Annotated in this window: 61 protein-coding genes, 2 pseudogenes and 1 riboswitch (1 of these 64 running past the window's edge); of the genes and pseudogenes, 13 read left to right on the top strand and 50 right to left on the bottom strand. The window is 39.9% G+C overall.

Annotation, left to right across the window (positions count from 1 at the left end):
- From ABES52_RS14565 to ABES52_RS14555, 3 genes are all read right to left on the bottom strand, one after another.
- On the bottom strand, nt 1–422 hold the beginning of the coding sequence (locus tag ABES52_RS14565) for an amino acid permease (RefSeq protein WP_429651931.1). 985 nt of this gene lie to the left of the window's left edge; only the first 422 of its 1,407 coding nucleotides appear in the window; it begins with the start codon at nt 420–422; the stop codon falls past the left edge of the window.
- Nucleotides 423–648: 226 nt separating this feature from the next.
- Nucleotides 649–1,017, bottom strand: a complete 369-nt coding sequence (locus ABES52_RS14560) for a tyrosine-type recombinase/integrase (protein ID WP_429651908.1) — start codon at nt 1,015–1,017, stop codon at nt 649–651.
- A 447-nt stretch (nt 1,018–1,464) separates the two neighbouring features.
- Complete coding sequence (locus ABES52_RS14555) at nt 1,465–1,869, bottom strand: YhfM domain-containing protein (RefSeq protein WP_429651907.1); 405 nt, start codon at nt 1,867–1,869, stop codon at nt 1,465–1,467.
- Nucleotides 1,870–2,184: 315 nt separating this feature from the next.
- On the opposite strand from ABES52_RS14555, the gene ABES52_RS14550 reads away from it, so the two are divergent.
- A complete protein-coding gene (locus ABES52_RS14550; protein ID WP_429651906.1) occupies nt 2,185–2,361 on the top strand; it encodes a hypothetical protein in 177 nt (58 codons plus the stop codon).
- 140 nt (nt 2,362–2,501) lie between these two features.
- Here ABES52_RS14550 and ABES52_RS14545 read toward each other — a convergent pair whose 3' ends face one another.
- The 5 genes from ABES52_RS14545 to ABES52_RS14525 all read right to left on the bottom strand — a co-directional run bounded on the left by ABES52_RS14545 (nt 2,502) and on the right by ABES52_RS14525 (nt 9,633).
- Nucleotides 2,502–3,335 carry a MetQ/NlpA family ABC transporter substrate-binding protein gene (locus ABES52_RS14545; protein ID WP_429651905.1) on the bottom strand — a complete coding sequence of 278 codons (834 nt, stop codon included), beginning with the start codon at nt 3,333–3,335 and terminating at the stop codon, nt 2,502–2,504.
- 67 nt (nt 3,336–3,402) lie between these two features.
- On the bottom strand, nt 3,403–4,617 hold the full coding sequence (locus tag ABES52_RS14540) for an acyl-CoA dehydrogenase family protein (RefSeq protein ID WP_429651904.1): 1,215 nt from the start codon (nt 4,615–4,617) through the stop codon (nt 3,403–3,405).
- Entirely contained in the window at nt 4,601–6,589 is a 1,989-nt protein-coding gene (locus tag ABES52_RS14535; protein ID WP_429651903.1) for an AMP-binding protein, read from the bottom strand. Before ABES52_RS14535 ends, ABES52_RS14540 begins: the two co-directional genes overlap by 17 nt.
- 2 nt (nt 6,590–6,591) lie before the next feature.
- Entirely contained in the window at nt 6,592–7,758 is a 1,167-nt protein-coding gene (locus ABES52_RS14530; protein ID WP_429651902.1) for an acetyl-CoA C-acyltransferase, read from the bottom strand.
- A gap of 151 nt (nt 7,759–7,909) precedes the next feature.
- Nucleotides 7,910–8,018: riboswitch (SAM riboswitch) on the bottom strand.
- Between the two features lie 478 nt (nt 8,019–8,496).
- Nucleotides 8,497–9,633: a hypothetical protein gene (locus ABES52_RS14525; protein WP_429651901.1), complete on the bottom strand. Its 1,137-nt coding sequence runs from the start codon at nt 9,631–9,633 to the stop codon at nt 8,497–8,499.
- 298 nt (nt 9,634–9,931) lie between these two features.
- Here ABES52_RS14525 and ABES52_RS14520 point away from each other — a divergent pair, with 298 nt between their 5' ends.
- The gene (locus ABES52_RS14520) at nt 9,932–10,492 is read left to right on the top strand and encodes a GNAT family N-acetyltransferase (RefSeq protein ID WP_429651900.1); all 561 of its coding nucleotides are present in this window, start codon (nt 9,932–9,934) and stop codon (nt 10,490–10,492) included.
- Between the two features lie 254 nt (nt 10,493–10,746).
- Here the strand turns inward: ABES52_RS14520 and liaG are convergent, their stop codons facing one another.
- The 20 genes and pseudogenes from liaG to ABES52_RS14420 form a co-directional block, all read right to left on the bottom strand.
- Complete coding sequence (gene liaG, locus ABES52_RS14515; protein ID WP_429651899.1) at nt 10,747–11,610, bottom strand: LiaG family protein; 864 nt, start codon at nt 11,608–11,610, stop codon at nt 10,747–10,749.
- 419 nt (nt 11,611–12,029) lie between these two features.
- Nucleotides 12,030–12,404: pseudogene (locus ABES52_RS14510) on the bottom strand (DUF819 family protein); the annotation flags it as partial.
- Nucleotides 12,405–12,611: 207 nt separating this feature from the next.
- A complete protein-coding gene (locus ABES52_RS14505; RefSeq protein WP_429651898.1) occupies nt 12,612–13,022 on the bottom strand; it encodes a hypothetical protein in 411 nt (136 codons plus the stop codon).
- 337 nt (nt 13,023–13,359) lie between these two features.
- Complete coding sequence (gene hypF, locus ABES52_RS14500; RefSeq protein WP_429651897.1) at nt 13,360–15,630, bottom strand: carbamoyltransferase HypF; 2,271 nt, start codon at nt 15,628–15,630, stop codon at nt 13,360–13,362.
- 10 nt (nt 15,631–15,640) lie between these two features.
- Complete coding sequence (locus ABES52_RS14495; protein ID WP_429651896.1) at nt 15,641–15,886, bottom strand: glutaredoxin domain-containing protein; 246 nt, start codon at nt 15,884–15,886, stop codon at nt 15,641–15,643.
- Nucleotides 15,887–15,940: 54 nt separating this feature from the next.
- Complete coding sequence (gene hypE, locus ABES52_RS14490; RefSeq protein ID WP_429651895.1) at nt 15,941–16,975, bottom strand: hydrogenase expression/formation protein HypE; 1,035 nt, start codon at nt 16,973–16,975, stop codon at nt 15,941–15,943.
- A gap of 34 nt (nt 16,976–17,009) precedes the next feature.
- Complete coding sequence (locus ABES52_RS14485) at nt 17,010–17,696, bottom strand: HoxN/HupN/NixA family nickel/cobalt transporter (RefSeq protein WP_429651894.1); 687 nt, start codon at nt 17,694–17,696, stop codon at nt 17,010–17,012.
- 19 nt (nt 17,697–17,715) lie between these two features.
- Complete coding sequence (hypD, locus tag ABES52_RS14480; protein ID WP_429651893.1) at nt 17,716–18,837, bottom strand: hydrogenase formation protein HypD; 1,122 nt, start codon at nt 18,835–18,837, stop codon at nt 17,716–17,718.
- Nucleotides 18,838–18,978: 141 nt separating this feature from the next.
- On the bottom strand, nt 18,979–19,260 hold the full coding sequence (locus tag ABES52_RS14475) for a HypC/HybG/HupF family hydrogenase formation chaperone (protein WP_429651892.1): 282 nt from the start codon (nt 19,258–19,260) through the stop codon (nt 18,979–18,981).
- A 107-nt stretch (nt 19,261–19,367) separates the two neighbouring features.
- Nucleotides 19,368–20,468, bottom strand: coding sequence for an NHL repeat-containing protein (locus tag ABES52_RS14470; protein WP_429651891.1), 1,101 nt, complete (start codon nt 20,466–20,468; stop codon nt 19,368–19,370).
- The gene (locus ABES52_RS14465; RefSeq protein WP_429651890.1) at nt 20,450–21,301 is read right to left on the bottom strand and encodes a NifU family protein; all 852 of its coding nucleotides are present in this window, start codon (nt 21,299–21,301) and stop codon (nt 20,450–20,452) included. The genes ABES52_RS14470 and ABES52_RS14465 overlap by 19 nt, the downstream gene beginning before the upstream one ends.
- Before the next feature lie 2 nt (nt 21,302–21,303).
- Nucleotides 21,304–21,681: a hypothetical protein gene (locus ABES52_RS14460; RefSeq protein WP_429651889.1), complete on the bottom strand. Its 378-nt coding sequence runs from the start codon at nt 21,679–21,681 to the stop codon at nt 21,304–21,306.
- 19 nt (nt 21,682–21,700) lie between these two features.
- Complete coding sequence (locus ABES52_RS14455; RefSeq protein ID WP_429651888.1) at nt 21,701–22,936, bottom strand: tetratricopeptide repeat protein; 1,236 nt, start codon at nt 22,934–22,936, stop codon at nt 21,701–21,703.
- A gap of 189 nt (nt 22,937–23,125) precedes the next feature.
- Nucleotides 23,126–23,428 carry a hydrogenase maturation protease gene (locus ABES52_RS14450; protein WP_429651887.1) on the bottom strand — a complete coding sequence of 101 codons (303 nt, stop codon included), beginning with the start codon at nt 23,426–23,428 and terminating at the stop codon, nt 23,126–23,128.
- Nucleotides 23,418–23,885, bottom strand: coding sequence for a hydrogenase maturation protease (locus ABES52_RS14445; protein WP_429651886.1), 468 nt, complete (start codon nt 23,883–23,885; stop codon nt 23,418–23,420). Before ABES52_RS14445 ends, ABES52_RS14450 begins: the two co-directional genes overlap by 11 nt.
- Before the next feature lie 163 nt (nt 23,886–24,048).
- Nucleotides 24,049–25,683 (bottom strand): nickel-dependent hydrogenase large subunit, encoded by a 1,635-nt coding sequence (locus tag ABES52_RS14440; RefSeq protein ID WP_429651885.1) that lies wholly within the window; start codon nt 25,681–25,683, stop codon nt 24,049–24,051.
- Between the two features lie 132 nt (nt 25,684–25,815).
- On the bottom strand, nt 25,816–26,787 hold the full coding sequence (locus ABES52_RS14435; protein ID WP_429651884.1) for a hydrogenase small subunit: 972 nt from the start codon (nt 26,785–26,787) through the stop codon (nt 25,816–25,818).
- A 73-nt stretch (nt 26,788–26,860) separates the two neighbouring features.
- Nucleotides 26,861–27,556, bottom strand: coding sequence for a hydrogenase nickel incorporation protein HypB (gene hypB, locus ABES52_RS14430; RefSeq protein WP_429651883.1), 696 nt, complete (start codon nt 27,554–27,556; stop codon nt 26,861–26,863).
- The gene (hypA, locus tag ABES52_RS14425; protein WP_429651882.1) at nt 27,522–27,905 is read right to left on the bottom strand and encodes a hydrogenase maturation nickel metallochaperone HypA; all 384 of its coding nucleotides are present in this window, start codon (nt 27,903–27,905) and stop codon (nt 27,522–27,524) included. Before hypA ends, hypB begins: the two co-directional genes overlap by 35 nt.
- On the bottom strand, nt 27,898–28,425 hold the full coding sequence (locus ABES52_RS14420) for a helical membrane plugin domain-containing protein (protein WP_429651881.1): 528 nt from the start codon (nt 28,423–28,425) through the stop codon (nt 27,898–27,900). The genes hypA and ABES52_RS14420 overlap by 8 nt, the downstream gene beginning before the upstream one ends.
- Before the next feature lie 481 nt (nt 28,426–28,906).
- On the opposite strand from ABES52_RS14420, the gene trhA reads away from it, so the two are divergent.
- The 3 genes from trhA to ABES52_RS14405 all read left to right on the top strand — a co-directional run bounded on the left by trhA (nt 28,907) and on the right by ABES52_RS14405 (nt 30,547).
- Complete coding sequence (gene trhA, locus ABES52_RS14415; protein WP_429651930.1) at nt 28,907–29,554, top strand: PAQR family membrane homeostasis protein TrhA; 648 nt, start codon at nt 28,907–28,909, stop codon at nt 29,552–29,554.
- A gap of 178 nt (nt 29,555–29,732) precedes the next feature.
- Complete coding sequence (locus ABES52_RS14410; RefSeq protein ID WP_429651880.1) at nt 29,733–29,912, top strand: small acid-soluble spore protein H; 180 nt, start codon at nt 29,733–29,735, stop codon at nt 29,910–29,912.
- Between the two features lie 215 nt (nt 29,913–30,127).
- Entirely contained in the window at nt 30,128–30,547 is a 420-nt protein-coding gene (locus ABES52_RS14405) for a hypothetical protein (RefSeq protein WP_429651879.1), read from the top strand.
- Nucleotides 30,548–30,620: 73 nt separating this feature from the next.
- On the opposite strand, the gene ABES52_RS14400 is transcribed toward ABES52_RS14405, so the two are convergent.
- The gene (locus tag ABES52_RS14400; protein WP_429651878.1) at nt 30,621–31,364 is read right to left on the bottom strand and encodes a DUF3784 domain-containing protein; all 744 of its coding nucleotides are present in this window, start codon (nt 31,362–31,364) and stop codon (nt 30,621–30,623) included.
- Nucleotides 31,365–31,752: 388 nt separating this feature from the next.
- Between ABES52_RS14400 and ABES52_RS14395 the strand changes: the two genes are divergently transcribed.
- Entirely contained in the window at nt 31,753–32,448 is a 696-nt protein-coding gene (locus ABES52_RS14395; protein WP_429651877.1) for a DUF8580 domain-containing lipoprotein, read from the top strand.
- 718 nt (nt 32,449–33,166) lie between these two features.
- Nucleotides 33,167–33,784, top strand: coding sequence for a YitT family protein (locus ABES52_RS14390; RefSeq protein WP_429651876.1), 618 nt, complete (start codon nt 33,167–33,169; stop codon nt 33,782–33,784).
- Nucleotides 33,785–33,795: 11 nt separating this feature from the next.
- Here the strand turns inward: ABES52_RS14390 and cysC are convergent, their stop codons facing one another.
- From cysC to ABES52_RS14365, 5 genes are read right to left on the bottom strand one after another with little or no spacing between them, the layout of a single operon-like run.
- The gene (gene cysC / locus ABES52_RS14385; RefSeq protein ID WP_429651875.1) at nt 33,796–34,392 is read right to left on the bottom strand and encodes an adenylyl-sulfate kinase; all 597 of its coding nucleotides are present in this window, start codon (nt 34,390–34,392) and stop codon (nt 33,796–33,798) included.
- A gap of 15 nt (nt 34,393–34,407) precedes the next feature.
- Nucleotides 34,408–35,547, bottom strand: a complete 1,140-nt coding sequence (gene sat, locus ABES52_RS14380; protein ID WP_429651874.1) for a sulfate adenylyltransferase — start codon at nt 35,545–35,547, stop codon at nt 34,408–34,410.
- Between the two features lie 25 nt (nt 35,548–35,572).
- Nucleotides 35,573–36,280: a phosphoadenylyl-sulfate reductase gene (locus ABES52_RS14375; protein ID WP_429651873.1), complete on the bottom strand. Its 708-nt coding sequence runs from the start codon at nt 36,278–36,280 to the stop codon at nt 35,573–35,575.
- A complete protein-coding gene (locus tag ABES52_RS14370) occupies nt 36,265–36,837 on the bottom strand; it encodes a phosphoglycerate mutase family protein (protein WP_429651872.1) in 573 nt (190 codons plus the stop codon). The genes ABES52_RS14375 and ABES52_RS14370 overlap by 16 nt, the downstream gene beginning before the upstream one ends.
- On the bottom strand, nt 36,822–37,589 hold the full coding sequence (locus ABES52_RS14365; protein ID WP_429651871.1) for a phosphosulfolactate synthase: 768 nt from the start codon (nt 37,587–37,589) through the stop codon (nt 36,822–36,824). The genes ABES52_RS14370 and ABES52_RS14365 overlap by 16 nt, the downstream gene beginning before the upstream one ends.
- A 202-nt stretch (nt 37,590–37,791) precedes the next feature.
- Here ABES52_RS14365 and ABES52_RS14360 point away from each other — a divergent pair, with 202 nt between their 5' ends.
- Nucleotides 37,792–39,015: an MFS transporter gene (locus ABES52_RS14360; protein WP_429651929.1), complete on the top strand. Its 1,224-nt coding sequence runs from the start codon at nt 37,792–37,794 to the stop codon at nt 39,013–39,015.
- A gap of 15 nt (nt 39,016–39,030) precedes the next feature.
- Complete coding sequence (locus ABES52_RS14355) at nt 39,031–39,333, top strand: hypothetical protein (protein ID WP_429651870.1); 303 nt, start codon at nt 39,031–39,033, stop codon at nt 39,331–39,333.
- Nucleotides 39,334–39,472: 139 nt separating this feature from the next.
- Here the strand turns inward: ABES52_RS14355 and ABES52_RS14350 are convergent, their stop codons facing one another.
- Nucleotides 39,473–39,610 carry a hypothetical protein gene (locus ABES52_RS14350; protein WP_429651869.1) on the bottom strand — a complete coding sequence of 46 codons (138 nt, stop codon included), beginning with the start codon at nt 39,608–39,610 and terminating at the stop codon, nt 39,473–39,475.
- Nucleotides 39,611–39,726: 116 nt separating this feature from the next.
- Here ABES52_RS14350 and ABES52_RS14345 point away from each other — a divergent pair, with 116 nt between their 5' ends.
- Nucleotides 39,727–40,596: a sulfite exporter TauE/SafE family protein gene (locus ABES52_RS14345; protein ID WP_429651928.1), complete on the top strand. Its 870-nt coding sequence runs from the start codon at nt 39,727–39,729 to the stop codon at nt 40,594–40,596.
- 573 nt (nt 40,597–41,169) lie between these two features.
- Here ABES52_RS14345 and ABES52_RS14340 read toward each other — a convergent pair.
- The 7 genes from ABES52_RS14340 to ABES52_RS14310 all read right to left on the bottom strand — a co-directional run bounded on the left by ABES52_RS14340 (nt 41,170) and on the right by ABES52_RS14310 (nt 48,673).
- A complete protein-coding gene (locus ABES52_RS14340; protein WP_429651868.1) occupies nt 41,170–41,388 on the bottom strand; it encodes a hypothetical protein in 219 nt (72 codons plus the stop codon).
- 263 nt (nt 41,389–41,651) lie between these two features.
- Nucleotides 41,652–42,431 carry an alpha/beta fold hydrolase gene (locus ABES52_RS14335; protein ID WP_429651867.1) on the bottom strand — a complete coding sequence of 260 codons (780 nt, stop codon included), beginning with the start codon at nt 42,429–42,431 and terminating at the stop codon, nt 41,652–41,654.
- An 857-nt stretch (nt 42,432–43,288) separates the two neighbouring features.
- Nucleotides 43,289–44,869 (bottom strand): acyl-CoA synthetase, encoded by a 1,581-nt coding sequence (locus tag ABES52_RS14330; RefSeq protein ID WP_429651866.1) that lies wholly within the window; start codon nt 44,867–44,869, stop codon nt 43,289–43,291.
- Nucleotides 44,870–45,388: 519 nt separating this feature from the next.
- The gene (locus ABES52_RS14325; RefSeq protein WP_429651865.1) at nt 45,389–45,547 is read right to left on the bottom strand and encodes a hypothetical protein; all 159 of its coding nucleotides are present in this window, start codon (nt 45,545–45,547) and stop codon (nt 45,389–45,391) included.
- A gap of 97 nt (nt 45,548–45,644) precedes the next feature.
- Nucleotides 45,645–45,920, bottom strand: coding sequence for a 2'-5' RNA ligase family protein (locus tag ABES52_RS14320; RefSeq protein ID WP_429651864.1), 276 nt, complete (start codon nt 45,918–45,920; stop codon nt 45,645–45,647).
- Nucleotides 45,921–46,299: 379 nt separating this feature from the next.
- The gene (locus ABES52_RS14315; RefSeq protein WP_429651863.1) at nt 46,300–47,505 is read right to left on the bottom strand and encodes a trans-sulfuration enzyme family protein; all 1,206 of its coding nucleotides are present in this window, start codon (nt 47,503–47,505) and stop codon (nt 46,300–46,302) included.
- A 343-nt stretch (nt 47,506–47,848) separates the two neighbouring features.
- Nucleotides 47,849–48,673: a hypothetical protein gene (locus tag ABES52_RS14310; RefSeq protein WP_429651862.1), complete on the bottom strand. Its 825-nt coding sequence runs from the start codon at nt 48,671–48,673 to the stop codon at nt 47,849–47,851.
- Between the two features lie 238 nt (nt 48,674–48,911).
- Between ABES52_RS14310 and ltaE the strand changes: the two genes are divergently transcribed.
- Nucleotides 48,912–49,937, top strand: coding sequence for a low-specificity L-threonine aldolase (gene ltaE / locus ABES52_RS14305; RefSeq protein ID WP_429651927.1), 1,026 nt, complete (start codon nt 48,912–48,914; stop codon nt 49,935–49,937).
- Nucleotides 49,938–50,551: 614 nt separating this feature from the next.
- Nucleotides 50,552–51,142, top strand: coding sequence for a cell wall hydrolase (locus ABES52_RS14300; protein WP_429651861.1), 591 nt, complete (start codon nt 50,552–50,554; stop codon nt 51,140–51,142).
- A gap of 172 nt (nt 51,143–51,314) precedes the next feature.
- Here ABES52_RS14300 and ABES52_RS14295 read toward each other — a convergent pair whose 3' ends face one another.
- From ABES52_RS14295 to ABES52_RS14285, 3 genes are all read right to left on the bottom strand, one after another.
- Complete coding sequence (locus tag ABES52_RS14295; RefSeq protein WP_429651860.1) at nt 51,315–52,286, bottom strand: endonuclease/exonuclease/phosphatase family protein; 972 nt, start codon at nt 52,284–52,286, stop codon at nt 51,315–51,317.
- 278 nt (nt 52,287–52,564) lie between these two features.
- Nucleotides 52,565–52,885 carry an AzlD domain-containing protein gene (locus tag ABES52_RS14290; protein WP_429651859.1) on the bottom strand — a complete coding sequence of 107 codons (321 nt, stop codon included), beginning with the start codon at nt 52,883–52,885 and terminating at the stop codon, nt 52,565–52,567.
- Nucleotides 52,878–53,567, bottom strand: a complete 690-nt coding sequence (locus tag ABES52_RS14285; protein ID WP_429651858.1) for an AzlC family ABC transporter permease — start codon at nt 53,565–53,567, stop codon at nt 52,878–52,880. The genes ABES52_RS14290 and ABES52_RS14285 overlap by 8 nt, the downstream gene beginning before the upstream one ends.
- A 197-nt stretch (nt 53,568–53,764) precedes the next feature.
- Between ABES52_RS14285 and ABES52_RS14280 the strand changes: the two genes are divergently transcribed.
- Nucleotides 53,765–54,340, top strand: a complete 576-nt coding sequence (locus ABES52_RS14280) for a helix-turn-helix domain-containing protein (RefSeq protein ID WP_429651857.1) — start codon at nt 53,765–53,767, stop codon at nt 54,338–54,340.
- A 130-nt stretch (nt 54,341–54,470) separates the two neighbouring features.
- On the opposite strand, the gene ABES52_RS14275 is transcribed toward ABES52_RS14280, so the two are convergent.
- The 5 genes and pseudogenes from ABES52_RS14275 to ABES52_RS14255 form a co-directional block, all read right to left on the bottom strand.
- On the bottom strand, nt 54,471–54,995 hold the full coding sequence (locus ABES52_RS14275) for a DoxX family protein (RefSeq protein ID WP_429651856.1): 525 nt from the start codon (nt 54,993–54,995) through the stop codon (nt 54,471–54,473).
- Nucleotides 54,996–55,408: 413 nt separating this feature from the next.
- Nucleotides 55,409–55,813 (bottom strand): hypothetical protein, encoded by a 405-nt coding sequence (locus ABES52_RS14270; RefSeq protein WP_429651855.1) that lies wholly within the window; start codon nt 55,811–55,813, stop codon nt 55,409–55,411.
- Between the two features lie 157 nt (nt 55,814–55,970).
- Nucleotides 55,971–56,486: a hypothetical protein gene (locus ABES52_RS14265; protein WP_429651854.1), complete on the bottom strand. Its 516-nt coding sequence runs from the start codon at nt 56,484–56,486 to the stop codon at nt 55,971–55,973.
- Between the two features lie 202 nt (nt 56,487–56,688).
- A complete protein-coding gene (locus tag ABES52_RS14260) occupies nt 56,689–56,847 on the bottom strand; it encodes a hypothetical protein (protein WP_429651853.1) in 159 nt (52 codons plus the stop codon).
- 12 nt (nt 56,848–56,859) lie between these two features.
- Nucleotides 56,860–57,671: pseudogene (locus tag ABES52_RS14255) on the bottom strand (Rpn family recombination-promoting nuclease/putative transposase); the annotation flags it as partial.

Genomic DNA, 57,671 nt, shown 5'->3' with positions numbered 1-57,671 from the left:
TTCGGGATATGCAAATGGAATCCTTCTAACAATGATTGTAAATACGCAGACCATCCATTTGCCACTGCTGCAGCGGACAAAACATATATTAATAGTTGGGTCCAACCTATTAAAAACGCAACTACTTCCCCTATTGTCACATACGCGTACGTATAGACACCTCCGGAAACAGGAAGAGTCGAAGCGATTTCTGCATAACAAAATGCAACAAATCCACAAACCAAGGCTGCCAGCATAAACGAAAAGATAATCGAAGGACCTGCATCATTTGCTGCTGCGACACCTGTCAACACAAGAATACCGATCCCAACAATAGCTCCGATACCAAGCAATATTAAATCATAGGCACCTAGTGTTTTCTGCAATGTTTTCTTTTGACTTAACAAGTGAGTAATTGACTTTTTTTGAAGTAAATTCATGATGTCTCCTCTCTCTTTTGTAATTAGTCCAAAATTCCAAACAATTTGGTATTATATCATGTTTTCTACTTTTTTCGACATATTTTTTATTTTCCTTTTCTAGAAATTGTACAAAATATATGTTTTGATTAATTTACTGTGCTTGACATTGAAAAAAGCAGAATCTTCCTCTATTGTTTAGAGTAACCACCCCCAAAACAAATAGAAGGAAAGATTCTGCTTATTCCCATCACGCTGCCTCGTTAATGATCCGCCAACCCGTTTCCCGGCTTATCGGACGAATACCTTTGCGTAACGGGAACAAATAATCGGAATCGGCCATTCCTCGCGTGTATTTTTCAATTTCCTGCTTTAACGCTGCTGTCATTTTGATTTTCCGGACGTTACTGGTCTTTTTTTCTTTGACGCGCAAATGCTCCGTATATTTCACGTCCATGACGCGTAACGGCAATATATCGCTGATTCGAAGACCAGAGTTAATTCCGAACGTAAACAGGAAATAATCTCGATAAGATCGATGCAACAAATATTCCTTCATTTCTCGAATTTTTTCTGGATCTCGAATTGGTTCTACGCTGTTTTGTCCTTGCTGTGTCATTCCTTTTTCTCCTCCAGTTGTTTCGAGATGTTCAATATCTCCCTAAAGATACCGACTAATATGGCCAGAATACCTCCTAATAAAGTGGAGATGACGATTACAGCCTCATTAGGAATGGTTCCAAAGAGAAAACCGAAGATCGCTCACCCCTACAAGGTAGAAAAGAATATCATTTTGTTTCACACTGATCACTCCATTATATTTCATTCAACTTAACAATTTCATTCTATATGTTGCATTCAAATTCCTTCCGAAGTCGAGGAAAATAAAAAACCCCTTGAAACTCAAGGGGTTTTACTAGTTTTATAGGGCATCGGTGAATGCAACATAATAGACATTATGTTGCGTTTATCACTGAATGATTATTAGCATTTGATAAACATTTTTCCTTGTAGAAAACAATTCATTTTTAAATAACCTTCTAAATTAAAGTAATACTCTTATAAACTAGTCTAATAAGTTCCTCAGTTCTGTCTCGTACTCCGGAGGGACCAAACCGTACTTCCCTGTTTTTTTATCAAAAATGACTGTTCTATTATCATCAAACCAAATGTTGTAATTAAACAATCTATCCTTGCCATCCTTATGTTCAAACCAGAAACTATAGTCGGCTTCATTATTGATTTTAGAAATTTTGTTTGACCATTCTACAGATTTTATAATTTGGATAGTCCTTTCAATTTTTTTTCTATCTTTAATCTCCTTAATACTTGAGAATTTATCTGTTCTATTAGTTATTTTAATGACGTCTGACTCCTCGAATGTATATCCTGTTCTGCCCCATGTTTGACAGCCAATTATACCACATATGCATAAAACCATAATAGATAACAAAACATAAAATTTCCTCATGTTTATCTACCTCTCATAACAAAATTTACTCACTCTCTATTCCTACAACTGCAACGATAGCAAATCCCCTTAACTCTCGTTATATGGAATAAGGTGTGTATACTAATTCAGTTAGTTTTCCTAATAAATTTCTATGCTCTAATTTAAAGTAAATCCATTCTATTTTCAAACATTTTTTTATATTTATTTAAAAAATGTAAAAATGAACATTATATTTTAAAAAAATCTACAAATTCCAACAAATGTTTTACAAATATATACCAATATTGAATATTAATATCGTAGGTTGCAATAAAAAGGATAGGAGGGTTAATTATGAAAAAGGTGTTCTATTCTATGATTTTAACAGCATTTGCTCTACTTATTACTATTTTTTCACCTGTATCAAGTGCTGGAGCCGAACAATTAACAAAGGAGAAAGTAAAACTCAAAAATGTATTTGTTGAGCTGGGAAATACAACAAGACTATTAAAAATTGTTTTTTTATTATGAGAAAGTCTTATTTTCTTATGAGTGAACTTGGTTTTAAGCTTCATATTTCCACTAGTATGATTTGTACTTTTATTCATAAATTGTTGATTCAATAGTTAAAGAGTAAAATTTCATATGCATTTTTTCAGCTCTTCATCTAATTATTTCATCCAGTCTGGCCAGACGTAACCTTCGTACTTTTCGCTTTCTTCATTTAATTTTTTAAATTCTTCTGATTGATAAGCTTCTATTATGTCTTTGACAAATTGAGCATCTTTATCTTTCCCCCTCACCGTAACTCCAATCATATAGTGAGGCGGAGTTTTTTCCAATACGACAGCATCCTTTAATTTTAACCCGGAGGAAATGGCGAAGTTACCATTAATAAACGAGTAATCGACATCTTCCAGTGCTCTTGGAAGCTGTGCTGGTTCAAGCGGCTTAATAACGATCTTTTTATGATATTTGGCAATGTCTTTTTCAGAGGCTTTTGTCGGGTCTACTCCTTCTTTTAAGGAAATAATGCCGAGCTGTTCAAGCATGGCAAGGGCTCTTGCCTGGTTAACTGGATCATTGGATGTCGCTACGGTCGAACCATCTTTGATTTCATCGATCGATTGATGCTTTTTTGAGTAAATGGCAATTGGGGCTGTAGGGACTTTAATCGCCTCGACGATATCCAAGTTTCTTGCTTTGGCAAATTCCTTCATATAAAGCTCATTCTGAAACACGTTCGCGTCAATTCCTCCCGTATCAAGGGAGATGTTTGGCTGAATGTAATCATTAAACTCGATAACTTCGACCTTGTATCCTTTTTTCTCAAGGTAAGGCTTAATGCCCTCATTTACCTGGTCGCTGTAAGGCCCTGCTGTCGCTCCAATTTTAATCACCTTTTTCTCTGAACCGCTCGCCTTTTGGTCTGAACCTGAGCAAGCTGATAAAACTAGTGAATACACTGTGATTACTAACAAAAATAGAATTTTATGGAATCTCATTTATTTTTCTCCTTTCCAATTGAAAGACATGTGTTTTCAGTGGGTATTTTTAATCGAATGAATACGATTATGAATGAACATGTTGCAAGGCTTGTTTGGCGAGCAAAGAAATGACTGCGTCATCCATTGGCGGATTGTGAAGTCCCGCTCGAACATCCCTGTAATAACGCTGTAGAGGGTTGGATTTTTGCAGGCTTCTTGCTCCGACAATTCTCATCGCTAGATCAACCACCTTATTCGCGCTGTTTACGGCAATGTGTTTTGCCGCCGCCAGTTCTCCGCCCATTCTTTCACGTTTATCAGGTTCTGTATCCCAGCGTTGTGCCACCGAGTAAAGAACGTGTCTTGCTTTTAACAGCTCCAAATCCATTTCGCCAATTTTCCTTTGTACCTCGGGGACATCTTTAATGGGTACTGGAAGACTGTTCGGCTGGTAATGTGCCGCAAACGAAACCGCATAGTTTCTAGCCGCAATGGCAACTCCGAGGAAACAGGCTGGAACATGAAGCAGCCACGCTCTCGGGGGATGATTTGAAGAATCCAATTGTTCCAATTCTACTAGCGCATCCTCCGGCAGTTCGACCTGATTAAGCACAAGGTCATCACTTCTCGTCCCCCGCATCCCAAGCATATCCCAGTTTTCTTCCACACGAACTCCTTTTAGTCGATGATCTATCAAAAAGGTGCCGACCTCACCTGATTCTTCAATCGTGGCTGTTACTAACGAGTAATCAAGGGCAACAGCCATGGTCGTAAAAGACTTTCTCCCTGTGATTCTCCACTTGCCATTTTCTTTTATGGCAATGGTTTGCGGTTTGCCTCCCCTCGTTGGGCTCCCGGTAGCAATCTCTGTCGCTGCACGGTTAATCAACACCTTGTTTTCCACAATTTCTCGGCAGATCCGTTCAAATAAGACGTGATCCCATATCTTCCGTTCCCTAAGGTCGTATATCACCCCTAGGTGCCAACCGATACTTAAAGCGGTGGACGCATCCCCTTGGGCGAGCCGCTCTTGCAAAAGAACAAATTCGTAGAGGGAAATCTCTTTGCCGCCAAATTGTTTTGGAACGGTAAGAGAGACGTAAGCGGACTTTTTCAGCTCTTGAAAATTTTCAAACGGAAACCTTCCCTCTTCGTCGATTGCAGCCGCCCTCGTTTGAAAACGATCGGCAAGCACAGCTACCTCGCGAAATAGCGATTCCTGACGCTCATTTTGAATAAATGGTCTTGACAGTTCCTCCGATAAATTAATTTGCTTACGTTCGTTAGCCAATATACTCAATTCCCTTCCCCCTTTTGGCAATTTCCTTTAGTGATTCCCTGTTTTTCAGGGTCGAAATATCCCCTAACGGCTCGCCAAGATACGATGATTTGATGACTCTCCTGGCAATTTTTCCACTCTGCGTATATGGAAGCTCTGAGACAATATGAACCTTATTTGGCTTCAGGGCTTTCCCGAGAGAGCGTGCGGCATAAGCAAGCAATTCCTGTTCCAAGTCAGAATGTGAATCCTCATGTACATGTAAAACGGCAAAAATAACAGGAACTTCACCCTTTACTGGATGCGGGATTCCAATTGCTGCCGCCTCTTTTACCGCTTCATGAGCCGTGACCGCTGCTTCGATTTCTGATGGCCCGATCCGTTTCCCTGCCACCTTCATAGTGTCATCGGAACGTCCTAGCAAATACCAGAATCCATGCTGGTCCACGGCAGCAAAATCACCGTGCGCCCAAATTCCTTCCCACTTTGACCAATAGGCTTCTACATAGCGTTGATCATCGTTCCAGAACGATTTCGTCATCCCTAGAAACGGTGCTCTAATCGTTAAATCCCCGACTGTATGTTCCACTTTTTCTCCGCGTTCATTGACGACGCTTGCAGCCATACCGGGAATTGGGCCATGGAATCCGCATGGTTTTAGTGGAAAAATGGGATAGGTGCCCAGTATCCCTCCTGATACTTCTGTTCCGCCTGAATAATTAATAATGGGACACCGTCCGTTACCGACTTTTTCTAAGAACCAGTGCCATGCCGTTGGATTCCACGGTTCCCCTGTCGACCCAAGAATCCGTAAAGATGGAAGATTTGGTACTTCAACATCTTTTACCATCAGGGAGCGAATGAGAGTTGGAGAGATTCCAAAGATCGAAACTTGATGGCGCTTGATTAATTCCCATAATCTCCTTTCATGAGGAAAATCGGGACTTCCTTCATAGAGGACAACAGTTGCGCCATGCACAGCAGCACCTAGAAATAGCCACGGGCCCATCATCCACCCAAAATCCGTTTGCCAAAATATGCGGTCCGTTCTTTTTATATCAAAGCAAAAATACAGATCGATCGCGCTTTTTAGCGGAAATCCCGTATGTGTATGGACCGTTCCTTTAGGTCGGCCAGTTGTTCCGGACGTATACATAATCATGAATGGGTGATCGGAATCGACGAATTCGGTTTCTGCTTCTTGAGATGAATGGTTTCCAATCAACTCCTCATACCAATAATCTCTACTTGGATGGATGGAAATGTTTCGGTTAAAGCGGTTGACAATAATGACTTGCTGGACCGTTGGTGCTAGCTCAACCGCCCGATCAGCTTCTTCCTTCATCTTGACAATCTTTCCTCGGCGGAAGAATCCGTCGGCTGTGATCAATACTTTTGCTTCACCATCATTCAGCCTTGATGCTACCGCCTCAGCCCCGTAGCCTGAAAACACTGGAATGACAATCGCACCGATTTTGGCACACGCAAATAAAGAGATGGGGGCTTCTGGAATAGGCGGCAAGTAAATCCCGATGCGATCTCCTTTAGAAACTCCAAGGGATGTAAGGGCAGCTGTCAGCTCATTTATTTTTTCGTTCAGTTCATTGTAGGTATAAGAGATCGTGTCACCGTTTTCTCCTTCCCAGATCAACGCGACTGTATTTCCTCTTCCTTGGCTGATTTGTTTTTCAATGGTGTAATAATGGAGATTTGTTTTTCCACCGATAAACCACTTGGCGAATGGTGCTCCTTTTTCTGTATTCAGAAGTTGTTGATACTGCTCTTGCCAAAGGATATCAAACTCTTCCAGCAAGCTTTCATAAAACCATTCCGGGTTCTGAATCGATTTTCCGTGGAGTTCTTCGATGCTGGGGATCTTGTGCTTGTTCATAAATAATTGGATGTTTGCATTTTTTATGAGGGTTTTATTAGGATTCCATACCGGTACCTGCTGATTGAGGAAATCAAAGGTTTGTTGAATGTTCGTTGTCATGGCTACCACCTCTTTGGCACTTCTACTAGGATGGCTGATCCTTGGCCGCCCCCGCCGCAAAGTGTCGCAATTCCCTTTCCGCCGCCTCGCCGTTTTAATTCATGAACAAGCGTTAGCAGCAACCGGAACCCTGTGCCTCCTAAAGGATGGCCGATAGCAATCGCTCCGCCGTTGACATTTACTTTTTCATACGGAATCTTTAGTTTCTTGCAGCTGGCTATGACCACACTGGCAAAGGCCTCGTTAATTTCAAACAAGTCTATATCACGAACCGTAAGCCCCGTTTTCTCCAAGACTTTTTCAATTGCCTGGGCCGGTTTTAAATGGAGGCTCGTATCTGGACCAGCAATATCTGCCCAACCGATGATTCTTGCAAGCGGTGTGTAGCCAAGTTTTTCAGCTTGTGTCTCGCTTGCGACAATTCCAATACTTGCGCCATCTGACATTTGCGATGCGTTTCCAGCTGTAATCGTACCGTCTTCTGTAAAAACAGGACGGAGTTTCGCTAATCCTTCAATCGTGGTGTTCGGGCGAATACCTTCATCTTCTTTTATCCATTCTTCATGTGCGTATACAGGAGTGATTTCTTCCTGCAGCCGGCCCTCTTGTAACGCTTTGTATGCCCGTTGTTGTGAAAGGCATGCATATTCATCCTGTTCCTTTCGAGTGATTCCTAGTTCTTTGTTTTTCTTGTCAGTCAATACGCCCATTGATTCATTGGAGAGGGAGCACCACAAGCCGTCATTAATTAAAGTGTCCGTAAACTCTGCTTTTCCAAGCGGGACACTTTTTCGCAAGTTGGCAGTGTGCGGAGCGTTCGTCATCGAATCATAGCCCCCAACAATGAATAACTGCCCTTCCTGTAAAACAATCCGGCGCGTAGCATCCGAAACGGAAGCCAATCCGGCCAAACAAACATTATTGAGTGTAATAGCAGGTACCGAAAGATCCACTCCCGCTTCTACGGCCACTTTTCGCGCTGGATTTTGCCCTTCTCCAGCCTGGATGACTTGTGCAAGTAATACTCCATCTGCGTTTTTTCCTTCCGGAACCCGGCGAAGCAATTCTTTCACTGCAACGCTTCCTAGCTGTTTCGCTGATACATCGGCCAGTTTTCCTCGAAACTTTCCAAATGGCGTACGCACTCCCTCTAAAATAACCACAGTCATACCTTCTTCTCCTTTCCATTCACAGAATTAGTTTGTCATCCTTTTATGGTGTTTCACCTTATCAGACGGGGCATTTTTCAATTGCTTTTTATAAGCAATGAAAAAGCCCCTTTCATTCTGAAAGAGGCTTAAGGTATTACCAATTTGTTTCGCCTTATCTTTCAGAATGAAAAAACTCATTCTGCAGGAATTAGCACCGTTCCATAAAGGAGGTTGCCGGACGTCATCGGGCCTGTTCCCTCAGTCACTCTGGATAAGACTTTATTTCATTTGATTGAATTTTCTTGATAATCCGAATGTTATAACCTTTTTACTTTCATGTCAACTTTGATTTTTTACGAAAAAGATGTTGAGAACGTTTACATCGTTGTGGCTGTAAGAAAAAATTTTTTCGAAATCAACAGATTTAACCTATTAATCATCCAGTTCAAAGAAAAGACTTTTTTGATAAAAAGAGACATGTGGTTAACCTAAAAACCGCAGTAGGGATTCGAACATTTTTTCGAACCATTTTCCTGATTTATCAATATATTTTGCAAATTAATTCGATCGATTTTCCTGTTTTATCGATAGATTTCGCGAATGTTCAACAATCTTGCCCCCTACTAATGAAAGATTCCAGTAAAAAAAGCCTATCAAATACCTGATAGGCTCCCGTTACTTATGTTTAGTCTTCATCACATGTTCCGTGGATTCCTTTTTTGAGGAAACAAGCTCCGTTACCTATGTACCAAATCTTTAGGACATCGCTTTTAATTCGGATACCGTTTCATCCACAAATTCTGATATTTTGCGCAAATTCAATAGTAACTGTTCCTTGAACTCTTTAACAGTGGTGTTTTCGTTTAACACAATCTTTGTATTGGCAATTTGGTTTGAACCATTATAACATTTAATAGATTGATCGTTTAGCGATTTAATTTTTTCATGAATCATACGCTTCACTATTTCTCTCTGATAAAGATATTTCTCGCTACCTTCTGAATGATTAGCTATTTTTCGTTTTGGTAAGTATGGGCGTGTTTCATAGTGTAATGGTAAAGTAAAGGAACGATTAAAAGCATCAAATGTAAATTCTACATGAATATCAAAAGTATCTTCATTTAATAAGTATTTCCCTTCTTCTGTTTTTTGAGCAATTTTTCCTTTCCATGATTTCTTTGAAAATTGAACAATATAGTTAATACGGCCCGTACCCACTACCTCATCAATGGGAGATCGTGAAAGACCGTTTGGTAAATTAGAAATACTATTCATTAATTTACGGAATCGGACTTTTAAACGTTCCGGCTCCGTTTTTTCGGTAAACTTTTCTAATATCAAATCGTTATCAGTTATATCTAGATCTTTATAAAACTCTAACAATACATCAGATAAATCCTCATATAACATCTTTAGTCCAACATCTTCAGTCGGAGAAGGTATGTTGTTGATTAAATCCTCGTATGAAATGTTAATAAATAAACTGCTAGTTGGGATCGACTCTGGTACAAGTGTTAAAAATATGAATTTCTCTTCCACTTTTCGATCGGATAAACCAAGTATTTTTTTTAACTCTGTGATACATTCCTTACTAGCATATCTTAACGTTTGTTTATATCCTTCATCCGCTTTCAGTTTATTCTCAATGATTAGTAAATAACATTCCCTTTCATTTTCAATCACTGAAACAATGTCAGGTATTCCTACTGAAGTTAATATACGGGTATATATTCGAACGGAGAAATCGGACGGCTGTTGAAGATTTATCAATTTTGATAAAAAAGATTCTCTAAAACTTCTTGAATGTTTTATTAAGGCAACGATCATATTGGAAATGATGTCTTCTTTGTAAGTAATTCCAAGGGCTTTGACTAAATTGATTCTTTTGTCCATATATAACTCCTTTTAGTATATTTTTTGACAGGTAGCTGGCACTAAGACAAAAAACGTTATATATTTACTAGTTCATGATATTTATATGGATGAAAAGTGTTTAATTAATGGGCAATTATTCATTTTTTGTTTCCAATTTCTCCACTATTCATCGAAAGACTCGTTTAACAATTTTTTACCTAATCAGTAATAAAAATCCTTCATATCATGTAATTTTATATTAAAATTATATTATAGTGAATCGAATACTAGCAAATATTAGCAAGGCTTTTACTTGCAAAGGTGAGGAGTGATAAATATGAATTTAAAATATGAAATTATACCTGATGACAAAATTGAATGCTGCAGAGATTTATGCAATGAACTCATGGCCTTTCAAAAGTCGAAAGCATACATAAAACCGGAATTGTTTGACAACATGAATTTTGAGACACGAATGATTCCTTCAATAAAAAGTGCAATATACAATTATACTGTGGTCGTTAAAGACGATGATAAATTAGTAGGTTATGTATATTCAAATATCTCTCCTAAAGAAACTTATTCAAATGAATTTGCCACTTTTTTTGACCTTGCATCTGTTAGTAGAGATAATGTAGGTTGTTTATCCCAATTTTATATTAAAGAAGAGTACAGACAATATGGGATTGGATCTAAACTTTTCAATATGTCAATGAAGTGGTTGAAACAATTTGATGATGTCGAAGATTATTTTATTTTTGTTTCAAATGGGAATCATAACGCCTTGGAATTCTATAAACGTAAAGGATTTTCTGTTAGTCACGATATATTAGATGGTTTTATAACCGTTTTACGATGTCACCGCCGGGATTTAATGGACCTGGGTTCGACGGAATGAAATGATCTACCGTTGGCGAAAATAGCCCCTTCAACCAAGCATTGACGAACGGTTGATTCAAGAGTGGGCCACAATGATTTTCGTAACCTTACCTAAGAATAGCGAAAATAATTTTTCGAGTGACTTGTTCCTCCACGTTTATGATCTTATCCTTTTGAGAGCGATAAAATAGGAGAGCTGTTTGCTATTATAGATGAAGCTCTCCTATTGTTTCATACTTTTTGGATTTGGTCGCTAGCCATCCAAATGTCATTTTAGTAAATATGGATATTTCCGCTTGATACCGTTAGATTAATATGGTGTTTACCTGACCCATGTGTACCTGAAATATGATTATTACTCAATTTTTTACTAGTTATCGGGAAATCGCATATTATGTTACCGCTGCTTGTCTTTCCGTTTAAAGTAAAATCAGCGTTGGTCGGAAGATTAAGATCCACCGTGCCAGAACTTACTTTAATATCAACTGAATCTATTAATTTGTCCATTTGTACATATAAATTTCCTGATGATAACTCAGCCTTAATAGCACCAATATAATTTTTTACATGGAGACTTCCCGAACTAATATCAAATGATCCTGTTTTTGTCGTTAATGAGTCTATATTGACATTCCCTGAGGAACCATTGTGCTTAAAATGTTGAACCGATAAATTCTTGAGTTCGACATTGCCTGATCCAATATCTAAAATTAATTCTTCTAGTTTCATTGGTTTCGTTTTTGAATGACCGGAGAACTTTACATTTCCAGAGCCAAGATTTATTACCATATCTCGATCATAATCTTCTGGAATATAAATATTTAGTTTTGCCTTGTCTTTGAAGAAAAACCAGTCAAACCATTTCCATTTTCGTTTCACACTTACTTCTACCGTGTCTCCGTGTCTTTTAACCATCACCTTTCCCTTTCCGTCTAGATCTGCTTTTAAATCTTTTCGGCTTTCCGGAATAATCGCTGTGCTAACGCTTGAAACATCAATCTCAATCATCTCAATTTCCTTAGTTATAACGGATTGAGTTTCTTGATTTACAAATGGTAACCAACTAAAATCAATTGGCTTTAATAAGATAAAATATAATCCAATGACAACCGATAAAATTATAAAAAATTTTTTCAACGTTTACCCTTCTTTCCATATTATTTTTACAGTATTCGTGGGCCTTGCTTATACTTTTGCCATTATGGCATAAGAAGCAATGAAATAATAATCATCGTTATTTGCTTTTTGTTCCTTCCCCATCTTTAAGATATAAAAAAAAGAGAAAATCCAAAATGGACCTGATATGTATAATTAAATACGACTTGAGACTTATTGAATGATTAATAAAAGCTACTTTATTAAATATATGTTGGTACCTTCTTGACACAAACTTTATACATTATCCTAAAATACGGTTGTTTCAAGAGTGGGCCACAATGACTTTCGTAACCCGACAAAAGAGAATCTAACTTACGGAATTTTGTAGTTACTTTTTAACCTAGTATTCAATAAATAACCCGGCACAAATCACTCTGCCGGGTTATTTGTTAAATCATTTATATCAAATTTGAAAACCAAAAACCTAGTAATGTACCCACATAGTTTCCGATAATATAGCCAAGTGTTCCAACAACTAATATCGGACCGACTAAGTTTTTCCACCCCTTAGCAATAGCCAATGCAGCTGCAGTCGTTGGTCCTCCAATATTGGCGTTACTTGCTAGGATGATATCTTCAAGGTTCGCTTTTATTAACTTTCCTGCAGTTAAAGAAACAATCATATTAATTAGTACGATGATCAACACAAACACTAATAACAACGGTGCATTTTTTATAATAAGCGGAATGGATGCTGGAATTCCGATAACGACGAAGAATAAATAAATGAGATATGTTCCAATATCTTGACTACCATGAACGTTATCAAAATATTCGAATTTTAATCCGAAATATGCTCATTACTCCTTAACTGTCCTTCGGACTTTTTATAACTTCTGTATGACATATAAAACGAAAGACGGACGAAGGCTTACACCTGCACAACGGATTGGGTTGACAGATAAAGAGTTTTCCATGAAAGACATTATTTATTTTAAGTAAAATAAAAAGAGCCATCAGGCTCTTTTTTTTGCATGATTTTATACGGTCTTTGCGGAAGCAAAAGATAGAATTTTTGTTAGAACAAATGTTACAACAAGGACAATTGATGTACTAATGATACTTCCAATAAATAAATCATCGCTATATTCTTCTAGTTTCAAGCCCAATGTTAATGGGGTACCATCTTCCATCCCATTCGGCAAAAAATACAAATAGTGATCAATGATTAAATCTGCCACTCCGAATATCCAAAAGAAGATAAAACCAATAATAGCAGATGTTCCTAGAAGTTTAAGGTTTTTATTTTCATTCTTGAGGAATATTACAGACACAAGAGATAGTGCTCCGATAATTATAAATAACTCACCCCATTCAACATATAACGATTTTGTAATTGTTAAGCAAAAAACCAAAATTACAAGCATCAACCCAACAAACCATTTTTTCATTCAAATACCTCCCCGATAAAATAAAGGTTCTAGTTTTAGATTACCACAAAAACCCATTTCCACCTGCAATTTGATTTAAATATTCAATTAATTTATTGGTATAAAGAAAAAAGATGTCAAATGACATCTTTTTTTGGTGATTTTCTTTAAGTTTTTGAGAACCAATTTAATTGTCAAAACTCATGTCAAATAAAAATTTCCACCCTTTAACTGAACCCGTTAGTGGCATACCAGCGAGCTTCAGTTAAAAATAGTTAACATTTTTTTGCAAATAATAGTAAACATCCAAGAGTTTATATTTCCGCAAATGATAGTCTAATATTTGGTAACTTTAATGTCATAAAGTCTTAGCTTTCAAATGCGTTGCCGCCACAAGTGCAGCCTGCCCGAGACTAATGCCACCATCGTTAGGTGGAACTTCTTTGCCGATCCATACGGTCATATCGCTTCCAAGAAACAACTCCTTCAAGTCAGATAACAATAGTGAATTTTGAAATACACCACCGGATAACACAACGGTATTAATTCCATAGGTCGCTCCTAAAGAACGTACACTTTTAAATACGCCTTCAGCGACGCTTCGATGAAAGGCACGAGCTATAATCGCCACATCTATACCATTCAAGCGGTCTTCCACCATTTCCTTCAAAAGAGGACGGTAGTCTAGCTCTTTTCTGTTCCACGGAAATGGATATACCTTCTCTAATGGAGCTGTACGTGCTAAATGCTCCAGCCAAATGGCTGCCTGACCTTCAAATGAAATAGCGTCAGTAAATCCTAAAAGGGCAGCCGCTGCATCAAACAATCGTCCGACAGACGTCGTAGGAAATGTGCGCAATCGTTTTTCGACCATCTTTACTGCAGTGAAAAACCGTTCAGGAAGCGAAAGTCGCTTTCCAACGTTTATTGCCAAATCCGGCACGTCTCCAAAGAAACCAGCTAACGCTTGAAGCGGAACTCGAGCTGCCGCATCCCCGCCTGGAAGCATGGCATAACGAAGATGTCCACATCGTTCGAATCCTTTTACAATGCTTCCTACAAACAGTTCTCCTCCCCAGATTGCTCCATCATCCCCAAATCCGGTGCCATCGAACGCAACTCCAACCACTTGTTTTTCGAATGCGTTTCGCTCAGCCAGCACAGTCGCCACATGAGCGCGGTGATGCTGAATGCCAATATGTTGATAGGCTTCTAGACTGTGAGCAAAGGTAGTAGAACGATAATCAGGATGAAGATCGTACGCTACAATCGTTTCCTTTAATTGAACATCATACATCGACAGAAGGTCTCGGACCGTTTGTTCAAATGACATATATGCTTCGTATTTCATTAAATCTCCTAAATGCTGGCTCATGATTGCCTGTCCATTGACCACTAATGCGACAGTATTTTTCAAATCAGATCCGAGCGCAAGAATTGGCCGGTTGCTGGGAAGATGAGCAACAGGAAGCGGCGCATACCCCCTCGCCCGCCGAAGCACAATATTCCCAAAAGAGCTGACGCGAACGACAGAATCATCAACACGGCGGGCAATTGGACGCTCCCCAATGAGCCACGCGTCAGCAATACCTTCAAGCCCCTTGATTGCTTCTTCATCTTTATAAATAATCGGTTCACTAGAACGGTTAGCACTCGTCATGACGAGCACTTGCGGAGCATCGAAATGAAACAGCAAATGATGGAGAGGGGTGTATGGAAGCATCACCCCTAAATCGGAATTATCAGGAGCTACTCCCGAAAGTTGTCGATGCGCCCGTGCTAACACGATGGGACGGGCGGAAGATGTAAGGAGTTTTTCTTCTTCTGCTGATATATCAATCAAGGTCCTTGCCGTCTCAATGTCTTTCACCATCAAGGCAAACGGTTTTGCGTCGCGGAGCTTCCTCCTTCTAAGCTCCCATACTACTTTTTCGTTTTCAGCATCACACGCCAAATGATAACCGCCGATCCCTTTAATTGCGACGATGTGACCGGAACGAAGGAGATCTGCCGTTTTTTTAATCGCTTTTTCATCACTATGTATTTCTCCTTCCCACCACCGCAAATAATAATGAGGGCCACATTCGGGGCAGGCAGTTGGCTGTGCATGAAACCGGCGATCTGCCGGCGAATAATATTCAGTTGAACAAGCTAGACACATAGGCCACGCGTGCATCGTGGTATATGGACGATCGTATGGAAGACCTTTGATTACGGTATAGCGTGGACCGCAATCCGTACAATTGATGTAAGGATAAAGATAACGGCGGTTAACAGGTTCGAACATTTCGGATAAACATGCCGAACAAACTGTAAGATCAGCAGGAATTTGCACCGTAGGACGATCATGGCGTGTGCTTTCCAAAATTTCGAAATCAGACGCTCCTTGTATTGCTGCATCGTTGATTACTAGCTTAGTTATTTTGGCTGAAGCAGGGGGATGCTTGGTAAGTTCTTGAACAAATTGTTTGACAGCTGCCGCATCCCCTTCCGCATGTATCTCTACTCCGCTTTCTCCGTTGCGCACCCATCCGCTAAGCTTCCATCGGATTGCTAGACGAAAAACAAAGGGACGAAAACCAACCCCTTGTACAACACCAGAGATGTGAATACGTTGCGCAATTTTCATGATGTATCACCTACTTTATCTCTTCAGAAGATGGAGGTGCAACAATGCATCCGCGTCCGCTAACCCCAATTTGGATTACTCTCCTATCTTCGACTAAGACAGGAACCGTGCGTCCCCCCGTCAATGCAATGAGCTGTTTTAACGCTTTTTGATCTTCTTCCACATCATACTCGACAAATTCTTCTCCGTCCCATAGTAAACTTTCTCGCAATTCCCTCGTATAAGGACATCCTTTCGCCCCAAAGAGTTCCAGCATCTTGATTCACATCCTCTATAGAGAGATTATTTAATAACAATTCTCCATACTCTATTAGCAGATGCGTGGCAACGGGTCACCGATAAGCATATCGATCATTCGCGTACCTCCATACTGTGAGCGAGCCAGAACCACTTTATTTGGTTCTGCTTGTATTTCACCGATGCGCTTTGCATCTTCTCCGCCAGGTACGCTTCGAAGCGTTTTTAATGCGATATCGGCGTATTCCGGTGAAACCACAGCGAGAAACTGTCCTTCATTGGCAATATGAAGCGGGTCCAATCCTAAAATTTCACAGGCACCGCGTACTGCCGGGCGTACAGGAATCGCCTCTTCATCGAGCATAACAGCCACCTGAGCATCCCGTGCTAATTCGTTCAATGCCGTAGCAACCCCGCCGCGGGTTGGGTCTCGTAGCCATCGTAACCCCGGTGCCGCTGCTTCAATAAGCGCCGATACAAACGGCCAAAGTGGACGCGTATCGGAAGTGAGATCGGCTTCCAAATCCAGTTCCCCTCTAGCTAATAGAACGGTAATTCCATGGTCTCCAATCGGACCAGATAAAATCACTTGGTCACCCGGTTGAACGTTTTTCGAAGAAAGAGAAACACGCGGATCGGTAAGGCCGATCCCAGCAGTAGTGATGAACAGACCGTCCGCTTTTCCGTGCTCCACTACTTTCGTATCGCCCCCTACCACAGGCACTCCTGCGCGTTTAGCTGCCTTTGCAATAGCTGCCGCTTCCCTTTCCAGCTCCGCTGTCGCCAACCCCGCTTCTAAAATAAGGGTAGTCACCAACGCCAGCGGTTTGGCTCCCCCCATCGCTAAATCGTTTATCGTTCCATTGACGGCAAGTTCGCCAATGGACCCTCCTGGAAAGACACGAGGATTGACAACGAAGCTATCTGCCGTAAACGCTAATCGGCGCCCATCTATATCAATATATGACGCGTCACTTAATTCAATCGGCTTGTCCCCCATCATATAAGGAACGAATAGCCCTTCAATTAGTCTTCGGCTAGCTTTCCCACCGGCGCCATGAGCCAATTCAATGTAAGAATCAGAAAATTGTACTTTGGTAGTCTTCATATCGTTCCTTCCTTTCTTCTTGATGCTATGATGATTAAAGTAGTTCAGACCAAATCTCCCAAAGCATATAACTACCGAAAAATAAACTGATGAACCCTGCTATTCCCTGAATTCGAAACCGTATCGTGTTTCTCTTCGCTACCATCGTAAGAGCCGGCGCAGCGATGAATAATGTCATTGCAAACATCCCAAGAACCGTTCCTAAACCAAAGACCAAAAGCCAAGAGATCGCCATTTCTATGCTTGGTGAAGCTTGCATGGCGAGTACAGCGACAGCGCCGCTTCCCGCAAGACCATGCACAAGGCCGAAGCCGAAAGTAATCCATTGTCTACGCTCTAATTTCAGCGTCGGGTGGCGATGGCCTGGGCGATGAAAATGCGCGTGAATCGTTTCATCATGCGAATGAACGTCATAATGGACACGTTTTTTCATCAATTTCCAAAGCGTTGTTCCACCGAGCAAGATAAGAAGAATCCCTACTCCTGTGTCAACAAAGCTTTCAAACACCAGAGGAATTTCTAAATGAAAGATTATTAACGGCAGTCCAACTAAAGCGATTGGAATTATGTGACCTATCCCCCAAATAAAACCAAGCCAGGCGGCAGGCCAAAGTCTTCGTTCTTCGGAGACAAGAGTCGAAACAGCTACGACATGATCCGGGTCTAATGAATGACGAACCCCAAGAAAAAGAGCTACACCCAGCATTAAAAGCCAGTCCATAAAATTATCCCCTTTCTTTTTACTTACCCGCTGCCCCTTGCAAATGAACGTAATGGTAATAGGCAGCGCATGCCCCTTCCGATGACACCATGAGAGCTCCTACAGGATGTTCTGGAGTGCATTCTTTGCCAAACAGTTTGCATTGATGTGGTTTTAACAAACCTTTTAATACATCGCCACATTGTGCCATTTGCGGATCGTTTACCCGAGTTCCCCCGACTTGGAAACGAACCTCCGCATCCCACTTGGCGAATTCAGGACGCAATTTTAGCGCAGACTGAGAAATCGTACCAAGTCCTCTCCATTCGAAAAGAGGTCGAACTTCAAATACTTCCTTCATCACGTCAAGTGCCGAAATATTTCCTTCGGATGGAACGACACGACTATATTGATTTTCTACATCAAACCGCCCTTCCTTCATTTGTTTCACAAGCATAAGAATCGATTGCAATAAATCTAGCGGTTCAAAACCAGAGATGACTATTGGTTTTCGGTATTTTTTCGCGATAAATTCATAAGGATGGGCTCCGATTACCGATGAAACATGACCAGGTCCAATAAACCCGTCAATGTACATATCAGGAGAATCCAAAATCGCCTGTATCGCCGGGATAATTAAGACATGATTAGAAAAAACGGAAAAATTGGACACATCCAGTTCACGAGCGCGCATCAGCGTCAATGCCGTTGACGGGGCGGTTGTTTCAAAACCAATTGCAAATAGCACAACTTGCCGATCAGGATGATCCATTGCGATTTTTAGTGCATCTAAAGGAGAATAAACCATACGGATATCGGCCCCTCTTGCTTTTAATTCGAGAGGTGTTCCTTGTTTTCCAGGAACGCGCATCACGTCACCAAAAGCGGTAAATATCACGTTCGGCTGCTGGGCAATAGATAGACCATCGTCCATACGACCCATTGGAAGGACACAGACAGGACACCCCGGTCCATGAACAAGTTCTATATTTTTCGGAAGCAGATGTTGCAATCCGAATCGAAAAATAGAAAATGTATGTCCTCCGCAAACTTCCATAAAACGATATTGATCATCTGGTTTAACGAGACGGTGGATTTCTTCTGATATCTTGTGGATTAATTCCGGGTCGCGAAACTCGTCAACATATTTCATCGTTGTCATCAAACGACACCTCCCGTATTTGGATCAACACGACACCCTTTTGTAAACAATCGCCTTCCACAGACTGATAATCATCAACGAACGACTTGACTTTTGTTGTATCAAGCTTCCAACGTTGTTTATTTAGAAGGCATGATACGTTTAAATTTTTTCTGTATCAAATTGGTACCCTTTTACTTCCTCTATCGCTTCCTCCGATTCATCTAACATGCTTAGCAATCTCAGTTGTTCACTTGCTTGTTCCTCGCTAATTTTACTCATCGCAAATCCAACGTGAATAAGCACCCAATCTCCAAGAAGGGGTCTTTCATTTTTCAATAGGTCAATGTTAATTTTGCGGCGTACTCCGCAAACATCCACCATGGCATAACGACGATCATCATCAAACATTTCTACAATTTGCCCTGGAATCGCTAAACACATGAATGCGTCCCCCTATTTGTAAAAATTTTTTATAGAAAAACGCCGAACATCTTTCTGCAACTTTTATAGAATCAAATGATTCTCTTACTCTCTATGATTAGTAGCAATTACTCGAATTCAAGACGCCAAATGATGACTCGGTTATTTCCTGAATCAGCGATGGCCAACCGATTTTGATGAAACCAAATCCCATAAGGCCAGCATAATGATTCCGTCGTTACCGCTTGCCAGCGATTTTCTCCCATCCCTTCGAAATCCGCCTGACCAATAACATAAGAAGCAGGGTGAAACGCGCCTTTTCGCGGCAACTTTGGATATAGAAGGATTCGGCTGTTGGATGTATCTGCCACAGCAAGCCAATTGCCGCATCGTGCGATTCCATAAGGAAACCGGAATCGCCGGGGGCCTTGCGGAACATGGGGAAGTTCAAATGACTGAGTAAAATCTTGTTGACCGAGAACTAAATCAGCAGGGCGGTCACTCTCTGGCGGTGGCGTATAACCGAGGATGCGGTGATTGCCTGCATCCGCAACGTATAATGTATGTTCATCGCCGGCAAGTGCGTGAGGCCAGCGATACGTATCTATTCCCACCCCTTTCCCCCTATTTTCGCTATTTTCATAACCATTGGGTTGTCCAAGAATCAAATCGGGAACTGCCCCATCTTCCGGTAAACCTTTCCATCCTACAACTCTTCGATTTCCCGTATCAGCTACGTAAAACCATCCATTAATGTAAGCAAACCCATATGGCCAATAAAATCCAGTTGGACAGACGTTTCCGCCCCGATTAGGAGATGTTCCCCACAAATTATCCTGTCCTAACACATCATCGGGAGGCTGGTTATTAATTTTCGGCAACGTTTCCCAAATGAGCAGTCGATGGTGCCAAGCATCGGCGACAAACAACTTTCCTTTAATAATCGCAACGCCAGTAGGGAGATGAAACAATTTTGGTCCCTCTGTTTCAAAATCGGGTTGACCTAAAACGATGTCAGCTGGCGCATGGTCGTTTTCCGGCCAACCGTACCAAATGAGTACTCGATGGTTGCCGCTATCGGCCACCACAAGAACATCATTGTCAACATATACTCCACGTGGTGCATATAGATGATTTCTGGTTGGCTGAGCCGGGGGCAATGCAAGACCGCCGGGAGCTGGTCCACCTAACCATCGCTCCGGATAAGCGGTTAACCTAAGCGTATCCATATTTTCTGTTCCTCCACCCGTACTGGAAATGGTTCTAGTTGTACGTGTGGTGCGGTTATGCATTCCCCGGTCGATAAATCAAAACGGAAGCCATGCCATGGACAAGTAATCGTAGGGCCGTCCACGAGTCCTCCGTTTAGAGGCATCCCCATATGAGGACACTGATCGCGAAAGGCCATTACTTTTCCATCTATGCGCACTAGTAAAACGTCGGACTCCTCATGCGAAAAACGAACAGGATGCCCTTCTTGAAGTTCCGAGACGGATGGTCCTTGCACCCATCCATTTTGATCTAAATTGTCAGTTTCATCCATAACATGCACCGGCAAGTATCCTGAAGACACTTCCTCTTCGACCATTGCAACCTGTTCGATTTCTGGAACGCGAGCTTTAATCGCTTCCTCAACTCCATTTTTCAGCGTCACAGCGGATAGAGAACAACCGGAACAAGCTCCTTCGAGGCGAACATAAGCCGTCTTTCCTTCCACTTTAACTAGTTCCACGCCACCCCCGTGAGAACGCATATAAGGACGCACCTCTTCAAGCGCGGCAGCAACACGGGTAAACAAATCTTGTTTAATGATTCCGTGCATCAAAAACATGGCATAAATCGAAGGGTCTTCTACCGCCTTCAGCAGCAACTCTTTTCCTGCTTCCGTTTCCCGAAACGTTCGGACAAGTTTTCTAAGAGCATGTCCGTGAACCGCTTCAATGGCCTTTTTCAATTCCATCGCCTTCAATCGAGCATCTTCTGGCATTCCCTTAATCGAGTCCAATAGTCGGTCCACCCGTTCGGCCAAGGCTTGAAAGTCCTCTTCTTGATGAACTTTCATCCTCATTCACCTCCAAAAGCCAATGTTTGCTCAAGCGCTTCTTCGGTTTTCCGATACAATAAAGTGGCAAATGTTTGTTTAGCCAATGCCTGCAATATGTCTCCAACCGTCTCACGGTCCACAATGTTAGAAAGATTATTGACACGTTGATTGGCTAAAGCCTGCAAAATTAAGCATGAACCTGCCGGATTATCAAGGATAGCATCACGAAAGAAAGCTTCCACAAATTCGTTCAGCCATATTCCCTCTCCTTGAGGATTTGTACGAAGCCGTTCTAGTGCATGTTTTGCTCCTTCATTACGCTGGATGATGCGTTCACTAAATCGGTCAACAGCCATAGCCAACAAAAGATTAAAGTATTGTTGTTCGTGGGGATTCATGTTATCCTCCCTCTCTTTCTTACTGGGACTGTTTACTGTTTAATTTTTCATTTGAGGCTGCTTGCTCTCGCTTACGGGCAATATCCGCTAAGATGTCATCGATGGCATTCGCTGCCTCTTGTTCTCCATATGTACGAAACAATTGACCGGCCTCTTCCAATCGAGGTACTGCTCGAGAAAACGCACCTAAATGAGCCAAAGCATTCCCTTGATTAGCTAAGACGCGAGCATATCCTAATGGATCGTCTTCAGGACGGCGTATTTCAAGCACATCTTCATAAAGTGCAACTGCTTCCCAAAGATTTTCTTCGAGATGAGATGTTTTCACATGTTGTAACGCATTGGCCAGATTGACCGTGGCGCTTGCCCAAAGTTCTGGATGTGTATCTTTTTTAAAAATGCGCAAAGCCTCTCTCAATGACTGAATCGCTGTCGCAGTGCGCAGATAGGAACTACGGTCTAAAGACGGCATGGCCAAATATACTAACGCGAGATTCATATGTAGGGTAGCATAGTCATCTGGATAAGTATCTTTTCGATACACTTTTAAGGCTTCATGATAGCACCTGACTGCTTCTAATAGAAAACCTTTCCGTCCTTCAGCGGCTGTTTGATACACGGAACCTAATTGAAACCACAGTTCAGCCTTAGCTTCCTGGAAGGAAGACGTTTCTAAAAGTGCAAGAGCTTTGCGGTATCCTTCAATCGTTTCCGTTCCGTAATCACCAAGCATTTGTTTGGTCGCGGCCCATTCCGCATAAAGCCGTGCGGAAAAAACAGGAGATACGTCCTCTACTGTAGTGGCAGCTTCCAATATTAAGGAAAGCCCCGTCGACCAATCTTTTCGTTGAAACGCATCGTACCCCTGAGTGGCCAATAAAAACGCCCGAATTTCTCCTGTAGTATCACCAAGCGGTGGGGGAGTTTCACACAATTGAAGGCGCCAAGCCACTGCATCCAAAAGAAAGGAGAAATCTCCTGAAAGTACTTCTTTTGCTGTAGTATACGTATGTGCCTGTGGATCCAAAATAAAACGATTGTAGGCAGCTTCCGGTCCTGCCGGCAATAATGTTAAAACTTCTTCTTCGCTCTTTCCCTCAATCGCCGCAGCAAAAAAGCGCCAGCTCTCGGGCCAGCTTTCCGGGAATTGTCCACGGAGAAGAAAGGATACTAATTGATTAGCTTCTGGAACTGGTGGTAAGAGAAAAAAACCTGCCGCTCCAGGAAAAACACCGATTGGTTGTGGCTGCAGCATTGTTATTCCCCCTTTTTATTAACTAAAGCGGAAAAGAAAACTGAACCTTTAAACGACTAAAGTCGTTCTGATGTACGAAAGGTATTACCTATACCTCCGTGCAAGGCACCCTGTCAGCTAGTTAAAAATCTTGTTTATTTGACCCCACTCACTCCTTACCAGATAATGGGGCATTCTCTTTTTAAATGATCACTTCTTCGTCATCGTACTAGAACAATAAAGTGGTATTCGAAACGCTCCATATTGATCATCCCATACGGCATCGCGGATTCCAGGCGGAACACCTTCTGGCAATAGTTCTTGGACAAACATGCTTCGATCTCCACGAGAATTACGAAATTTTAACAATAATCCACCCGCTCCAAAATGACTTACCGGCATCACCAATAGTTCGTCTCCACGTACTAAAGCGATGGCGGTTCCCGTTGGGAACCGCACCGCTTCTTCGGCGGGAATATGCAGATAACCTGTTGACGTCAGTTCAAACTTCACTTGTCTTCCCTCCTAATCGTTGAAGCAACTCCTCTGTCAAAACATTCAAGGCAGCTTCCACTGTTGGGGACAATCCAAATCCGTGCGATAAGTTTTCGGCTTCGATCAGGAAAACAGTCACTTTCTTTGGAAAGCGGCTTTTTAGAAGCCACCTGCCTAAAGCAAGCGCATGATCCCAGCGAAAATTGTGAAGATTAACATCCTTTAGTGGTGGAGTTTCCACCTCTTCACCGGGAATTTCAAAAATTGTGCCTGGCTCCGCTCCTGACTTACAGGCATCTACAAGAATCAGTTCATCTGCATCCCCGATTTGAAAAGCTACATCCATGCCAGCAGTTCCGCCATCAGCTAAACGGACTCCTTCGGGAACCCCCTGTTCCCACAATTTGCGGATTAGCATAGGTCCTGCCCCATCATCACATCGGAGTAAATTACCACATCCAATAATAACGGTCATACAAAATTCCTCCTTCTGAAAGCCAAGCGTGCCACCTCAAGGAGCATATCGATCTCTCTTTTTCTGTTTACTAGACTATTAGATTACAGGTGAATGTGATACGCGGGCTGATATGCTGGCACAGTAGAAAAACACTTCATCTTAAACTTCGCATGAATAGCTATCAACACATTTTAACGACTTCATATTTGGCTAACTCTTTCTGTGACTTAGCGTCATAAGCATGAACGGTGCACACAAGGCACGAATCATAGCTTTGGGCAATATGAGCCAATTCGACCGGATCTTCAGGATTTTTAATAGGGACGCCAATCATCGCTGTTTCGATTGGCCCGCGCTGATCGTGACGATCTCGAGGCCCAATATTCCATGCTGTCGGAGTGATGACTTGATAATTTTCAATTTTTCCATCTTTAATTTGAATCCAGTCCGCCAAAGCGCCACGAGCTGCTTCCGTAGCCCCGAATCCACGTCCTTCAGGCAATTCTTTCGGCTTGATATAAAATTTTTCGTTTAAATCGATTTGCTTCAACCAATCTTTCATGCGCAAATAATATTTGGCAGCTTCGTGTAGACGTGCCAATACACGCACCATCACACTTGGTCCAATTTCTTTCAAAATATTCAAAAATAGAGGATCATAATCTTGCCATTCTTGCGCACCAGGGCGTCCGGCGATGACTTGGCGAGCTAAAGGTCCTACCTCCAGCGGAGATTCTCCAATGAGTGGAATATTATAACGTGGTGCTTTAGCAAAGGTGTACTTTCCTTCTTTTTGTCCTTCCATTGGATCCACTGGATCGGTAACTCCTTCAAATGGATGGTAAGCACCACTGCCACGATAGTAAGAATACGTGTGGTCTTCCCGTACCCGTTCCTGATCAAAATCATGGAAATTTTCTCCATCAAATATTCCAGAACGAGTAATTAACGCAGCATTGCGTCCTTCAATCGTCGGATAGCGATATTGCTGTGGATTGAAAAAGGTTCCAGTAGCTAAATAGCGTCCCGGACCTGCTCCATATTTGTCTAAGCCAATTTCCATACTATAGCGAATGAACAAACCAAGATCGGAATCACGGTGTTCTGGCTTTTCATCCAGCCACGCAAGCACATCGTCCCAAGTCTTGTTTTCCAACCATCGTTCAACGGACGAACCAAGCAAAATTTTCTCCAGCCAATTTTCACGATAATATTCCAAAATCGAGATAGAGCGAGTAATATCGGACAACGTCGGCGCGCTAACAATGCCTCCAGGAACCATGAAGCTAGAATGTGGCCATTGACCACCGAAGATTGCGTAAATTTCCACTGGCTTAGCTGAAACAGTGACGCCTATCTCATAATGATCTCCCTCAAAAGGAGCCCAACGTCGAACCACTTCATCGTACAACTTGGAAGAAGAGTAATTTTTATGCGTTAAACCGATCGCAAACAACGCATAAAACCACCGAGGAATGCTTTGAATCGTTTCCGCCGCTTGAGCAATATTGCGGATGAGCGTCGCATTCGGCGGTACTTCCGTGCCCCACGCCGTATCGAGTGCATATACGGCTTTCGTGAGATGGCTTCCACCGCAAATGCCGCATATTCGAGGGGTAACAATCAAACCAGCTTGCGGATCTTTTCCTTTTAAAATTATCTCGAAACCGCGAAACATCGTTGCTTGCGTCCAAGCGTCCACAACCACTCCATCTTCAATGGCTACTTTTACATCTAAATCGCCTTCAACGCGTCCTAGAGAATGGACTTTAATCTCTTTTTTATTTGTTTTTACAATCGTATCTTGTTTTTTCATGCTCTTTAAGCACCCCACTTTTAAAATGGTTTCCCTTAAAGGACATCTGAACCTCTTTTTCGAAGATTAGTGTTCAAAAGAGATGTTTCTACCGGTTTCCCCTTCATTCCGATGACTCAAGTTACGAATTTATCACGGCACAAACATATCTTCTTTTGCCCACTTCGGCGCCACTGACCGCGCCAATGCCGCATTCACTGAGTAGCTGAGCGGATCGCTTCCTTCTGGCACTTCTTTTGGGATCGAACCGAGTATTTTTTGCGTCTTAAACACTGTTCCCGGTGCTAGATCAAAGTACGGGAATTGCGGCTCTGTACAGCCAATACAAGGCATTCCTGCCCGTGTTTTCGAAGATTGACGGTTCCATAGAATCCGATTGCATGGCGAATGAGTCATTGGGCCTCGACAGCCTTGCTCATAAAAGAGACATCCTTTTCGGGTACCTTGTCCGAACTCTTCGACTGGTTCTTTCCACTCAAAATATTGAACACGCGTACATCCAGTTTGGGTGAACGTTTTAAAGAAGGTTTGAGGACGTTGAAGTTCGTCTAAGACAACGTCTTCCAAACGGCCGGTAGCAATAGCAACAAGAATTTGTGTCACCCAGTCAGGATGAGCCGGACATCCAGGAATATTAATGACAGGCAATCCTGCTTTCGAACGAAACTGTGTTCCTAGAAATCCCCCGCGTTTTTCTTTCAAGTATTGAAGACCAATCGACTCAGACGGATTCGGTTTTGTCGCCGGTACCCCTCCCCAGCACGCACAGTCACCAATTGCTACGACATATTGCGCTTTCTGGGCAAAATCCCAAATCCAATCTTTTTTCGGACGATCCATGAGCATATCATAGTGTCCAGTTCCGTTTGGCCCTTGAATAATGGTCCCTTCTACCACCAAGATATCGAGCGGAATTTCGTCATTGAGAATTTCCTCATAAAGGCGGCGGACTTGTTCGCCAAACTCCATCGACAAAGAGTGGTGATACAAGATGTTAATGCCGAAATCGGTAACTAAATCAATGACCGTCGGCTCTTCCGCATTTAAAAAGGATTGAGTGTTTCCATTGCACGCACCGCCATGCATCCAAAGGACATTTACCACAATCTCCACCTCCATAAAAATATGAGTGTTAAAAACTATATTTTTTCATTGAGGCTAAACAAAGTAATTATGTTTATAGGGTGCCAGACATAGAACTAAATTCTGATTTGTCCTTTTCTAAACGCGAAATCCATTCGTCGATTCCTTCTCCGGTACGAACAGAAACTTCATGTATGCGAATACCTGGCCGCACCTCATTCAACGCTTCATAAAAACGATTCCGTTGAAAACCTACTGCTTCCGCTAAATCAATTTTTGTAATGATCGCTGTATCAGCGCTGTTGACGATGGTTGGATATTTTACCGGTTTGTCCTCTCCCTCTGTCACCGAAAAGAGAACAACACGTTGATTTTCTCCCAAATCATAACTTGCGGGACAGACGAGGTTCCCAACATTTTCAATAAAAAGAAAATCAATTTTATCCAAGTCCCAATCTTGCAACGAACGCTCAATCATTTCCGCTTCTAGATGGCAAACGGTTCCAGTAGTAATTTGGCGTACGTTTGCCCCGCTTTGCCGCAAGCGATCCGCGTCGTTCTCCGTTGCTAAATCGCCCACTAAAGCGGCTACTTGATACCGTTTGCTTAGTCGGGTAAGCACTTCTGTTAGCAGCGTCGTTTTTCCCGTTCCGGGGCTGGAAACGAGATTGACGACATAAACACTCGCTTTTCGAAAGCGCTTCCGTAAATCTCTAGCAAGAAGGTCGTTTTTCTTCAAAACGTTCTGGCGAATTTCAACAATTCTTGGATTCAATATTAGTTCTTGCATTTTCTTCTTCACCTTCCAAAGCGTACAATTCCATCTCTCGTCCTGCGAGCACCTGGCCTGTTTTTGTTCCGCACACTGGACAACGCATAGGAAATGGTTCGGGCAAAACTTGAGCTTCTTGGCAGTCAGGACAGAAAACGGTTATGGGAACATCTTCAATGATCAGCTTTGCTCCTTCCAAAGGAGTTCCTTGAACGACTACATCGAAGGAAAATTCTAAAGCTTCTTTTACCACTCCCGACAATACACCAAGTTTTAAATACAGCGCTTTAACTCGCTTTATTTCCAAATTTTTACTTGATTCCATGGCTAGTTCAACTAAGCTGTGGGCAATAGATAACTCATGCATCGTTGATCTCCTTCGATAAGTGTCGTGCAAAATGAAGAACAAAACTAAGTGCTGGCTGCACTTCGGGATCACTTAACGCCCTCATCAGACCAATGATTCCCACACGTTTCGTTCCCGCTTCCTCCGACTCTTTAGAGGCCTCATGCAATGAACGAAACACTTTTCCAATTGTTTGCACCGAACGTACATCTAAAACATCAGATTTGAACAGCTCTTGAATTTGTGGAGAGTCGAGGAATTCTTGCATTCGCTGCAACGAGTTTAATGCATGCTCCAAACGTGTAGCATATTCTGAACTAGTTACGCTTTGTCGCAACAAAATAACAAGTTCGTTAATCGAATCAGCAAATTCTGGTCCGCGCCGAAGAAAATTTTCCAGCATATCTAGAAGAAATGTTACATTCTCCAGCTGATCGAGCAGGCGGATTAGTTGCTCAATCGTTCGCGGATCTGAAAGCTTTTCAACCAACAGATGATCCATTGGCGTCTCCATGACTGCTCCATTCCCAGGTTCCCCCATTCCGAATCCTCCTTCTTGATTTCCATATTTCGTCAACATGGTGTCTTATTTCCAGCTTCTAAAATAATAATACAATAATTTAGAATTTTTAGAAATATATATTATAAAAATTCTATTTAACTACCAAATTTTTGTAATAAAATAAAAAAACGAAAGATTCACTTTCGTAGTATCCTTTTCGACAATGGGTGATTTTCCGCTTGCATAGCCGGTAGCAAGAAGGAATTTTCTCCTTTCTTTTATACAGAAAACGGGTCATTTTCTCAGAAGACACCGGTTTCTGATTGATCTCCCTCCTACTATTCACTTAGAGGAGGGAGACTTCTCGGAAGACGTTAACTACAAAGTGAAGAAATGAAGGGTTCCACATTCTCAATTTTGAGTCTTGGTGCTATCATTCTTTACAATTTTCACCGTCTTCTCACCAGATAAATATGGTAAAATGAGAGGAAACGGTTCTAGATGGAAAGGAATGAAAAGTTTGGCAAACACACATACGTTTACGAAAGTGGAGGAAGTAGTCCATTCCATCACTCACGGGATTGGAGCATTGCTCAGTATAGTGGGACTTGTGATTTTGGTCGTATCGGCATCCATTTATGGAAATGCATGGCATGTTGTGAGTTTTAGTGTGTTTGGCAGTACCATGCTTTTGTTATATTTATCATCTACGCTTGCTCATGGTCTCCCAGAAGGAAAAGTAAAACGACTTTTTGAGATTTTCGACCATTCCTTTATTTATTTTTTCATCGCTGGAACCTATACACCTTTTCTTTTTTTAGCGGTAAAAGGCGCCATCGGTTGGACGTTGTTTGTTATCGTTTGGGGCATGGCTGTTATAGGTACAGTTTTTAAATGTTTTTTTGTCAATCGATATTTATACACGTCTACCATTATATATGTCGTTATGGGATGGCTTGTTGTTATTGCATGGAAACCTCTAATGGCGAGTCTTTCTTCTAAAGGATTGATATTCCTAGTAATAGGGGGAATCTTCTATACAATTGGGGCAATATTTTACGTATGGAGAGGTTTTACATTTCACCATGCCATCTGGCATCTATTTGTATTAGCAGGTTCGACCGCTCATTTCTTCGCAGTCTTGTATTTACTTCCGATTTTCAACTAAGAGGCATTTCTTTCGTTTAACATCAATCCCTATATATAAGTAGATTTCCTCCACAATCTTGTGGAGTTTTTTTTGTATATAAAAAAATTAAACTCGTAAGTAATTGAATAACAACATGTATATCTAAAGAATGTGGTGTAAATATTATAACTGTTCCAAATCAAAAGGAGGTCATTACATGAACACAGAACGAGCAAAAGAAATTGCTGCCTCTCCAGTTATGGCGAATGTAACCTATAATGGGGTGCCTATCTATATTCAACAAGTAGATGAAGAAAGTGGAACAGCCACTATCTCCCCCCTTGATGAACCAGATAATAAACAAACAGTTTCTGTAAACAGCTTAAAAGAGCAATAATTTGTGATTTATTTCCCCATTACTATCATAATTTTTATTAAAACACCACCTCCAAGTGGTGTTTTATTGTTTATTTAGACTAGCCTGATACTATTGTATTCTTTTGTTCTCAAGAAATTTTTACCAATAATTTAAAAGACAAACATAAATACGTCGATATACCCAGTCATGTTATAATGGGATTGATGATCAAAATAAAGAAAGGAGAGACATCCATGGTCAATATTACAAATGAAATGATTTTACAGGCGATTAAAGAACTAGCGGATCAACTAAAAAATCATACGGAACAAACGAACCAGCGTTTTGAACAAATCGATCGTCGTTTTGAACAAATTGACCAACGATTCGAACAAATCGACCAACGCTTTGAGCAAATTGAACAACGCTTTCAGCAAGTTGAACAACGCTTTCAGCAAGTTGAACAACGCTTTCAGCAAATCGAACAAAAATTTGAACAAACGAATCAACAATTGACAGACATGAATAATCGGCTGAAACAAGTTGAACAAACGATCAAAGAGATGGACAAACAGCTCACTGACGTAGCAAACGGTCAAAAAATTCTCGTGGAAGAATTGTTTGACAACAAAAAAGAAATCAAGCGAGTCAAAAATGCCTTAAACATGTATTAGCCATTAAAGCGTGTTTGCTGTAAACGTTAGAAAACGACATATTGAAATATCTTCCCACCCATCATTGGTGGAATCACCGTGTTTTTACCTTTTCCAATAACTCGTCGTACAACTTTTGTGTTTCATTATTATTCTTTCGATTAAGAATGATATAATCATCACCTTTTTCAACATATAAATACGGTTCATATCCATTGTGAACAAATAATTTCCCTCCACCGTAAGGTTTTTCTAATCGAAATGAGCCTTTCAATCGACCAAAGGCTGCAAAACCGTTCGTTTTCACAATTACTTCTGGAAGTTCATTCAACAATTTTACTTGACTGATCTCCTCAATCGGCCATTCCACCCCATAGACACCCGTCACCTTCAAATGCTGATCATCAATGATAATCTCGTTTTCTTGAAAACCAAAATAGACTAGCACCGTAACGAATACAATAACAATGACCGTAATAATTCCCGAAATCCAGTAATTTTTTTTGCGCTTATGAGCTAATTCGTATTTTTGAACATACACTGTTCCGCCTAGCAGGACGATTAGGAACAACCCCAAACCAATTTCAAAACCATATGGGACTCGAATCAAAGCTAAAACGACCGAAACGAATAGAATGATAAACGTATAAAGGAGCAATTTCCCGATGGCTTGTGGATATCCGTTTTCAATTAATTGCTGTTGTTCTTCTTTCGAGCGATTGTAAAAACCTGATATAAAACTATATTCTTTTTTCTTCAAAACTAAATACGTCATTCCACCATGAATAATAAGCGTAAACCCCATGATGATAAGAAAAGCGATCATACTAGTGGACACGGTCATTTCACCTCGATCACCAATGTATTCTTTTGTAATTTTTTACGTCCTAGGAACCGATTGGTTTCAGTATTTTTTGCAAAAAAAGAGCCTCTTGATTAAAAGTGCTCTCTATATTTAAGTATTTATAAAAAAAATTACTGCTCGTTTTTGTATCTTGGTTGTCCAAACACCAATTAAGCTACAAATGAGCACAGAAATAACTAAAACCACAATGACTGTGTTGTTCACGTTTATCCCTCCCCCTCATATGTATAAAGATGAAAGCAAAATAAAACCTACGAGGAATGGTGAATTCACCTATTTTTTCTTACCTATCCAAATATTCGTAACCTTTTCATAACAAAATCAGTCTAATTGTTGACTGAACTCTAAGGAGGAAAAATAAATGACACATTGGAAAATGACCATCATATGCACCATTTTGTTTGTTTTTTTAAGTGCCTGCAGCACTCAACATACATCCCCTATGACAGAGAATGACGATCCAGTTGTTGAACCAGCTCCTGACCACCCGGTTGATCACACTGAGCCATCGGAAGATAACAATGGTACCGATCCTGACACGCCAGTATCCTCCCCTGCCAAAGAGGATCAAACGATTCGTTTATTCGAAACGGTTTTAACTTATGAAATGGAGGGAATGAAAGAAGAAAAAATAAGTTACTTACGGGAAAGCAAGAATCAAGGATATTCCTTTTATGTGATGGAAGGGTATCAATTTGCAGAAGAAGAACCAGGCAGAGACATCGTCATGTTAGAAGCCAATCCTGATATTTACATGAGAATAGAAGTACTTTCAGATGACGTGAACTTCGTAGTAATCAAAGAAAATACGAAAACGACATTAGAGGCTGGGTTCGATGAAGTGTTTGAAATTACAGAAGGAATTCCGAAACATGAATTGTTCAACGATGTTGTCTATCTGATGGCCGCTCACAACGAAGAAACAAAAGCTGAGTCTTATGTAATTAAAGGAAACAAAACCCGTCCACATTTAAGAATTACTTGTGTTGGCGTTCATGAAGTCGAAAGTTTTTCACCGTTCTGGACGATGGCCCACACAATCGAACGGCAAGAATAAAAGAGAAAGAGCAGCTATTGTGGTGGCTGCTCTTTAATCGTTATTCCTAATTAAGGATTAATTTGTTTTTTACGTATCAGTAAATAGCGATACACCTTTGACTGATTTCTGCGAAAAAAATTAATTCCTGATAATACTGAACTAATGATCAGTAAAAAAACAAACAGAAATATTTCACCAGCTGTAGTGTAATCATTAATACCCAATAGAAATGCCGATAATCCACATACGATACTTAGTACTAAGATTAATAATGGAGACATTATTGATTGACTTTTCAATTCCCCACCTAAAAATTTGTTCTCTGTTATAAAAATAAGCCACTTTACCGATATCTTTTCTCATTTTTAGGATCTGTTGGATGTATCATAATACAAAAACAGAATCTTCCATTGGATTTTTATACTCGCCTATACATATATATTTTAGATACATATCCTATTTAACAGACAGGCAAGATCATCATGATCCGAACTACCCGCACAAGGAAACATATGATTTAATTTATACAAGCCAGTAAAAGAGCCGGACATAAATTCAGTGTTAAATCCAACAAAAAAGAGGAGAGTTCATTCTCCTCTCAGACTGCCCGAAAAAATCGCCCAATACAGGCGATTTTTTCAAACATATATGTCCACTTGTTCTCATAAAATGGACAAGAGAAAGATCTAAAGATATTATGAATAGAAATATCATCCTAGAAAGGTCGTTAAAGAAAATGAATCGTCATTTATATACATATGTTTTACTTTTCATTGGTGCTGTCGTGCAAGGAACTTCTATGGCCATTTTCTTGTTCCCGCATTCCATTCCATCAGGTGGAGCCGCAGGATTGGCGATTTTAATGAACCATTGGTTGCATCTTCCGTTAGGCCTTGCATTATGGGTTGCCAATTTCTCTTTTTTAGTTTTAGCATTGAAATACTTTGGCTACTCTTGGACGATTCGAACCATGTATTCGGTGACAATTACATCTATTACCGTAAATCTAATAACGGAATACGTTTCATTCCCGCACGTGAACCTTTGGCTGGATCTATTATGCGGCAGCATTCTCTTTGGGATTGGAGTAGGAATATTAATTCGTCATGGAGCTTCTAGCGGAGGGATGGTCATTCCTGCATTGATGATTGCAACTTATAAAGGCTGGAGTCCAGGGAAAGTGATGCTTGGGCTCAACCTTTTTATCTTTATATTAACGGCCTCGGTTATTGATTTTAAAATCGTTTTTTATGCGATATTATGTCAAACCATTTCAACGAATATAATTGATATCATTTACTATTTAAAATGGCCAAGCTTTCCTTTTATTTCTCTAGGTTGGCGGAAAAAGTAACGATCAAAGAATTAGATGATTTCTTTTTCTTGTAAAAAAGAAATGATCTTTTCCGCTGATTCTTCGATCGTTAACAGATTTGTTTCGATTATTAAATCAGGATTCAGCGGCTCTTCATAAGGGGAACTAATACCTGTAAATTCATGAATTTCCCCTTTTCTTGCCTTACTGTATAAACCCTTTGGGTCCCGAAATTCACAAACATTTAATGGACATTTTACGTATATTTCAAAAAATTCCCCTTTAGAAAAAAGAGTTTTAACCATATCCCGATCTTTACGAAAGGGAGATATAAATGGCGTTAAAACAATTTGACCACTGTCAACAAAAAGTTTAGCTACTTCCCCAATTCTGCGAATATTTTCTTTTCGATCCTCTTTGCTAAACGAAAGATCTTTGTTTAAACCGTGTCTAATATTGTCTCCATCCAATACATAACTTCTGATCCCTTTTTCAAATAATTTCTTATCAACGGTATTCGCCAATGTCGATTTTCCTGAACCAGATAGTCCTGTAAACCATAATGTACAACTTTTATGTTGGTTTAATCGTTGCCGATCTTGTTTGGTTACAAGCGCAGGATGCCAAATAATATGACTTTGTTTCATAAATCCTCATCTCCCCTATATTGGCTGCTTTTCATTCTTCATTAGTACATCGATGACCTCCGGACGACTAAATTCTTTTGGAGGTCTTATGCCTTGTTTTAACATTTGTCGTACTTTGGTTCCTGACAATATCACTCGATCTTCTTTATTGTGTGGACAAGTTTTGGCAGATGCCATTCCCCCGCATTGTAAACAATAAAAACTGTGTTCAAAAAATAACGGCTGAATCCCTAATTCTTCGTCAGAAAAATAGGAAAATATTTTTTGCGCATCATAAGTACCGTAATAACTTCCTACACCAGCATGATCCCGTCCGACAATAAAATGGGTACAGCCAAAGTTTTTCCGAACGATGGCATGAAAGATAGCTTCCCTTGGTCCAGCATATCTCATAGAGGCTGTAAAAACGGATAACAGTACACGGTCTGTTGGGTAATATTTTTTTAGCAACACTTCATAGCTTTCCATCCGGATATCGCTTGGGATATCGTCAGATTTCGTTTCACCGACGAGCGGATGTAAAAAAAGACCATCAACGGTTTCTAACGCACATTTTTGAATATATTCATGAGCCCGATGCACCGGATTTCTCGTTTGAAAACCGACAATGGTTTTCCACTTTCTTTTTTTAAATATTTCTCTTGTATGAGAAGGATCAAGTAAATACTCACTAAATTTTGCTTTTTTCAAACGTTTGACCATAATGACCGGGCCACCTACATATACATCTGGACGGCTCCATAATTTTGCAACACCTGGATGAGCAAGATCTTTTGTTCGAAAGACGTTAATGGCTTCTTGTTCTTTATCTGGGGAAAATAAATCCGATATTTCGATGACACCGTAAACTTCTCCATTCATCACCAGTTTGGCAAATTGGCCAATTTTTAATTGAGCGGCTTTTTCACGGCTGACCGTTAAAGTAATAGGAATCGACCACGGTTCACCCGATGCTAACCTCATATCCTTTACGACGGATTCGTAATTTTTTTGATCCATAAACCCCTCTAATGGGCTGTATGCTCCAGTAGCAATTAGTTCTAAATCACTTAATGCCATCTGATCCAACGGAATGTCATGTTTAATATCAGATAGATTGTATGTTGGATAAAATCGATTGACTAATTTTCCTCCATGAGGGATACTTCTTGTCAATTTTGTTACCTCCAATATTTTCTCTTTATTTATGAAGCCCACATTCTGTTTTTTCTTTATTGATCCAACGCCCTGCCCGCAAATTGGTTCCTTCCAACACTTTAGCGGTACATGGTTCGCAACCAATACTCGGATAATGTTGGTCATGGAGTTGATTGTATGGAATTTGATGAATACGAATATAGGACCAGACATCTTCCCATGACCAGTCAATTAAAGGACAAATTTTTATTTTTTCAAATTTATCATCTTTGTTAATATAATTGATGTTTTTCCTTGTGGAAGACTGTTCACGGCGAAGACCAGTCATCCAGGCATCATGATTGGTTAAAACTTTTTTCAAAGGCTGAATTTTACGTAGGTAACAACAAAGATTCGGATTTTTCTCCCACAAACGGTCACCATAATTTGCGTTTTGCTGATTGACAGAAATATCAGATTTTATCATTTCAATCTTTAAAGTCGGGTATTTTTCTTTTATTCGATCGATTAATTCGTATGTTTCGTTAAAATGCAAATCCGTATCAAGGAAAATAATTTTCGCAAAAGGGTTTATTTTACTAATGATGTCGACCAATACAACACCTTCAGCACCAAAACTGCACGCATAAATCATTTTTTCTTCGTATTCCTTATACGCCCATTTAATGACATCGACAAAATCTTTGAAACCATTTTGCAATTGTTGTACATAGTCTTGATCCCAACGATCATAAGTTAGTGTGCTACCCAATGATGGTTCCCCCCTAAAGAATGATTGATAAAATCCAATGGTATTAACGTATTGTTTTCAACAACAATCTGATTCATTTTATTGACATTTCCGATTTCATGGATGGATGTAACTGCTCGGATCCAAGAACCATGCCCAAATACTAAAATCTTTTGATAGGATGCATATTTTTCTAAAAAAGCGAAAATCCGATTTTCAAAATCAGCAAGACTTTCTCCCAAAACGAGATGTCTCGGATGTTCCAACCACTCACTTTGGTATTTTTCAATTAATTTCCTTTTTTCTATGCCTTCAAATGAGCCAAAATCTAACTCATCTAAGAGTTCTTCACATCTATAATTTGTAAATCCATAATGAGTGGCAGTTTGTTGGGTTCTTTTTAACGTACTAGTTAGAACGATATCAAACGGACCCATTTCATTTAATAGTTGTTTATTTTTTTGAATTTGTTTCGAAACATTTGGTGTGATTGGATCGATCGGGACATCTCTTCTTCCTTGAAGCAGTCCTTTCTTATTCCAATCCGTCGGTAAATGACGAATTAAGAAAATAAGCATTTGGTTTCCTCCAAAAAAAATGTTTCGCTTCTCAGTCCAGAGCGTTGAGCTTCCAACATTAAAATATCTTGAGGCTTGACATTTCCTAAATTTACGTTTGGGCCTAAAAGATTAATGAAAAACATTTGCTGTTTTGGTGTTGGAGCTTCGAAAATGATTTTCCGTATATCGGTGTATTGAATGAAATCATTTATTAAATGTTTTTTTACTTTTCCATCACTTTCATAAATCCCCACGGTTCCTGAATCTCTTCCTTCCACCATGATATATTCGCAGCCTGCTTCTAAGAGTGCTTGAACTTCTTCTAACCATTGGGTATTTGTGTACACCTTCGAGTGATCTTTAGATCCAACTTCACCAATCACGTGGAATAAACTTTTCATTTGGTTGATCAATTCAATTCGTTTCTCTAGCGGAATGTCCAATGTGCCGTCTGAAACTTCAATCCACTCTATTTTGAGATCCTTTAAAAATTCAACATATTCATTGATTTTTTCTTGATAATAGGCTTTTTCAAACAATGTCCCGCCACAATATGGCTGAATATCATATTCCTTGTACAATTCGATTTTTCTTTTCAAATTGGGTGTTACATAGGCTGAACCGATTCCGATTTTTGCAAGATCAATAAAAGAATGATAATCGGATAAAATATGAGTTAATTCACCAACTGGGATACCAAAGTCAGCTATAACGGTAATACCGTAACGACGGTTTTTTTTTACTCTTGTAGGTAATGACAAAAAGTTCATATTTGGGTACTCGCCTCCTTTTCCTTACAATTGCTATGCTATTCAGTTCATAGGCGATTGGTGTATAAATACAACCTTTGTATTTAAACTATCTATTTATTTAGCGAATAGAGGAAAGAAAGTTGACTTAAAATATGAAAGTGTTCCAATTTTTCTCGTTAAGGAGTTGATATCGCCTTTGTCTAAAAATAAACATACAGGAATGACAATAGCTGCGATTGGTTCTATTCCATTAATTTTAGTGTTAGGTAACTCTATGCTTATCCCGATTCTTCCAAAGATAAAGGCTGAACTAAATTTGACACAATTTAAAGTCAGCTTAATTATTACTGTTTTTTCTGTTGCCGCAGCGATTTCCATTCCGTTACTAGGGTATTTGTCCGATCGGTTTACCCGAAAAGCCATTATAATTCCCTCATTAATTTTGTATGGAGCAGGAGGACTGTTAGCCGGTTTTGCTGCCGCATGGTTTTCACATGCATACATGTGGATTTTAACTGGAAGGGTTATTCAAGGTATAGGGGCAGCTGGAACAGCGCCTATAGCCATGGCTTTAACCGGAGACTTGTTTAAGGGAGGCCAGCAAAGTAAAGTACTTGGATTGGTTGAAGCATCCAACGGATTTGGAAAAGTTATTTCACCCATTATTGGTTCTTTAATCGCTTTAATTATTTGGTATGCTGCTTTCTTTGTATTTCCAATCTTTTGTTTAATCTCCATTTTATTGACAATATTTTTTATAAAAGAAAAACGAACGAAAAATGATCATCTGCCTGTTAAAAACTATGTAAAGGGGTTGTTTACAGTCTTCAAGCATGAAGGCCGATGGCTCTTTACGGCCTATTTAGCAGGAGCAACTTGTTTATTTACTTTGTTTGGAATCCTTTTTTATATCTCTGATATCGTAGAGAAAACCTACAAAATAGACGGGCTACTAAAGGGTGCGATATTAGCCATTCCGTTGCTTTTTATGACGACCACTTCCTACATAACAGGCAACAAAATTGGCAAGAAAATGAAACTAATGAAACAGTTAATTATTATTGGGCTTTTACTAATGACAGTCTCATTTTCAACGCTCGTATTTTTTGATCGCCTTATTCCGTTTTTATCCATTCTCGTCATTAGTAGCATTGGCACAGGTTTGGTTCTTCCTTGTATTAACAGCTTTATAACTGGGGCAGTTTCAGCTGATCGAAGAGGTTTTGTCACTTCCCTTTACGGGTCGGTTCGATTTTTAGGTGCTGCCATCGGTCCGCCAATTTATGGTTTGTTAATGGAATGGTCAAAGACAGGGATGTTTTTGTCTACTGCTGGTTTAACGTTAATTGTTGCTATTTTATGCTTGTTTTTGATTCGTGTTAAAAAACAAGGATCACCCGAAGAGTCGAGCGACTCATTATTTCAAAAGTTGCAGTTTACTTAAAAGGGGGTACCTTCATTGCAAATTTATTTTTCACCAGAAGTATTTACGCCCTATTTTCACGTATTAAATGTGGTGAATCAAAATCAAAAAGCCGTGGGATATTTAACCTTTTTGATGGACGAAAAAAAAATGTATGTTTTCGGACATTTGCAAGATAAAGGGGTTTCAGAAGATTTTAAGGATTTAATCAAACCATATATTCAAGGAATGTCGAAAACAAAAGAAGATATGGAAGTGTATTCGTATATTTCTTGTGGCGGAGAAAAGTTGGATATCAATAGTGAAGAAGAATCGGATACAGGAGAGAAAGACGGATAACAATGATTTATTAAATACGATGAAGAGCAAGTGTATCTGCGGAAAAATTCTTACACATTCAAGCATGAATTTGCCTAAAAAATAAAAAACAAGCATCCACCTTTAGGTATGGGACATTCTCCATATTGGGTGGATTTTTTTATGCCCCTATGATGTACACGTAATGCTTTTGCAATACCCCTTCGATTGGATTGATTTCTGCACCAGAACCGGTTTCAAAAGATTCAACAAAATGTCTATTACGCTCGAGAGCTAAATATTTAATTTTGTGCTTCAACAGTATCACTTTTTTCTGATCTGCATTTAATAATATAGGCTTTAGCACAATTCCCATAATAAGGTGCATCAGTTTATAAAAGCAAAAAAGGAGGCTGTTTTTGTGGGATGTCAACAATGCGAAAACTCATTATATTTGCGGTTATCGGTTTTTTAGCCCAACTAATTGATGGCTCATTGGGAATGGCGTACGGTGTCACTTCGTCATCACTTTTGTTAACATTTGGAATTGCTCCTGCCATAGCTTCGGCATCCGTACACCTTTCTGAAGTGGTAACGACTGCAGCTTCTGGTATTTCTCATATTAAATTTGGAAATGTTGATCGCCAAGCTGTAAAAAAATTAATCATTCCCGGTTCTATTGGAGCATTTGTAGGAGCTTGTTTTTTAAGCAATTTACCAGGTGATGCTGTAAAACCGTATATTTCTTTGTTTTTATTAACACTTGGGATATATGTTCTGTTTCGCTTTCTCTTTCGATGCAATCAAGGTAGTGAGAAGAAATCGATCAACTTATCTAGAAAACAATCTATTTCATTAGGATTCATTGCCGGATTTGCAGATGCAACTGGTGGAGGCGGTTGGGGACCCATTACAACTCCGGTGCTATTATCCAAAAAAGGCACTTCAGCTAGAAAAGTGGTCGGTACGGTCGATACAAGTGAGTTTGCGATAGCTGTTTCTGCCTCTATAGGATTTCTTATTTCGCTAGGTTGGAAAGAAGTTAACTGGTTTTGGGTCATCGTTCTTATGTTAGGAGGAATTATTGCAGCCCCCATTGCGGCATGGTTAGTAAAAAGATTACCTTCGCATTTATTAGGAGTCCTTGTAGGAGGTTTTATCATATTAACCAATGCCCAAACATTACTTAATGCTTGGTCAATTAATGATTTATGGATCCCTATCATTTACGTATCTATATTAATTGTTTGGACAGGTACTATTATCTTTGCAGTACGGAATAACAAAAAACATGTGAATTCATAATAAGTAGCCTAACGAGTCCAAACGAAAGAAAGTCTTTCGAATGAAGCAACTGAGAAATGCAATTTTTTCTTAAACGAGTTCGGTTTATCTAGTTGGGTCTGCTCTACTTTCATCCCACAATAAAGTGAAACCACGATAATATGGCGTGAGTTTGTGAATAGATCTTTTAAAAAAACCATCATGATCGTCCGTCTTCCTTCTATGTTGAAGTGGAACCCTATCATAGGAGCCAAGGAAGCGGACTTTTTTATGCACTGTTTTGTACAAGCATGAGTTTGCGCCCCACTTACATATGGCCTAAAACGATTTTATTTTTAATCAAAATGAATAGTAGAGGTAGAATAATGAATCTATCTCTGTGGTGAAGGGCTGTTTTTTGCGCTTCATGGATGGCTAACGGGTGCTTTAGATAATGAACAGCTAATTAAAGAACGCACATATTAGACATTTCTAACATGTGCGTTCTTTTTTTAACTACCCTAAATAAAATTGCAAAGGACTCTTTAAAACATTATTTGTATTAATTTTACTCTGTTTTGATCCCTAGAGAAGGGATTAACAAATTTTACTTGCTTACCTTTTTTTCTTTTTTGAATTATCAACAATAAGTTTATTTTTTCTAACATTTTCTAAGATAACTTGCACATGAAAAATTTTTTCATCAATACAATTTACACTTGAAACTTTTCCTTTACGACCTTTGATTGTTAAATCTTCACCAACGGATGGAAGACGTTTAACCAACTGACTTAATAAAAGATTTTTGTTTTCGTAAAAATAAACTACAAACATTTTGGTCTCACCTATTTCATATGGTATGGGTTACATAAAAAATGCTCATATTTTATCCTTCATATAAAATATATGATTACAGTTAGAATTAGACCAAATGACTAAAATAAAAATTTAAAAAGTATACTTGCTTTAAACAAAGGAAGCAAGTTAATTTGAAAATGGACTAGACCTGATAAGCAGCGTACAAATTTTACTGCCCATAAAAGGACACGACTATTGTGCAATCCTTCTCCGTTTATTTAAATAAATTAAATTTTTAACTAAATAAATTGTGTCAATATCTGGTTAAACTTATCACGTTCTTCCCAGAAAGCTCCATGACCACTATATTGAAACGGGACTAGTATTGAATTTCTTAATTTTTGATTTAGTTCTTGAGCTTGTGAAAATGGAATAACTTTATCATGAATGCCGTGAATAATTAAAGTGGGAGTAACTATTTTTGGAAGATCTTCATACAATTTCTCATCTCTTAATAAAACAATGACTGCCCCGGTCGACCATCCCGCAGCCTGTAATCCCATTTGGAAAAACCAGTCCGAGAATGGCCGAGTTATATACTGAAAGAAAAAGCTATCCGTTATTGCCTGCATCATCTTTGGGCGGTCATTTAACGTTTCCTTAAGAAGTTTATTAGCAGTTTCTGTAGAAAAGCCTGTTGGAGCTGCAGCGTCAATAAGGACAAGTTTGGATACTCCGTAACCATTGTATCGAGACATATATCGAATCGCAATTGCTCCACCCGTAGAGTGACCCAAGAGCGTAAAATTATCTAATTGTAGGGTACCAACTATAGTACGGATATCATCTGCCAGTCTGTTATAAGTGTAGCCACTGATTGGTTTATCCGAATTCCCAAAACCCCTCCAGTCTATACCAATACAGCGGTAACCCAATGCGGGAAGAACATCAAACTGATATTCAAATTGTTTATGGCTTAACGGCCAACCATGTATAAACACTATTGTCTTGCTACCCCCTGGGTTAATATCTTCCACATATATATTTACACCAGGCTCTACAGTAACAAAGTATCCCATGCTCGATTCCTCCGTAATTAATATGGTTACTTCAATAAGATATTCATTTTGGTAACATAAATGAGTACGTATCTGAGATGTAGGTTATCGAAGCGAAAAAGGGTGAGGTTTATTGACTAATGCTGCCCGCTAGCACAATAAAAAATGAGTAACTAATTCATTAAACCCTCAATTTCTTTTACTCGGTTAATTCATCTCTCTAAAAAGCTTAAAAAACGCAACTGCCTGTTGATTATATCCAATAGCTTTGTATATCTCCCAAGCCCCCTATAAGTACAACCAAGACATATTCTTTCGTCGGATAAATTAGCATGTCTCAGGATCTTTGCATTAGCTCAATTGCTGTTTCGATCTCACTTTGTAAAAAATATATATCCTTATTCATATATATTTGCAGCGTTAGTTGTATCAGTATTCAAGTGATAACTTTCGAGAAATTTAAATTCCTTAATAATTTTCAGTGCACCGACATAGTTTTTAGCCATTCTTTCAACCATAAAGTAAATCTCACCACTTTTAACATCCAAATTATCAGGTAGACCAATAGCTATTGTCCCTTATAATGTGTTATTTGCTATGCGTATTTATATGGTTAAAATCCAATAATTGTTGATATTACAAGTATTAGAAAAGCCGAAATCACAATGGTGATTTCGGCTTTTAATTGATTATGTGATTTCTTATGCTTCTCCACGAAAACGGAACTACTTATACTAATTTTATGAAAAAGAGGTCATAGGTTTGTCACCCAATGTAAAAGTACGTCTAGCGGGGATATCTATTTCGCCTTTTATATTAACCACACATTTATATCTATTTCTTCTTGACCTTTTATAGTTTCGTATTAAGTCGCCGCGTCACATCGATCCCATACGTGTAAACCCTTCCCAGTACTTAGCGCGGAGTTCACGCTTAAGCACTTTGCCGTAGGCGTTCTTTGGCAGCGCCTCGACGAAGTCGACCGACCGTGGCTTTTTATAACTGGCTAGATGATCCCGGCAAAAAGCAATCAACTCCTCTTCAGTGGCTGCTTGCCCTGGTCTTAACACCACAACAGCCTTCACCGACTCTCCCCATTCCCGATCAGGAACACCAAAAACACACGCCTCTTGCACAGCAGGATGACGTAACAATACCTCCTCCACCTCCCGCGGGTAGATGTTGTTTCCTCCGCTGATGATCATGTCCTTTGTTCGATCCAAGATGTAGAGGTACCCTTGTTCGTCTATGTAACCGACATCTCCTGTACGCATCCAGCCGTTCACGATTGTATCGTTGGTCGCCTCAGGATTTTTCCAATACCCTTTCATGACGAGATCGCTTTGAACGGCAATCTCACCGACAGTCCCTGGAGATAACTCATTGCCGTCAGCATCCTGAACGCGTACTTGAACGCCCATACGAGCTGTACCGGCAGAAGCGAGGCGTTTAGGGCAAGTTAAATCGTGCTCTTCTCGGCTGAGGCCAGTTATCGTCATAGGACATTCGCCTTGTCCGTAAATCTGGGCAAACACCGGTCCAAACGCCTTTATCCCCGCGATTAAATCCTCTACATACATAGGAGCTCCACCGTAAATGATGCACTGCAGGCTTCTTAAGTCGTATTTGTTGCGTACTTCAGATTCGGTCAAGCGCTTCACCATCGTTGGTGCCATGAATGGAAGCACAGTGACCTTGTGCTTCTCAATCGAAGCAAACACTGTTTCCGGATCAAAGCGGGATGCAGTCAGAATCACATTTGTGCCCCCCTTGGCGATTAGTGGAAGGGCATATAAACCAGAACCGTGGGTGAGCGGTGCTGTATGTAATCCTATGTCATTTTGCCCAAACGGATAAATATCTGCACAGACATTCAAAGTCGCTAGCAATAGAATACGGTGCGTCAACATGACCCCTTTCGGTCGCCCCGTGGTCCCAGAGGTGTAAAAGAGCCACGCTAGATCGTCCCCATCAACCTGCTCCATCCATTCAGCAGCGTCTCCACGATTCAAAAGTTCGTGATAGTTTAGAACCGTTTGAAAAAACTGTTCTTCCCCTACCCTGTCCAGACAGACCGCAATCCGAGTTTCGGTTAGGTCCTGAGCAATCCGATCAATTGCATCCTGGAAAATACCTGCGTATACAAGAACCTTGGCTTCGCTATGGTTTAAAATATAGCGCACCTCATCATGGTGGAGGCGAAAGTTCATCGGTACAGCGACCAAGCCAGCCTTCCACGTTGCAAAAAGCACCTCCAGAATCTCAGCACGGTTGGGCGAAAATATGGCCACCCGGTCTCCTGCCTCTAAACCAAGTTGGCGAAGCGCGCTTGCAATCCGGTTAACGCGCTCGTTAAACTCCCGATACGTCAACTCCAAGTCACCGTGAATAATGGCGATGTGATCTGAATAAGCCGCAGCCGACCGGCTTAGCATATAGCCTAGATTCATTGCCCCCATGGTTTTCCCTCCTATTTATCAATCTATCGGTAAAATACGTATACGCAAAAATCTCCACCTAAATACATAAATTATCTTTATATTTTTAATATTAAGAATAATCTATATATTAATAAAAATCAACAATTTGAACTAAAAACAATAACACTTTCATTTACTAATAACTAAACAGTTTAAATTTTTTTCATTACCGAGATTCTGCAATTTCTATTAAATCTTTCGTATAACTTTCCGTGTATTCTCATGTGGTAGAAACACTTCATTTTTAGTAGAGAGAAAATATCAATTCAACCTCTAACGCAATGCCCCCTTTTTAGAATAAAGCTATTATTCGGAGATTGGTGTTCTTTCTTATTGGCTGTTTTCGTATAGATTGTTGCTTGACCATACTGGATGAACGTATATAATGCGGTTTATGGAGGCGGTTAAGAATGTGGCAAGATGGATATGAAAGGTATCTAGATATTGTAACGGTTTAATGTAATGAAGTGCATTAAGAAAGACCTCACCTTTGAGAGGTCAATTGCTTAAAGGGATATCTAAATATCTATCATATCTTTGCTTATCAATGTATAGTTCATAAATTCTAATAAAATCAACTTCAAATTTGGGATAAGGCGTTAATTCTTTTTCTGCCAATTTTTCCGTATTTTTCAGTTCTTGAAATGTTTCCACCATCCTGTTCTTTTCCCAATGTTAAGTGAGGTACAAAGGCATCAAGTTCAAAATACTGTTTTATTAAATCTTCTGATGGTGAAATTTCTTGCACGATTTTTTAATGTAAGTTGAGTAACTCGTTTGACTTAACACTCAAATATAAAATGTTATCTCCAAAATACATAGGTTTATCCAATGATATTTGAAAGGGTTTGAAATTCTTACATACTTTTACTTTGTCTATCCACTTTTTATCTGGAGTTAATCCTCCTTGTGCTTTCAAAGTTATATGTGGTTCTACACCTAAATTGTTTATCCATTTTCTTTGAAAATTCTCAATCCGTTTCAAATATTCTTCTGGTGGGACAATTCCAATAAAATACTCTACTTTCATTCTTCCCATTCCTCTAATTTTTAGTTTTCTATAATTTTAGCAGAAAATTCAAAATACACAACCAATCGTATTAAACTAAAAACAACAATCTTTTAAAAAACAATTGTTAAGTTGCGGAAATTAAGGCACTGTTTGTTGGTTTTTCACAAAAAAGAAAAAGGACCGACTCTTTGGTCCTTATGTATGTTTTATTTAATAGAACTTATAATGACATACGTGATTTCATTAACCATTCTATTTTACCCAAATTTTTAAGGTTCTATTTGACTGATTTTTTCTTTAAGGGGATTACGCAACCAACCATTACTTCTATATTTTTATTATCCCATGAACCTCTTCCTCCTATACTTCATTTAATGGAGGGAGAATGCTCGCGTACTCAAATTTTCTGCAGAGCTTGCAGCACATCCGCTTTCAAGTCTTCGATATGCTCGATACCTACCGAGAATCTCACAAAATTCGACGGAATCCCAGCGATCCGCATTTGCTCCTCGTTCATCACACCTTCCCACATCGCTGCTGTATGTACGACAAGGGAATCGATCCCGCCCAGACTAACCGCGTTAGGAGGCAATTTCAACGATGATACGAATCGCTGCGTTTCTTCATAACCGCCTTTAATCGCAAAGGCAATGACTGCTCCGAATCCTTTCATCTGGCGTTTTGCTAATTCGTGTTGCGGATGGCTAGGAAGCCCCGGATAATACACCCGCTCTACCTGTGGCTGCTGCTCCAAAAATTCAGCTAAAGCTAAGGCATTGGAATTGATGCGTTCGATCCGCATCGGAAGCGTACGCAGACCACGCAACAACAACCACGCATCCATTGGCGAAAGGACCGAGCCGATAGAGATATGGGTGTGCCAAATACGTTCGGCTAACTCCTCAGTGGTACAGATGACACCCGCTGTCAAATCATGGTGTCCACCTAAATACTTCGTTGCGCTGTGAACGACCACATCGACGCCAAAATCGTGAGGACGTTGGTTAATCGGTGACGCAAACGTGTTATCAGCCACAACGATAATGCCATGCGGGCGGGCTAAATCCACCACGGCGGCCAGATCAGTTACCACTAAAGTCGGATTTGCAGGCGTCTCCACCATGATTAGCTTTGTGTTAGGCCGTATTGCATCGGCAAAGGCGGAGATATCTGTTTGTTCGACCAAGGTTACTTCGACACCAAATCGCGGCAACATCTCGTCCATAATCTTAGCAGTACTCATATAATGCCGTGTCTGTGCAATCACATGGTCGCCTGCGCTAACAAGCGCTAGAAGGGTCGTAGCAATGGCTCCCATCCCAGAGCCAGTTACCAGTGCGGTTTCTGTACCTTCAAGTTCTGCCATAATCTTCTTTACACGTTCATGCACCGGATTTCCGTAACGCGTATAATACTGGGGATGGCGAGGAGTTTCCGCCATTTCCGCGAATTCACTGGAATTTTGTGCACGGAATGTAGCTGAGTAATAAATCGGCGGAGCCACGGTTCGATCATCGGTCACCCAATCATCGCCGTGTACGACCAAGGTTTCGGTTCGGAGTCCTTCAAGATTTAGCTCTTCCTGAATATTTCGTTTGCTCATAGCTACCACCTTCCTAAAAAATAGATATTATAATGGGATACTTTTGGGAGTAACTTAGTTTGATGTAATAGGTCGGAATAGATAAGTCTACCCTTTTTAATTGACATAATTTTGATTATTTAAAAACTTATAGATATTATATAATTTCAAAAAAGAATATAAAACTAAAAAGAATGTTTGAAACCAAGTTGTCACAATATCGAAACTTACAACTTTCAATAAGGATGGGTAATCTCCAATTATAAAACCTTAGTAATTTGTGGAATGGATAAATTTCCTTCCACTGTGTGACTAATGTTCACCTACTTCGGATTTTGAAGATTTACCTGCTTTTTCGTCCGTTTTATGCCACTTCGTTCATAATTTCAAACATTTCAGCGTCTAAGAAATTATTCACGATTCCCCAATAATATCCAAACATGTTTTTGATCTTGCGTCCGTGCTTCAAGTTACGGATTAATTGCTTAAATGTGTCCACTGCAAGATCTACTTTGTCTTGAAGTGTGTAATACGTTAAGTACCGTGTTTGGATGGTGATAATTTTCCACAATTCTTCGATCATTTTGTAATTGTCAAAAAAACAGTTCACGAGATTACGAAATTCCTTCGGCACTCGATTGCTTGTATATGTGTAGTCTAGTGGAACGTCATTACGTTTATTATTTAGATTGCTAGTTTTAAAAGAATGATGACTAGTTTTTTGGGGTGTCAATTGCTCAACTTTTGTTTGCTTATTTTTCGCGGTATCTTCCTGTTTTCGTTGGTTGCAAGGGGTGTCATTTCCGTTCGAACGAGATTCATCTTTCTTTAAAAAACGATTAAATATCCACAGGTTGCTAGATTGCGAGCCATCTTTTCTAACCGTTTCTTTTACCGTTAAAATCCCTAACTTGACGCATTTCCGCTTCATCCGATGAAAGGTACTTTCAGACACCCCATGCCCGTTATGTCGATCTTTAATGGCACGTAAAATCGTATTTATAGACGCATTCGACACCCCATACACTTTCGCACAAAAGCGGACGATTCCTTTAAACGCAATTAACTCCGAACGCGTAAAATCTTTTTTGTGTTCAAACAAAAACGCCTCGATATTATTGTTAAAATCCTTCAACGACTCAAACTGACTATACTCTCTAAAATTCTCAATCGGTTTTTGTTGAATCATACAATCTACCTCCCCACCTGCTATATAGGAGGTAGAGCAGGAATTGGGGAAAACAATTTTAAAATAAATTGTAATTTGGGGACAGTCCCCTACTACTTTAAAGCGTTGAGGGACAGTCCCGCACTGCTTTAAAGCAGTGCGGGACTGTCCCTAAAAATTCACTCATTTTAATGGTGATTGGACAACTTCTTCTATATAATGGTGATAAAAAAACGTTTAGGGGAGAAACCGCATGAATATGATTGATTTTCGAAGCGATACGGTGACAAAGCCAACGGAAGAAATGAGAGAAGCGATGTTCTCTGCTGAGGTTGGGGATGACGTGTATGGCGAGGACCCTACCGTCAACCGTTTGGAAAGACTGGCAGCTAAAATCCTCGGAAAAGAAGACGCATTGTTTGTCACAAGTGGTACACAAGGAAACCAAGTGGCGATTTTGACTCATTGCCGCCCGGGGGATGAGGTAATCTTGGAAGCTGAATCCCATATCTTTCTATATGAAGCAGGTGCTGCCTCTGCGTTAGCAGGCGTCCAAACGAGACCAATTCGCGGAACTAAAGGAGCGATGGACCCTTCTGATGTTAAAAAAGCGATTCGCGGTGAAGACATTCATTATCCCTATTCCGGATTAATCTGTTTGGAAAATACCCATAACAAAGCCGGCGGAAAAGTCATTCCAATTGAAACGATGAAAGCCATTTACGAAATCGCCAAAGAAAAAGATATTCCGGTCCATCTTGATGGTGCAAGATTGTTTAACGCGGCCGTAGCTGCTGGTGTTCCTGTAACAGAATTTACGCAATATGTTGACACCGTCCAAGTTTGCCTTTCTAAAGGACTCTCTGCACCAGTCGGAAGTATATTAGCCGGAAGTAAATCGTTTATTAAGGAAGCGCGCAAATGGAGAAAGCGCCTCGGCGGAGGATTGCGCCAAGCGGGTGTACTCGCAGCCCCGGGAATTATTGCATTAGAAAAAATGGTGGATCGCTTAGCAGAAGACCACGCGAACGCCCGTCAGCTTGCGGAAGGATTATCCACCATTCCTGGTTTACAGGTGGATGTAAATGGTGTCGAAACGAATATTATTCTATGCAATATTCAAGAAACAGGTCTATCAAACGAAGAGTTTCTTGCTCGTCTGAAGGAAGCCGGAATATTAGCCGTTCCATTCGATGAAGGCATCATTCGTTTCGTTACCCATCGGGAAGTGACGAGTGATATGGTAGAAATGGCATTACAGCGAATTAGACAATTAATTGGTTAAAAACATAATAAACAGGAAGTCAATGGAGCGACTTTCTGTTTCTGTTTTTTACAAAATAAAGATCCTCACATAATGAAGTGACACTGTCAAGTAGACAAGTATAAAAAAACACATATAAACAGCCTGAGTCCTATTTTATAAGACTCAGGCTATTAATTTTTTGGGAACCTTGGTGGAGAATATTTATTTAGTCAACCAATCCCCGCCGATTAAAATTAATTGATTCCATATCCCCCTCTTCAAACAACCTCGAAAAAAGGGGTTGTTTTTTATTTGAAGATTTAAGCTAATCAAATCATACCCAGGAAGGAAATTTACCAAATGAATCGCAGATAGCCCCTATCTTTAGACGCAAGGTGTGGTTATAGATTAGGATTATTTAAAAAATAGATTCCAAGTGTTGAATTTGTCCTCCTCTAAAATCACGAAATTTAGTAAAATGCAAGTAAAAATTTATCGACGGAAAAAATTACTAGACGCCAAGTAAACCCCCTTCATCATGGGAATTCTTTTACCTAAAAAAACAAGCGGAAAATTTTGGGTAATGAAGATTGATAGATTTCATGTTAGCCTAGTTATTGAATCTAATAGCGAAACGCTAGGAGGTTAATAACATGAAAAAACTGAAGAAGTTTGTTATAGCATCAACGTTAGCATTGACGATGATCGGATTCCAACAACCAACTGATGCAGCAACCGTCCATCATGTACAAAATGGAGATACTTTATGGTTGTTAGGTAAAAAATATGGAGTTTCTGTATTAGAATTGAAAAAAGTAAATAATAAATCTACGAATGTATTACGTATCGGTGAAAAACTTGTAATCCCAGAGTCTATTACTCCTTATGAAAAAGATTTATTGGCACGTCTTGTTCATGCGGAAGCGAAAGGCGAGCCGTATGCGGGGAAAGTCGCAGTTGCTACTGTTGTGCTAAATCGCGTGGACCATCCTGACTTCCCAAATACAGTCAAGGACGTTATTTATGAAGTATCTGGCGGAAGCTACGCATTTACTCCTGTGCAAAACGGAACGATAAACAAACCAGCAGATGCTGACTCCTATCGTGCGGTGAATGAAGCATTAGCTTTCCGTGGACTTGGAAATGGATCCTTATATTTTTACAATCCAGATAAAATTAGCAGTTCATGGGTTCTTTCACGTAACGTGACGTTAACAATCGGTAATCACGTTTTTGCGAAATAATTATAGATGAGAGAAGCACCACTGATAGAATGTGGTGCTTTTTCTCTATATTGTTAAGGTCAGTCCGGTTGAATATCGAACTTGTGCCGTATAAGGTCACTCTTTTATACGTGTCTACTTGACAGGTACTAGTTCAAATGTAAGAAACAGTCAAAACATGTTTAATCAAATTTTAACAGCTTTCATCAATGCTTTCTTCATGTTGATGGTCGTGATGACCCTTTAATTTTAACCTTGTCGATACTCCTGCGTGATCAGAAGGCCAGAGACCAGTAGCTGTTCGATCACTTTGCTCCTCTCCAACCAAATCTGCCTCAATAGGCTTCCAACCATTTTTAAAAAAGATATAGTCGATTCTTTCGCTTAACTCAGAAACGTTATTCAAAAGGTCTGCAGCCTGAACAGCTGTGAATCCAGGTCCTTCACCGACTTCATTCCATACATCCTGAAAGCCTGCATTAACAAACAAATTATAAGTGCTACTTCCAGGAATTGCGTTAATATCTCCTGTAATAATCAATGGTAAATTAGTATCGGCTGGTTCATTAAGGATCTCCATTGCTTGGGCATTCCTTATCGACTCATTAAGCGGCTCCAAATGGGTGTTTATCATCCTAAAAACATGCCCGTCCAATTTAACATCGATAGCGGACCACCCCCGAAAAATCACAAACGGGCCAATTATTAGGTTATTTACAAATCTAGCTTCCTGTTTATCAATAACCTTAAGTCTATTTTTTTTCCGAATTAATATGACATCCCTGTCCAAGAAACTAATGGTATTTCCATTGCTGTCTGGAGCTTGCGCGGATAGATTTTCATTTTCAGCTGCTACTTCATAGCGCAATCCTCTTTCTTTTAGTTCATCCAATAATATTTTAACAAAGTCAAAGATTACAATTCCAAATTCCGGTATTTCTAGCACCCACCGGGCTGCTTCTTGCAAACCAATAAGGTCAGGTTTTTTTGATACAATTTCGCTGGCAATGGCTTTGGCACGAACAGGAAAATTGGTCGCAAGAAATTGACGAAACACTTCTGTTACCCGCTGTGGAGATGGTCCAGCGATCAATGGTGATAAGTCTGCACCTATATAGATGTTCCATGTTAAGAAAGCTAGATGAAAGTCATTTCTTTTTCCCACGTAATTGCCACCTCCAATCTTCTATATATAATTAATAGATGAAGAATGAAGTAGAAATGTAACGGCAAGTTAATCAAGTCATATTTATTTCATTATTAATAATTTTTAAGAAAATTGCTTCGTTATCGATGAAGAAAAAGGTATTACTCGTTGTTGAAGTAATGCACACGTAGCGACAAGTAACAAGCTATGAGAATGCAAGAATAATAGCTATAAATCCAACCATTAATCCCCACCTGGCTTAATTAAAATCTATTCTCATTTTCAACTTTTCCAATTTAACTTCTTAAAAAATAACGAGCTAACATTCCAATCATTACTCCAATCACAACAGAAGGAAGAAATTTTTTGATTATCTTAATGGTAATCGCTGTGGAAAGACAGCCTATAAGAACCGGAAATGAAATATGTAGTTGTCCATCTGTAGGTATGAAGATTTGTTTGATGATCAGTGCCGATATAATTCCAACAGGAACATAAGTAAAATATAAACGCAAGGTAGGACTCATCTTTCGTCCGGCCATGATTTCAACGCCGATGAAACGTGATAGATAGGTAGAAACAGCTAGTAATCCGATTAAAATCCAATGATTAACCATCTTGGGACCTCCTCTTTACATAAAGACCCACTAGCGGTGACAACACACCAGCCATCATAATCGTCAATTCATTACCCGGTATGAAATACTCGAGCCCAATGGCTATGACGACAGCAGTGAGCGCCGTTGCAATTACTGGTTTTTCTATTAAACTAGGGATAAGAAGTGCTGCAAAAGTAATCGGAAACGCTAAGTCTAATCCCCATTTTTGAGGATCAACTTGGTTTCCAATTAAAGCTCCAATAAGCGAAGAGAAAAACCAAGCCACATAGAACGTACCAACAACGATCCCAAAATAAAGAGGGTCCGGTCCATATTTTTTAAACCTTGAACTCCCTAAAACTAACGTTTCATCGGATACACCAAAAGATAACAACCACCTCCACCTCTTAGCAGGTGCAAGACCTTCGGCAAGGGCAGCTCCGTATAACAAATTGCGTAAATTTAACAAAACGGAGGTAAAAAGAACACTTGTTAGATTTGCGCCCGCCGTCAACATAGCAACGGTTACCAGTTGTACGGACCCGGAAAACACCAACAACGACATGACCACTGCACTCACCCAATTAATATTGGCTTGAGTGGCGAGTACACCATAAGATAAACCATACGCCGCAATCGCGATTGCAAGTGGTAAAGATTCCGTAAAACCCGTTTTGATCGTTTGTTTTTTTACATCCACCTTTCTAGAACCCCCCTATTCTGATGTTGCTAATAGTATACAAAACAATCCATCCCCTTCCGTTTGGAGTGAGAAAAAAATTAGGAAAGAAAATTATGTAAAATTAACGTTGAAGTGGTATAATAAATTTAACTTTTAGTTTATTATAATATACTAAAAAGTAAAAAAACACCATTTTTTAAACGAAGGTGGAAAAAATGAACTTAGATCACACGTGGGAAGAAAGAGATGTAGGGAAGCTTATCGGGTCCAACCTGCGGCAATTCCGGGTAAGTAAAGGAATCAGCATAGAGGCCTTGGCCAAACAAATCGGGGTCAGTAAATTAACATTGATCAAGATTGAACACGGGGAAGCTAATCCTACATTGTCCGTCATCTGGAAAATCGCAAATGGTCTACAGATCCCAATTACCGCTCTATTGTCGATCGAATCGGATGTCTCCATCTCCCGGAAGAAGGATGGACTGAAACTCATAAGTTCGAACGATGTTTTTGTCGTTGAGCCAATGTTTCGTTCTCATGGCTTGATGGAGCTTTATCGAGGATACCTACAGCCTCATGGGGAATATGTCTCGGAACCCCACCAACCGGGGGTAATGGAATTTGTGACCGTTATGTCCGGCCAATTAACAGTGGAAGTGGACGGCGAAACTTATCACTTGGATGAGTACGATTCCATTCGTTTTAAAGGGGATCGTCCTCATAGGTATACGAACCCCTCCTCCTCCTTAACGATATTGCATTTTGTTATTTCATATAATAATCCATTGTAAATCTTAACGTTTACCTCTTCTTGTGAACAATTCTGTAAAACAAGATTTTTCGAGTGATGACATAAAAGGTTTGCCATAAAACGACCATGCACGTTCAATCAATCGAACGTGCATGGTCGTTCGTAAAAAGTTAGGAAGTTGCTGCTATTTTTTGACGCGGTCCTTTGTGTCCTTTATGATGATGATGGAAATATTTATGAATATACGGCATGACCCATTTATCTAATCCGAATTTTCCGGCATTTGCACCGGCGACAAGAATGAAAAATGTAAGCAAGATCATTTGCGGGTTCGTACTTGTTGTGCCTGAAAACATAAACGCAAAGTTCATTACGGCTCCCATCAGTGCTGAAAACGTTGTGAATAAACCGAGAAGCAACGCAATCCCTACTAACACTTCACCCCACGGTACTAATACGTTAAACAACCCGACATTTGGCAAGGCAACGTTTTCGATAAATGAAGCCCACCAGCTTTGCACTGCCGGATGTTCTCCCGAAGCTTTCGCAAGCGCCCCTTTCAAAAATCCTGTCGCATCAAATCCACCTGTAATTTTATGCAAACCTGCTGTAAACCAAGCATATCCAAGATATAACCGAAAAAACATTAACATCGCAGCTGCACTAACATGTTCCCTCAACCATTGGACTACCATCTTTTACTCCCCCTTACTTGTTTTATTCTTCCTTACACTTATATCGTATCGCTTTTTTCTGTAATTGAGTCGACTTTGCTCAACATTTCACAATTTATTAATAAAGTCTATACAAATTTGGTAAAGTTAACAAAATGGCTTGACGATTCCATGCGGCCATCTCAAGAGCATAAAAAAATCCACTTTCCCTCATCTCGAGCGAAAGCAGATTTTGCTGCTTCAGGTAATCGATTACGCTCTGGCCAGCTTTCCAAATCTTTTAAGAATTCAATGTCACCGTAGTTCTACATTCCTATGTCTGTTTTCATTATCTATCCTCTCCTACATGAAAGGCTAAGTAACGAAATTCTCCATGCTTTCATTGCTAACCGTCGAGTAATGTTGCCATTGTAGTTTATAAGTTCCTTTAATAACTATCGAGTCTTCACGGTCTTTTGTCGTTCCTGCTGAAGCATGTTCCAGCCATTTATCAACTCTCCAGTCAAAATGCGGTTTCCCTGAATTCGAAAATAGCTGTCAACAGTATGGGCTCTAGTTGGCGCGCTCCAATACAAATGGTCATTTGTTAATAGAATCGCAATCCCTTTGATTTTATCCCGCCCTGTGGTAATCTTTTCGAGTTTCTCTACTTGTTTAAGAAAATCATAGCGGCCACAATCTTCTGCACCGTGATGTTTTAATTCTATTAATTGATTTTCTTGCTTAATTGTTAGTCCGGCGAGTTTATTCATTAAATATAACGCATATTGTTGCTCGGAATTCGGGTCTTCCACCCAAAGGTCGACTACCCATCCATGAAAATCCTTATTTTCAATCACACGAAACTTTCTTGAAGCTGATGTTTTAATGAATTTTTAAAGGCTTCTTTTGAAGAAAAGAACAAGTGTTTTTCCACTAGTTTTTCATTTCTTGATTAATAGAAAACATGTTTATTCCCCTCTCTATTTGTATTTTCTAAATAGCCCCAATCTCATACTACAAACTACTTAATCGATTTCTTTCTATTTTAATTGTGTTATCTTTTCCATCTAAGATGTCAGCTCTTTTGCTGCCGTAAATTCGCAGCGCTTTGGCCCCTTTCATCAGTTTGACAGAAAGGCGCGCTGTTCCCCTATAATCTTTTTTATTAATATCGATACATTCAATAAATTCGTCCCAGTACACGACTGCAATTTCTTGATTGTAATCGCTTAGCTGCTTTTGGCTGCAAATAAATGCAAAAACGAGTGTCTTGTCTTTATTCTCATCTTTTAATTTATTAATTTCTTCCAGCTCGCGATCTGAAAACGTAAATGACCAAGTAAAATCTTTTGATCCTGTTGGTGAAGTGTGATATTTGGCATAAATCATGTAATCATCATTATTCGTCGATACTTCATATATTTGACGGTTTCCATTTTCTTTTTCAAATAGTGCAGGAGCCAAGCCGCCGTTAATGAGTACAGAGAGTAATGCTCCATAATAATAATCGGCCTTGCAAAGTACGCCCATTGTTTTATTCCCCCTTTCCACTCTTTCTCGTAACTACTCTATTCATGTTTTTCTTTTAATGAAAAAACAGCTTTATATATTTCTAAAGGTTAAGTAAAGTTTTACCATGCTTATTTTAGCTAATTTTGTAAGAAAATGTTGTCGAATGATGTCATAAAAAGAAAAAACAGAAGCCTTGACAACTTCTGTCGTAAATTCATAATTAACGGCTTATCGCCTGCAGCATAAATTGATTAATGCCTTTCTCCAGTCCAGTAAATTCGATGTTGGTGCCGATGGCTTCGAAGTGTTTGCGGACGAAGTCAATTTTTGCTCTTTCTTCGGGACGTAAAAATTCATACATTTCTGTGCCTCCTGGCAAGAAAAGCCCCCATTAATCTTTTAGTATGTTTCGAACTTCCTCTTCTTCCATTTCCAGCAATTCTGCAATTTCTGCGATACTCATTCCTTTTGCTTTCATTTTGCTAATCAAATCACGCTCTTTTTTCTTCATTCCTTCTTCAAATCCCGCCCGCCGTTCGCCGCGGATGTTGGAAAGCTGGTCGCGCAGCCATTTCAGCCGTATTTCATAGGCATAGCGATTTTCCGGGTTAACGCTTAGTTTTTCCCACTCTCCAGCGCTTCGCGGATTTCCTGCTCATTCATCGCCAACACCTCCAATTCGTTTATAATCTGTTCATCTATGTTTCGTTTCCGGGCATCGACTGCCGATAACATCATTAACTATGGCCGTTCGGCGGTTTTTTTCATCTCACGTCTATATTTCTTCTATTTTACTATAAACTGTGACAAATCAATCGCATGGAATTCAAGGTGCGGGCTCCAAAGGAAATGTTCTTCATCTTCCCGGATGTGAAACATGGTGTGGAAGCGGTCCGTTTCGTTAGGAATAGCGGGTAGTTGAGGATCGTGATCATAATCGTTGGCGGAAGTTAGCTATATTCCTGTCCTTTGGAAAGAGATATCGAAAACAATCGCGCCCAATAATACAGCACCCTTTCTGGCATATCGTGCTGATGGACGACTTGGATTTCAACGTTGATCCGTTCGCCAAGGTTGGTGAACACGAGCACATCCAATCGGCTCATCTTGCCATCTTCCGTCTCTTTCGGAAGTTCGGTATTTTCATATTGCACATCAACAATCCGATCGCGGCCGATTCGGTTCAAAAGCCGTTCAAAAAAG

It is taken from the genome of Aeribacillus pallidus (assembly GCF_050478865.1).
Lineage (GTDB): Bacteria > Bacillota > Bacilli > Bacillales > JACDOC01 > JACDOC01.
The sequence above is the reverse complement of the archived record's forward strand: the minus strand, read 5'-3'. Positions and strand labels throughout refer to the sequence as shown.

Excerpts from the sequence above, each read along its gene's own strand:
- ABES52_RS14405 (WP_429651879.1), top strand. The coding sequence starts at position 30,128 with ATGGTCAATATTACAAATGAAATGATTTTACAGGCGATTAAAGAACTA.
- ltaE (WP_429651927.1), top strand. The coding sequence starts at position 48,912 with ATGATTGATTTTCGAAGCGATACGGTGACAAAGCCAACGGAAGAAATG.
- ABES52_RS14440 (WP_429651885.1), bottom strand. The coding sequence starts at position 25,683 with ATGAAAAAACAAGATACGATTGTAAAAACAAATAAAAAAGAGATTAAA.
- ABES52_RS14335 (WP_429651867.1), bottom strand. The coding sequence starts at position 42,431 with ATGGGATACTTTGTTACTGTAGAGCCTGGTGTAAATATATATGTGGAA.
- ABES52_RS14275 (WP_429651856.1), bottom strand. The coding sequence starts at position 54,995 with ATGGTAGTCCAATGGTTGAGGGAACATGTTAGTGCAGCTGCGATGTTA.
- ABES52_RS14265 (WP_429651854.1), bottom strand. The coding sequence starts at position 56,486 with ATGGGCGTACTTTGCAAGGCCGATTATTATTATGGAGCATTACTCTCT.
- ABES52_RS14465 (WP_429651890.1), bottom strand. The coding sequence starts at position 21,301 with ATGAAAGTTCATCAAGAAGAGGACTTTCAAGCCTTGGCCGAACGGGTG.
- ABES52_RS14330 (WP_429651866.1), bottom strand. The coding sequence starts at position 44,869 with ATGGGGGCAATGAATCTAGGCTATATGCTAAGCCGGTCGGCTGCGGCT.
- ABES52_RS14475 (WP_429651892.1), bottom strand. The coding sequence starts at position 19,260 with ATGTGTTTAGCGATTCCAGGGCAAATTGTAGAAATGTTTGATGATGAT.
- ABES52_RS14395 (WP_429651877.1), top strand. The coding sequence starts at position 31,753 with ATGACACATTGGAAAATGACCATCATATGCACCATTTTGTTTGTTTTT.
- ABES52_RS14505 (WP_429651898.1), bottom strand. The coding sequence starts at position 13,022 with ATGAAAAAATGGTTTGTTGGGTTGATGCTTGTAATTTTGGTTTTTTGC.
- hypE (WP_429651895.1), bottom strand. The coding sequence starts at position 16,975 with ATGAAGACTACCAAAGTACAATTTTCTGATTCTTACATTGAATTGGCT.
- ABES52_RS14360 (WP_429651929.1), top strand. The coding sequence starts at position 37,792 with ATGACAATAGCTGCGATTGGTTCTATTCCATTAATTTTAGTGTTAGGT.
- hypA (WP_429651882.1), bottom strand. The coding sequence starts at position 27,905 with ATGCATGAGTTATCTATTGCCCACAGCTTAGTTGAACTAGCCATGGAA.
- ABES52_RS14420 (WP_429651881.1), bottom strand. The coding sequence starts at position 28,425 with ATGGGGGAACCTGGGAATGGAGCAGTCATGGAGACGCCAATGGATCAT.
- ABES52_RS14310 (WP_429651862.1), bottom strand. The coding sequence starts at position 48,673 with ATGATTCAACAAAAACCGATTGAGAATTTTAGAGAGTATAGTCAGTTT.
- hypF (WP_429651897.1), bottom strand. The coding sequence starts at position 15,630 with ATGAAAATTGCGCAACGTATTCACATCTCTGGTGTTGTACAAGGGGTT.
- ABES52_RS14530 (WP_429651902.1), bottom strand. The coding sequence starts at position 7,758 with ATGACTGTGGTTATTTTAGAGGGAGTGCGTACGCCATTTGGAAAGTTT.
- ABES52_RS14535 (WP_429651903.1), bottom strand. The coding sequence starts at position 6,589 with ATGACAACGAACATTCAACAAACCTTTGATTTCCTCAATCAGCAGGTA.
- ABES52_RS14320 (WP_429651864.1), bottom strand. The coding sequence starts at position 45,920 with ATGAAAGTAGAGTATTTTATTGGAATTGTCCCACCAGAAGAATATTTG.
- ABES52_RS14545 (WP_429651905.1), bottom strand. The coding sequence starts at position 3,335 with ATGAGATTCCATAAAATTCTATTTTTGTTAGTAATCACAGTGTATTCA.
- ABES52_RS14560 (WP_429651908.1), bottom strand. The coding sequence starts at position 1,017 with ATGACACAGCAAGGACAAAACAGCGTAGAACCAATTCGAGATCCAGAA.
- ABES52_RS14410 (WP_429651880.1), top strand. The coding sequence starts at position 29,733 with ATGAACACAGAACGAGCAAAAGAAATTGCTGCCTCTCCAGTTATGGCG.
- ABES52_RS14550 (WP_429651906.1), top strand. The coding sequence starts at position 2,185 with ATGAAAAAGGTGTTCTATTCTATGATTTTAACAGCATTTGCTCTACTT.
- ABES52_RS14280 (WP_429651857.1), top strand. The coding sequence starts at position 53,765 with ATGAACTTAGATCACACGTGGGAAGAAAGAGATGTAGGGAAGCTTATC.
- ABES52_RS14340 (WP_429651868.1), bottom strand. The coding sequence starts at position 41,388 with ATGTTTGTAGTTTATTTTTACGAAAACAAAAATCTTTTATTAAGTCAG.
- cysC (WP_429651875.1), bottom strand. The coding sequence starts at position 34,392 with ATGAAACAAAGTCATATTATTTGGCATCCTGCGCTTGTAACCAAACAA.
- ABES52_RS14555 (WP_429651907.1), bottom strand. The coding sequence starts at position 1,869 with ATGAGGAAATTTTATGTTTTGTTATCTATTATGGTTTTATGCATATGT.
- ABES52_RS14495 (WP_429651896.1), bottom strand. The coding sequence starts at position 15,886 with ATGCTGGAACTCTTTGGGGCGAAAGGATGTCCTTATACGAGGGAATTG.
- ABES52_RS14525 (WP_429651901.1), bottom strand. The coding sequence starts at position 9,633 with ATGGACAAAAGAATCAATTTAGTCAAAGCCCTTGGAATTACTTACAAA.
- ABES52_RS14345 (WP_429651928.1), top strand. The coding sequence starts at position 39,727 with ATGCGAAAACTCATTATATTTGCGGTTATCGGTTTTTTAGCCCAACTA.
- ABES52_RS14445 (WP_429651886.1), bottom strand. The coding sequence starts at position 23,885 with ATGACCGTTATTATTGGATGTGGTAATTTACTCCGATGTGATGATGGG.
- ABES52_RS14460 (WP_429651889.1), bottom strand. The coding sequence starts at position 21,681 with ATGAATCCCCACGAACAACAATACTTTAATCTTTTGTTGGCTATGGCT.
- hypB (WP_429651883.1), bottom strand. The coding sequence starts at position 27,556 with ATGCAAGAACTAATATTGAATCCAAGAATTGTTGAAATTCGCCAGAAC.
- ABES52_RS14370 (WP_429651872.1), bottom strand. The coding sequence starts at position 36,837 with ATGCTTATTTTCTTAATTCGTCATTTACCGACGGATTGGAATAAGAAA.
- ABES52_RS14315 (WP_429651863.1), bottom strand. The coding sequence starts at position 47,505 with ATGAGCAAACGAAATATTCAGGAAGAGCTAAATCTTGAAGGACTCCGA.
- ABES52_RS14300 (WP_429651861.1), top strand. The coding sequence starts at position 50,552 with ATGAAAAAACTGAAGAAGTTTGTTATAGCATCAACGTTAGCATTGACG.
- ABES52_RS14325 (WP_429651865.1), bottom strand. The coding sequence starts at position 45,547 with ATGGTGGAAACATTTCAAGAACTGAAAAATACGGAAAAATTGGCAGAA.
- ABES52_RS14470 (WP_429651891.1), bottom strand. The coding sequence starts at position 20,468 with ATGGATACGCTTAGGTTAACCGCTTATCCGGAGCGATGGTTAGGTGGA.
- ABES52_RS14390 (WP_429651876.1), top strand. The coding sequence starts at position 33,167 with ATGAATCGTCATTTATATACATATGTTTTACTTTTCATTGGTGCTGTC.
- hypD (WP_429651893.1), bottom strand. The coding sequence starts at position 18,837 with ATGACAACGATGAAATATGTTGACGAGTTTCGCGACCCGGAATTAATC.
- ABES52_RS14485 (WP_429651894.1), bottom strand. The coding sequence starts at position 17,696 with ATGGACTGGCTTTTAATGCTGGGTGTAGCTCTTTTTCTTGGGGTTCGT.
- ABES52_RS14365 (WP_429651871.1), bottom strand. The coding sequence starts at position 37,589 with ATGAACTTTTTGTCATTACCTACAAGAGTAAAAAAAAACCGTCGTTAC.
- ABES52_RS14455 (WP_429651888.1), bottom strand. The coding sequence starts at position 22,936 with ATGCTGCAGCCACAACCAATCGGTGTTTTTCCTGGAGCGGCAGGTTTT.
- ABES52_RS14290 (WP_429651859.1), bottom strand. The coding sequence starts at position 52,885 with ATGGTTAATCATTGGATTTTAATCGGATTACTAGCTGTTTCTACCTAT.
- ABES52_RS14520 (WP_429651900.1), top strand. The coding sequence starts at position 9,932 with ATGAATTTAAAATATGAAATTATACCTGATGACAAAATTGAATGCTGC.